General features: G+C 53.9%; 42 protein-coding genes and 1 riboswitch (1 of these 43 cut by a window edge). Of the genes, 13 read left to right on the forward strand and 29 right to left on the reverse strand.

Annotated features, from left to right (window positions below; genetic code table 11):
• The 3 genes in view from pspC to pspA are tightly spaced (at most 20 nt apart) and all read right to left on the reverse strand, a layout consistent with a single transcriptional unit that may run on beyond the window.
• Positions 1-336, reverse strand: partial view of an envelope stress response membrane protein PspC gene (pspC, locus tag ON072_RS05915; RefSeq protein WP_025887147.1) — the 5' portion only. The gene continues 54 nt to the left of window position 1, outside the view; the window shows 336 of its 390 coding nt (coding positions 1-336); its start codon is at positions 334-336; its stop codon lies beyond the left edge, outside the window.
• A complete protein-coding gene (gene pspB, locus ON072_RS05920; protein ID WP_025011223.1) occupies positions 329-562 on the reverse strand; it encodes an envelope stress response membrane protein PspB in 234 nt (77 codons plus the stop codon). The genes pspC and pspB overlap by 8 nt, the downstream gene beginning before the upstream one ends.
• Before the next feature lie 20 nt (positions 563-582).
• A complete protein-coding gene (gene pspA, locus ON072_RS05925) occupies positions 583-1,266 on the reverse strand; it encodes a phage shock protein PspA (protein ID WP_025887146.1) in 684 nt (227 codons plus the stop codon).
• A gap of 179 nt (positions 1,267-1,445) precedes the next feature.
• Between pspA and pspF the strand changes: the two genes are divergently transcribed.
• From pspF to fabV, 7 genes are all read left to right on the forward strand, one after another.
• Positions 1,446-2,525 (forward strand): phage shock protein operon transcriptional activator, encoded by a 1,080-nt coding sequence (gene pspF / locus ON072_RS05930; protein WP_044734746.1) that lies wholly within the window; start codon positions 1,446-1,448, stop codon positions 2,523-2,525.
• Positions 2,526-2,751: 226 nt separating this feature from the next.
• On the forward strand, positions 2,752-4,356 hold the full coding sequence (locus ON072_RS05935; RefSeq protein ID WP_257623233.1) for an ABC transporter substrate-binding protein: 1,605 nt from the start codon (positions 2,752-2,754) through the stop codon (positions 4,354-4,356).
• On the forward strand, positions 4,356-5,387 hold the full coding sequence (locus tag ON072_RS05940) for an ABC transporter permease (protein WP_025011221.1): 1,032 nt from the start codon (positions 4,356-4,358) through the stop codon (positions 5,385-5,387). The genes ON072_RS05935 and ON072_RS05940 overlap by 1 nt, the downstream gene beginning before the upstream one ends.
• The gene (locus ON072_RS05945) at positions 5,374-6,264 is read left to right on the forward strand and encodes an ABC transporter permease subunit (protein ID WP_028780445.1); all 891 of its coding nucleotides are present in this window, start codon (positions 5,374-5,376) and stop codon (positions 6,262-6,264) included. The genes ON072_RS05940 and ON072_RS05945 overlap by 14 nt, the downstream gene beginning before the upstream one ends.
• Before the next feature lie 2 nt (positions 6,265-6,266).
• Positions 6,267-7,274, forward strand: a complete 1,008-nt coding sequence (locus tag ON072_RS05950) for a peptide ABC transporter ATP-binding protein (protein WP_025011220.1) — start codon at positions 6,267-6,269, stop codon at positions 7,272-7,274.
• Positions 7,255-8,040, forward strand: coding sequence for a peptide ABC transporter ATP-binding protein (locus tag ON072_RS05955; RefSeq protein ID WP_025011219.1), 786 nt, complete (start codon positions 7,255-7,257; stop codon positions 8,038-8,040). Before ON072_RS05950 ends, ON072_RS05955 begins: the two co-directional genes overlap by 20 nt.
• Before the next feature lie 116 nt (positions 8,041-8,156).
• On the forward strand, positions 8,157-9,359 hold the full coding sequence (fabV, locus tag ON072_RS05960) for an enoyl-ACP reductase FabV (protein ID WP_025887141.1): 1,203 nt from the start codon (positions 8,157-8,159) through the stop codon (positions 9,357-9,359).
• 115 nt (positions 9,360-9,474) lie between these two features.
• Here fabV and ON072_RS05965 read toward each other — a convergent pair whose 3' ends face one another.
• The 3 genes from ON072_RS05965 to ON072_RS05975 form a co-directional block, all read right to left on the reverse strand.
• Positions 9,475-12,312 (reverse strand): ExeM/NucH family extracellular endonuclease, encoded by a 2,838-nt coding sequence (locus ON072_RS05965; RefSeq protein WP_261752950.1) that lies wholly within the window; start codon positions 12,310-12,312, stop codon positions 9,475-9,477.
• 253 nt (positions 12,313-12,565) lie between these two features.
• Positions 12,566-13,084: a GDYXXLXY domain-containing protein gene (locus tag ON072_RS05970; RefSeq protein WP_208140591.1), complete on the reverse strand. Its 519-nt coding sequence runs from the start codon at positions 13,082-13,084 to the stop codon at positions 12,566-12,568.
• Entirely contained in the window at positions 13,084-15,297 is a 2,214-nt protein-coding gene (locus tag ON072_RS05975) for a DUF2157 domain-containing protein (RefSeq protein ID WP_261752949.1), read from the reverse strand. Before ON072_RS05975 ends, ON072_RS05970 begins: the two co-directional genes overlap by 1 nt.
• Before the next feature lie 177 nt (positions 15,298-15,474).
• On the opposite strand from ON072_RS05975, the gene ON072_RS05980 reads away from it, so the two are divergent.
• Entirely contained in the window at positions 15,475-16,293 is an 819-nt protein-coding gene (locus ON072_RS05980; protein ID WP_208163990.1) for a substrate-binding periplasmic protein, read from the forward strand.
• On the opposite strand, the gene ON072_RS05985 is transcribed toward ON072_RS05980, so the two are convergent.
• From ON072_RS05985 to ON072_RS06025, 9 genes are all read right to left on the reverse strand, one after another.
• A complete protein-coding gene (locus ON072_RS05985; protein WP_025011214.1) occupies positions 16,271-17,518 on the reverse strand; it encodes an ABC transporter permease in 1,248 nt (415 codons plus the stop codon). The genes ON072_RS05980 and ON072_RS05985 overlap by 23 nt on opposite strands.
• The gene (locus ON072_RS05990; RefSeq protein ID WP_025011213.1) at positions 17,515-18,735 is read right to left on the reverse strand and encodes an efflux RND transporter periplasmic adaptor subunit; all 1,221 of its coding nucleotides are present in this window, start codon (positions 18,733-18,735) and stop codon (positions 17,515-17,517) included. Before ON072_RS05990 ends, ON072_RS05985 begins: the two co-directional genes overlap by 4 nt.
• On the reverse strand, positions 18,732-19,895 hold the full coding sequence (locus ON072_RS05995) for an efflux RND transporter periplasmic adaptor subunit (RefSeq protein ID WP_261752948.1): 1,164 nt from the start codon (positions 19,893-19,895) through the stop codon (positions 18,732-18,734). The genes ON072_RS05990 and ON072_RS05995 overlap by 4 nt, the downstream gene beginning before the upstream one ends.
• Complete coding sequence (locus ON072_RS06000; RefSeq protein ID WP_234520649.1) at positions 19,882-20,814, reverse strand: HlyD family secretion protein; 933 nt, start codon at positions 20,812-20,814, stop codon at positions 19,882-19,884. Before ON072_RS06000 ends, ON072_RS05995 begins: the two co-directional genes overlap by 14 nt.
• 130 nt (positions 20,815-20,944) lie before the next feature.
• Positions 20,945-21,625 carry an ABC transporter ATP-binding protein gene (locus ON072_RS06005; protein ID WP_025887136.1) on the reverse strand — a complete coding sequence of 227 codons (681 nt, stop codon included), beginning with the start codon at positions 21,623-21,625 and terminating at the stop codon, positions 20,945-20,947.
• Between the two features lie 271 nt (positions 21,626-21,896).
• Positions 21,897-22,304, reverse strand: a complete 408-nt coding sequence (locus ON072_RS06010; protein ID WP_109247371.1) for a hypothetical protein — start codon at positions 22,302-22,304, stop codon at positions 21,897-21,899.
• 52 nt (positions 22,305-22,356) lie between these two features.
• Positions 22,357-22,761, reverse strand: a complete 405-nt coding sequence (locus ON072_RS06015; protein ID WP_025011208.1) for a hypothetical protein — start codon at positions 22,759-22,761, stop codon at positions 22,357-22,359.
• A 55-nt stretch (positions 22,762-22,816) separates the two neighbouring features.
• The gene (locus ON072_RS06020; RefSeq protein ID WP_044734754.1) at positions 22,817-23,272 is read right to left on the reverse strand and encodes a GNAT family N-acetyltransferase; all 456 of its coding nucleotides are present in this window, start codon (positions 23,270-23,272) and stop codon (positions 22,817-22,819) included.
• A gap of 42 nt (positions 23,273-23,314) precedes the next feature.
• Positions 23,315-23,929: a GNAT family N-acetyltransferase gene (locus ON072_RS06025; protein ID WP_025011207.1), complete on the reverse strand. Its 615-nt coding sequence runs from the start codon at positions 23,927-23,929 to the stop codon at positions 23,315-23,317.
• A 478-nt stretch (positions 23,930-24,407) separates the two neighbouring features.
• Here ON072_RS06025 and ON072_RS06030 point away from each other — a divergent pair, with 478 nt between their 5' ends.
• Positions 24,408-24,947 carry a hypothetical protein gene (locus tag ON072_RS06030; RefSeq protein ID WP_144133725.1) on the forward strand — a complete coding sequence of 180 codons (540 nt, stop codon included), beginning with the start codon at positions 24,408-24,410 and terminating at the stop codon, positions 24,945-24,947.
• Positions 24,948-25,002: 55 nt separating this feature from the next.
• On the opposite strand, the gene ON072_RS06035 is transcribed toward ON072_RS06030, so the two are convergent.
• Complete coding sequence (locus ON072_RS06035) at positions 25,003-25,626, reverse strand: 2OG-Fe(II) oxygenase (RefSeq protein WP_025011205.1); 624 nt, start codon at positions 25,624-25,626, stop codon at positions 25,003-25,005.
• Positions 25,627-25,965: 339 nt separating this feature from the next.
• Between ON072_RS06035 and ON072_RS06040 the strand changes: the two genes are divergently transcribed.
• Positions 25,966-26,574 carry a chemotaxis protein gene (locus ON072_RS06040; protein WP_274625989.1) on the forward strand — a complete coding sequence of 203 codons (609 nt, stop codon included), beginning with the start codon at positions 25,966-25,968 and terminating at the stop codon, positions 26,572-26,574.
• 12 nt (positions 26,575-26,586) lie between these two features.
• Complete coding sequence (locus tag ON072_RS06045) at positions 26,587-27,324, forward strand: MBL fold metallo-hydrolase (protein WP_045282669.1); 738 nt, start codon at positions 26,587-26,589, stop codon at positions 27,322-27,324.
• Between the two features lie 67 nt (positions 27,325-27,391).
• Here ON072_RS06045 and ON072_RS06050 read toward each other — a convergent pair whose 3' ends face one another.
• From ON072_RS06050 to hinT, 11 genes are all read right to left on the reverse strand, one after another.
• Positions 27,392-27,940 carry an NAD(P)H nitroreductase gene (locus ON072_RS06050; protein WP_062793391.1) on the reverse strand — a complete coding sequence of 183 codons (549 nt, stop codon included), beginning with the start codon at positions 27,938-27,940 and terminating at the stop codon, positions 27,392-27,394.
• A gap of 100 nt (positions 27,941-28,040) precedes the next feature.
• Positions 28,041-28,652 carry an HvfX family Cu-binding RiPP maturation protein gene (locus ON072_RS06055; protein WP_025011202.1) on the reverse strand — a complete coding sequence of 204 codons (612 nt, stop codon included), beginning with the start codon at positions 28,650-28,652 and terminating at the stop codon, positions 28,041-28,043.
• A 257-nt stretch (positions 28,653-28,909) separates the two neighbouring features.
• The gene (locus ON072_RS06060; protein WP_025011201.1) at positions 28,910-29,749 is read right to left on the reverse strand and encodes a DUF6279 family lipoprotein; all 840 of its coding nucleotides are present in this window, start codon (positions 29,747-29,749) and stop codon (positions 28,910-28,912) included.
• A 55-nt stretch (positions 29,750-29,804) separates the two neighbouring features.
• On the reverse strand, positions 29,805-30,887 hold the full coding sequence (locus tag ON072_RS06065) for a phosphotransferase (protein ID WP_107005375.1): 1,083 nt from the start codon (positions 30,885-30,887) through the stop codon (positions 29,805-29,807).
• Entirely contained in the window at positions 30,884-31,534 is a 651-nt protein-coding gene (pnuC, locus tag ON072_RS06070; protein WP_025011200.1) for a nicotinamide riboside transporter PnuC, read from the reverse strand. Before pnuC ends, ON072_RS06065 begins: the two co-directional genes overlap by 4 nt.
• Positions 31,535-31,537: 3 nt before the next feature.
• Positions 31,538-31,798 carry a hypothetical protein gene (locus ON072_RS06075; RefSeq protein ID WP_146509257.1) on the reverse strand — a complete coding sequence of 87 codons (261 nt, stop codon included), beginning with the start codon at positions 31,796-31,798 and terminating at the stop codon, positions 31,538-31,540.
• A gap of 63 nt (positions 31,799-31,861) precedes the next feature.
• On the reverse strand, positions 31,862-34,018 hold the full coding sequence (locus ON072_RS06080) for a TonB-dependent receptor (protein WP_261752946.1): 2,157 nt from the start codon (positions 34,016-34,018) through the stop codon (positions 31,862-31,864).
• 55 nt (positions 34,019-34,073) lie between these two features.
• Positions 34,074-34,183: riboswitch (TPP riboswitch) on the reverse strand.
• A 147-nt stretch (positions 34,184-34,330) separates the two neighbouring features.
• A complete protein-coding gene (locus tag ON072_RS06085) occupies positions 34,331-34,720 on the reverse strand; it encodes a YcfL family protein (RefSeq protein WP_062793618.1) in 390 nt (129 codons plus the stop codon).
• A 17-nt stretch (positions 34,721-34,737) separates the two neighbouring features.
• Complete coding sequence (locus tag ON072_RS06090; RefSeq protein ID WP_025010997.1) at positions 34,738-35,190, reverse strand: PaaI family thioesterase; 453 nt, start codon at positions 35,188-35,190, stop codon at positions 34,738-34,740.
• Positions 35,187-35,687, reverse strand: coding sequence for a PaaI family thioesterase (locus ON072_RS06095; RefSeq protein WP_028780462.1), 501 nt, complete (start codon positions 35,685-35,687; stop codon positions 35,187-35,189). Before ON072_RS06095 ends, ON072_RS06090 begins: the two co-directional genes overlap by 4 nt.
• Positions 35,684-36,040, reverse strand: a complete 357-nt coding sequence (gene hinT / locus ON072_RS06100; RefSeq protein WP_025010998.1) for a purine nucleoside phosphoramidase — start codon at positions 36,038-36,040, stop codon at positions 35,684-35,686. The genes ON072_RS06095 and hinT overlap by 4 nt, the downstream gene beginning before the upstream one ends.
• A 241-nt stretch (positions 36,041-36,281) precedes the next feature.
• On the opposite strand from hinT, the gene ON072_RS06105 reads away from it, so the two are divergent.
• A complete protein-coding gene (locus ON072_RS06105; RefSeq protein ID WP_107005372.1) occupies positions 36,282-38,036 on the forward strand; it encodes a M61 family metallopeptidase in 1,755 nt (584 codons plus the stop codon).
• 278 nt (positions 38,037-38,314) lie between these two features.
• Here ON072_RS06105 and ON072_RS06110 read toward each other — a convergent pair whose 3' ends face one another.
• Entirely contained in the window at positions 38,315-38,959 is a 645-nt protein-coding gene (locus ON072_RS06110) for a helix-turn-helix transcriptional regulator (RefSeq protein ID WP_044734762.1), read from the reverse strand.
• A gap of 188 nt (positions 38,960-39,147) precedes the next feature.
• Between ON072_RS06110 and ON072_RS06115 the strand changes: the two genes are divergently transcribed.
• On the forward strand, positions 39,148-39,888 hold the full coding sequence (locus ON072_RS06115) for a cytochrome b/b6 domain-containing protein (protein WP_107005371.1): 741 nt from the start codon (positions 39,148-39,150) through the stop codon (positions 39,886-39,888).
• 100 nt (positions 39,889-39,988) lie between these two features.
• Here the strand turns inward: ON072_RS06115 and cctA are convergent, their stop codons facing one another.
• Entirely contained in the window at positions 39,989-40,336 is a 348-nt protein-coding gene (gene cctA, locus ON072_RS06120; RefSeq protein WP_025011002.1) for a tetraheme c-type cytochrome CctA, read from the reverse strand.
• Positions 40,337-40,656 lie beyond the last annotated feature (320 nt).

The raw sequence follows: 40,656 nt of genomic DNA on the forward strand, positions 1-40,656 counted from the left end.
TTCGAGTGCCCTAAGCCTATGCTCCAGTGATTGAAAGCGATTGCTTACATCTCTGAGCGCCTGTTTGGCGGGCTCCCCGGCTTGCCAGACCTTTTTCTTGACCCCAATGTCCTTATGGGTGTCTTTGGCTGTCCAAGGTTTGACATCCAGTATCATCCACAGCAGCAAATAGATGATAACCACTATGCCTGAGCCACCGAGCAGGAAGATGGAAGCTGCCACCACCCGAACCAACCAAGGTTCCAGATTAAAGTACTCGGCTACCCCGGCACAGACCCCGGCTATCTTCCTTTGCTGGGGAATGCGGTAAAGAGTACGCTTGCCTGATTCAGTCATGACGTTGCCTCCATTCCGGGGACTCGGCATCCAGGATGGCTTCCAGCGTTTCAATCCTTTGGCCCATCTTGTCAGCTGTGTCTATCAAGTCGTTAAGCTGTTTGAACTCTGCTTCGGTAAGCCCCTGGCTCACCTGACGTTTACTGCGGTAATGCAGAATCAACCAGATTGGCGCCACAAAGATCATGAAGATAATCAGGGGTGCCAGCAGTAAGTCCATATCCATAAATCACCTCTGAGTCTGTATTATTTTTTGGTTTTGGCGCTATCGCCTTTCACCTTGGCCTTCAAGGCTTCCAGCTCGGCGCTGACAGAGTCTTCGGCCTTGAGTGCCGCAAATTCCTCTTCCAGACTGGACTTTTTGCCACCCAGATCATAGGACTCAACTTCAGCTTCCAGCCCTTCGATGCGACGCTCATACTGTTCAAACTTGAGCATGGCGTTGTCAATTTTGCTGGAATCCAGCTGCTTTTTCACTTCCAGGCGTGAAGAAGCGGTTTGCTTGCGCATTATGATAGTCTTCTGGCGTGCCTTGGCATCGGCCAGCTTTTCCTGCAGTTGACCCACTTCCTCTTTCAGGCGGGCAATATGCTCTTCAACTACCTCGAGCTCTTGCTCCAGAGTCTGCGCCAGGGTAGCGGCTTTTTGCTTTTCAACCAGCGCGGCCTTGGCCAGGTCTTCCCTGTCTTTGGTCAGTGCCAGTTCGGCCTTTTCCTGCCAATCCTGCACCTGAAGCTGCACTTTGCCAATACGGCGGAGCAACTCTTTCTTCTCTGCCAATACTTTAGCCGAAGTAGAACGCACTTCAACCAGGGTATCTTCCATTTCCTGAATGATCAGGCGCACCATTTTTTCCGGATCTTCCGCCTTGTCCAGCAAGGCACTGATGTTGGCATTAATGATGTCGGCAAAACGTGTGAAAATTCCCATAATCCTGTCCTCTACATTTATTGTGGGTCTCGGCTCTTGTAATACAGATCCCGTGCCAACTTTTAAACACCATTTAAAATCAATAGGTTAATATAAATTTTAACTTTCTCTTTATTTATTTAACCTACCCGCATATTATGATTTTCACCAATTATTAGCGTTAAAGACTAACTGTTATCGTGGCCAATCCCTATCAGCAAGACAATCTTATCGGTCAATCCAATGCCCTGTTGGAGGTGTTGGAGCACGTTTCCCAAATCGCACCACTGTCCAAACCTGTGCTTATCATAGGTGAGCGGGGGACGGGTAAAGAGCTGATCGCCGAACGTCTGCACTATCTTTCCCAACGCTGGGATCAGAGTTTTATCAAACTCAATTGTTCCTCTCTGAGTGAAAATCTACTGGAAAGTGAACTGTTTGGCCATGAGTCCGGCGCATTTACCGGCGCCAAGGGGCGTCATGAAGGCCGCTTCGAGCGCGCCGACGGCGGCACCCTGTTTCTCGATGAGCTGGCCAATACGTCCGGCCTCATTCAGGAGAAGCTGCTGCGGGTCATAGAATATGGTGAATATGAAAGGGTGGGCGGCAGCAAGACCCTCAATGCCGATGTCCGCCTAATCTGCGCCGCCAATGAAGACTTACCCAGTCTGGCGGAAGCCGGCGAGTTTCGAGCCGATCTGCTCGACCGTTTGGCGTTCGATGTGATCACCCTGCCGCCGCTGCGCTGCCGCCGGGAAGATATTTTGCCATTGGCCGAATACTTTGCCGTGGGCATGGCGCGTCAGCTCAAGCTGGAGCTGTTTACCGGTTTTGCCACCGAAGCCGTGGCGACCATGATGGATCACAGCTGGCCGGGTAATATTCGGGAGCTAAAAAACGCCATAGAGCGCAGCGTCTATCGCCATGGTCATAACCCCGAACCGATTGAGAACATAGTGCTCGACCCTTTTGCCTCGCCCTACCGGCCCACCAAGCGGGTCAAGACTCATAGTCGCCAGCTGGCGACCGCTGAAGTTGGCAATGAAGTCCTTGCCAGCAGTGCCGCCGCACCGACGAGCGATAGCCCGGAACCTTCGGCAAACCAGATACAGTTCCCGGTGGACTTCAAACAGTGCTGTGAAGACTTCGAGACCGACCTTATTCAACGTGCGCTCAGTGCCAGCCAGTTCAATCAAAAGAAAACCGCAGAGCTACTGGGACTTAGCTACCATCAGCTCAGAGGCATACTGAAAAAATACAATTTGCTCGATAAGGCATAAGCCGATTGCCCAGGTAACGGCTGCACTGCTAAAATGTTCGGTCAACATCTGAATAACTAACGATTTTGCAATGAATCTGCTGACGTTACGCCCCGGGCAAGACTCTGATGCAATGGCGCAAGTCTCCAGGAGCAAGCTCTACGGAGATCTTGTGGCAGGGCGTTTATTCCGCTCATGCCGGCGCCTGAAGCTGACCGGGAGCATACTGACCGGCCTGGCTCTGACAATGCTGCTTGGCGGCTGTGGTCAACAGAAAGTGCCCTCCGGCCTGGTATACTGCTCCGAGGGCAATCCCGAGTCGTTCAACCCGCAGCTGGTGACCTCGGGAACCACAATCGATGCCACCTCGCACCAAATTTATAGCCGCCTGGTGGATTATGATCCCGAGAGCGGTGATATCATTCCGGCACTGGCAACCGAGTGGCAGATAAGCGAAGACGGCCTCAGTTATGAGTTTGAGCTGCGCCAGGGTACCCAGTTTCACGATCTGTCCTACTTTCACCCCAGTCGGCATTTCAATGCAGATGATGTGCTGTTCAGTTTCAATCGCATCATAGACAAGCAGCACCCTTTCCATGAGGTAGCTCAGGGCGGTTACCCCTTCTTCCAAAGCATAGGTTTTGCCGGGCTGATAAAATCCATCAGCAAACAAGGCGAATATCGAGTCAGATTTGAACTCACCCAGCCCGATGCCTCATTCCTTTCCAACCTGGCCACCGACTTTGCGGTGATCCTCTCCAAAGAGTATGCCGATCAGCTTCTTGCCCAAGGCAGCCCGCAGCAGTTGGATAACCAGCCGATAGGAACAGGCCCCTTTATGCTGGTGCAATACGTTAAAAATGAATATATCCGCTACCGGCGCCACCCAGGTTACTGGGGCAATATGCCGCAGTCTGAAATGCTGGTGTTCGATATCACACCGCGAAGCACTACCCGCCTGGCCAAGCTGATCACCGGTGATTGCAGCGTCTCGGCCTTGCCCAAGGCCGGTGAGTTGCCGGTTATTGAGCAGCACGACAACCTGGTTTTGGAAAGCCGCCCCGGGATGAATGTGGCCTATTGGGCCTTCAATACCCAAAAGCCGCCGTTCAATGATGTCAGGGTCAGACGGGCGCTGGCCTACGCCATCGACAAGCAAAACCTGCTAAGGGCCGTTTATCAGGACACAGCCGTCGAGGCAACCGGTATTCTGCCGCCCTCCTCCTGGGCCTATTCCGATTCGGCCAAGAGTTATGAATATGCCCCTGACAAAGCCAGAGCGCTGTTGGATGAAGCCGGCATAGATAAACTGGAGCTGGATATCTGGGCTATGCCTGTGGCTCGAATATACAACCCCAATGCGCTGAAGACCGCCGAGCTGATCCAGGCCGATTTGGCGACCATAGGTGTCAAGGTCAATATCGTCAACTACGATTGGAGTGTCTTCACCCAAAAACTGGCACGCAGTGATTATGACTCGGTACTCATCGGCTGGAACGCCGACAACAGCGATCCGGATAACTTCTTTACCCCCTTGCTCAGTTGTGGCTCTATCGCCTCCAACAACAACCGTTCCCGCTGGTGTAACCCCAGGTTTGACGCCCTGCTCAACCAGGCCAGAAGCGTGACCGACAGAGAAAGCCGAAGTTTGCTGTACCACCAGGCCGAGGCGATTCTGGCACAGGATATGCCGTTGGTGAGCCTGGCTCATGCCAAACGTATGGCACTGAAAAATGCCAGCGTGACCGAAACCAGCCTCACGCCTTTTGGCGGCATCGCCTTTGCCAACATAGGCCACGGCAACAAACCGGCTGTTGAGAAAAAAACATCGCCCGCCAAGGAGCAAAACTGATGGCTGCTTATCTGCTGCGCAGGCTTAATCTCTTTGTCGCCACCTCACTCATCCTTATCTGTGTACTCTTCTACGCCACCAGTTTGTTTCCGGTGGACCGCATCTATGCCCTGACCGGGATCCAGGCCCCGAGTGATGCCCAGGAGGCACAAATCATCGCCGACTATCATCTCGATGGCGGCTCCTTTTCTCAGTTTATTGGCTACTTGGGGCAGAGACTCAGTGGCGATCTCGGCATTTCTGTGACCTCTCAAAGACCGGTGGCAGAAGAGCTGTTGGCGGTACTGCCGGCGTCTTTCGAACTGGCGACTGTATCCGGTTTGTTTGCCATCATCTTCGGGGTGCCGCTGGGGGTGTTGGCCTCGCTGAGTAAACAGAAACTGACCCAAAACGCCATCATGGCGGTGACACTGACAGGTTACTCGATTCCGGTATTCTGGCTCGGGCTGTCCCTGTCGCTCTGGTTCGGGGTCAGACTGGGTTGGCTGCCAATTTCCGGGCAGATAAACCTGCTCTATGAGATCAAGCCTGTGACCGGTTTTATGCTGATAGATACCCTGCTGTCCGACTCGCAATACCGCTTATCCGCCTTTAAGGATGCCGCCTTGCACATTATCCTGCCGGCGCTGACCTTGTCTGTGTTGCCCTTTACCGTAGTGGTACGTATTACCCGCTCGGCGATGATGAATGTGATGAACCAGACCTATATCCGTGCCGCCGAGGCCAGAGGCCTGCCCACGGGTAAAATCGTGTTGCGCCACGCCCTGCCCAATGCCTTGATCCCCCTGCTCAAGCACCTGGGACTTATGCTGGGGCCATTTGCCAGCTATGCCATAGTGGTGGAAGTGATCTTCAGCTGGCCCGGGGTCGGCTCCTGGCTGGTATCAGGTATCTACCAACGGGATTACACTGTGATCCAGGGCGGCACACTGGCGGTAGCGCTGCTGATTATCTTTCTGAGTATTCTGATTGAAGTGCTGCACACAGCCACCAATCCGCTCAGCAGGAAGGAACTCTATGCCTCAAATTAAGATTTATCAGGAAGACGATATTCCATCCCCCAGCCTCAAGCTCTGGCGTACCTTTGCCGCCAATCCTTTTGCGCTTGCTGGGCTCTGGGGCGTGCTCTGCCTGCTGATCCTGACAATGTTCGGGCCCATGATTGCCCCTTACCCGGCCGATTTTCAAGATCCCAACGCCCTGTTACTGCCACCATCCTGGGACGATCTCGGCACGGTTGAGCACTTTCTCGGTACAGACGATCTCGGCCGGGATATCTTTTCCCGCCTGCTGCACGGCACCAGTTACACCTTCGGCATGGCACTGGCGATTGTCGCCACCGCACTCCTGGTGGGTTTTATCATAGGTTCATTCTCGGGGATGATGCGCGGCCTCAAGTCCAGTATCCTAGGGCATCTGCTCGATGCCTTACTGTCGATTCCATCACTCTTGATGGCTATTCTGGTGGTGGCGGTAATGGGCCCCGGGCTGATGAACGTATTCTGGGCCGTGGGTATCGCGCTCACGCCTCAGTTTGTTCGCGCCATACATCAAGCCGTGCATGAAGAGTTGCAAAAAGAATATGTCACCGCCGCCAAGTTGGATGGCGCCAATGGTCTGCAGATATTCTGGTTTGTGATTATGCCCAATGTCTGGGAGACTGTGATTATTCAAACAACGCTGGCAATATCGGCGGCCATTTTGGATATCGCCGCGCTGGGTTTCCTCAATCTCGGTGCCCAGGCGCCCAAATCCGAATGGGGTGCCATGGTATTCCAGGGCCTGGATAACCTGCTGACCGCTCCCTGGACAGTGACCATTCCGGGAGCCGCTATCCTGCTGAGTGTGTTGGCCGTCAACCTGGTCGGCGATGGACTGAGATCGGCGCTTGCGCCCATCAGAAACTGATTATGCCGTTACTCGATATTCGTAATCTCACCATAGAACTGGACACGCCCCATGGGCGGGTCAAGGCGCTGGAAAAAGTCAGCCTGACAGTCAATGCCGGTGAAATCCATGGTCTGGTCGGTGAATCCGGCTCGGGCCGCTCTCTCATGGCGCGGGCCATTCTCGGGATCCCCGGCCCCAACTGGACTGTCACCGCCGATCGCATGATGTGGGATGGCCGCAACCTGATGGAAATGAATCAGGCGGAGCGGCGCAGCCTTATGGGCTCTGATATGTCGATGATATTTCAGGATCCCTCCGGCAGCTTTGACCCGGCGCTTACTGTGGGCAGCCAATTGATTGAAGCCATGCCGCTGAATAAGCAGACACCTTTCTGGCGCCGCGGTAAAGAGCGGCGTCTTACAGCACAAAAATGGTTGCACAAGGTGGGGGTCAAAGAGCCGCGGCGGGTGCTGGCCAGCTATGCCTGGGAACTCTCCGAAGGTGAATGCCAGAAAGTGATGATCGCCATGGCGCTCGCCAATCGTCCCAAGTTGCTGATAGCCGATGAACCCACGGCTTCGATGGAACCCAGTACCCAGGCGCAGATATTTCGTCTGTTGACTCAGCTCAATCAGTTGCAGAACGTCGCCATCTTGCTGATCAGCCACGAGCTGGACACACTGTCGAACTGGTGTAACCGTTTGACTGTGCTCTACAGCGGCCAGGTGATGGAATCCGGCCCTACCGCAGAGCTACTTGAGCAGCCTTATCATCCCTATACCAAGGCGATGCTGGATAATATGCCGGACTACTCAGGCCCTGCAGCCCACAAGACGCTGATGCCGACCCTGCCTGGCTCAGTGCCGGCGCTGCAACATCTGCCGATAGGCTGTCGCCTGGGGCCTCGCTGCCCGGAGGCCCGCAAACAATGCGTGGTACAACCGCAACTGAGCCATCATAAAGACAGATATTACGCCTGCCATTTCCCTTATCAGAGTGAGCCTATTGATGACGACTCCCTTGCTTAAAGTCACGGACCTGAGCAAACGCTACTTCAGCGGCTACAAGGGCTTTCGCCGCCAATATACTGAGGCTTTGGCGCCCATTTCGTTCGAACTCAACAGTGGCGAAACCCTGGCCATTGCCGGTGAAGCCGGCTCCGGCAAGAGTACTCTGGCCCGTATTTTGGTCGGTGCCGAGTATCGCAGCGGCGGGCAAATTCTGTTCAATGGCGAGCCGCTCGACAGCCATGATCTGAAACAGCGCTGCAGACTTATCCGGATGATATTCCAGGATCCCAACACCTCACTCAACCCCAGGCTGACCATAGGGGAACTGCTCAATGAGCCGCTGAGGTTCAATACCAGGCTCTCGGCCCATGCCCGCAGTGAGCAAGTGGTTGAGACTTTGCGCAAAGTCGGCTTGCTGCCGGAACACGTGGAGTTTTATCCCCACATGATTTCCGAAGGACAGAAGCAGCGGGTAGCGGTGGCCCGGGCCTTGATGCTCAACCCGAGGATCATTATCGCCGATGAAGCTCTGACTGCACTGGATCTCTCGGTACGGGCCCAGATCCTCAACCTGCTGCTCAAGCTGCAAAAAGAGATGGGGCTTTCCTATATTTTTGTGTCCCACAATCTCAATGTTATCCGCCATGTAAGCGACAAGATCATGGTGTTGCACAAGGGGGTGATGGTGGAAAAAGCCGCCACCGAGACCCTGTTCAATGATCCGCAACACGAATACACCCAAAGATTATTGCAGGAGCAGGCACAACTGGCCCGCAAGCGTTGATAAGGGTTCAAACTGCTCCAACCACTGCCCCGTCGGCAGGCTTTTTGAAAAAATCAGTACCAATTAGAGTTGAAATACTTATCCTAATGACAGTTTTCGGAAGAAGAAGCTAAGACATGATTATTAAACCTAAAATTCGTGGTTTCATTTGTACCACTACTCATCCTCTGGGCTGTGAAGCCAACGTGCTGGAGCAGATCAACACCACCAAGGCCAAAGGCAAGATAGCCAATGGCCCCAAGAAAGTACTGGTGGTAGGTTCTTCCAGTGGTTATGGTCTCTCCTCCCGTATTGCCGCCGCCTTTGGTTCCGATGCTGCCACTATCGGGGTCTTTTTTGAAAAACCCGGCACTGAGACCAAACCAGGCACAGCAGGTTGGTACAACTCGGCGGCGTTTGACAAGTTTGCCAAGGCTGAAGGCCTGTATTCCAAGAGCATCAATTGTGATGCCTTCAGCCATGAAGCCAAAGCCAAGGTGATTGAGCTGATCAAGGCCGATCTGGGCCAGATAGACATGGTGGTTTATTCACTGGCCTCGCCTGTACGCAAACTGCCAGACAGCGGCGAAGTGATCCGCTCGGCCCTCAAGCCTATCGGCGAGTCATATCGCTCTACTGCGGTGGACACCAACAAAGACACCATCATTGAAGCCTCGGTTGAGCCGGCGACAGAGCAGGAAATCAAAGATACTGTTACTGTGATGGGTGGTCAGGATTGGGAACTGTGGCTAGATGCCCTCGACAAGGCCGGCGTACTGGCCGATGGTTGCAAGACAGTAGCTTACAGCTATATAGGAACAGAGCTGACCTGGCCTATCTACTGGCATGGCGCTCTGGGTAAGGCCAAGATGGATCTCGACCGCGCCGCCGGCGAACTGAACCAAAGACTGGCCGCCAAGGGTGGCAGTGCCAATGTCGCTGTGCTCAAGAGTGTGATCACTCAGGCCAGTTCGGCTATTCCGGTAATGCCACTGTATATCGCCATGGTCTTCAAGAAGATGCGCGAAGAAGGCCTGCATGAAGGCTGCATGGAACAGATTTACCGTATGTTCAGCGAGCGCCTATACAAGGCCGATGGCAGCAAGCCAGAAGTAGACGATGCCAACCGCCTGCGCCTGGATGATTGGGAACTGAGAGAAGATATCCAGCAGCATTGCCGCGATCTCTGGCCACAAATCACCACAGAAAACCTCAGTGAGCTGACCGACTACCGTGAGTACAAGGCCGAATTCCTCAAGTTGTTTGGCTTTGGTATCGAAGGCATAGACTATGATGCCGACGTTAATCCGGCGGTTGAGTTTGATGTTATAGAGCTCTAAACAAGGTGCAAGCAAGTATCACGCTGTTAAACGCTGCTCTTGATTAAATGCACAAAAGAAACGCCCCCAATTGCCTTAGCTATTGGGGGCGTTTTACCTTTTCGGGTATTTTTGATTAGAAGCTCAGGCTGGTGCTGGCCTTTTGCTTATCATTGTCGGTCACTGTCAGTGTCACTTCATTGGCACGACCGCCAATACGCATGGCAACCGGGCCGTTGAATCTACGCCCATCGTTGAAGCGCCACTGCTGCTTTTTGATATAACCGTCAGGATCATAGCTCTCGGAGATAAACACCTGCAGCAGCCAAAGATCCAGATGACGGATAACCGCCACAGGCTCGGTCGGTTCAGGGGCTATCTCAACGGTCACCTCACGGCTGACACTGTGCTGGGCACCTTTGTCATCAGTCACGGTCAGTGTAATGAGGTAGACACCGCTTTGCTGGTATTCATGGCTCACCTGCTCGCCAAAGGCTTGAGTACCGTCACCCAGATCCCACTCCTGACTCACCAACTCACCGTCGCTATCACTCGAAGTGCTAAAGAGCGCCACCGCGGCACCATTTTGCTGCACTGAGAACTCGGCAACCGGTGCCTGATTGGCCGCGGCAAAGTCCAGGGCGATGATCACAGGGTCGTGATCCGATGAACGGAAGGCATCGTTGCTGTAGAAACTTTGCAGTTGCTCCGGCGTCTTGAACTCAGTGTTATAGTCCAGCACCCTGGGTTCATCGGTATTGATATGCCACTCGGTCACATCACGAACATTGGCCAGCATGGCTTCATTGGCCAGAGCATGATCTAGCTGTCCCGACTCACCGGAGAACACATAAGAGTATGCGGAAGGCTTACCAAGCTCGCCAAACAGTTCGGCGTAACCGGCATTGGCCAGGGTTGTCAGCGGATCTTCCTTGGCGTAAGCGTTGAGATCCCCTATCACCAGCACCTTGTCATCCTGATATTCTGCCTGCAGGAACTGGCCTATCGCCATGGCTGCGCGGGTTCGGGTCAGATTACAGTTACCCTGGCCGTCGTTCATGTCGGGATCGCCCAGCGCATTACAATCACTGCCCTTGGACTTGAGGTGGTTGACCGCCACCACAAAGCTATCCTCACTGTCGTTGACGCTAAACTTCTGGGTCAGCATGGGACGGTGCTTGCCATCGTTGAACAGCACCTGACCATTGTCATCCAGCGCCGAATTGCTGCTGTCCAGAATCGCAGCTACCCCTTCCGGGGTGACTCTGTCCTGACGATACAGAATACCGACGCTGATCTCATCGTTGCCAATACGATTAACCTGTGGCGCCAGATAGCGATAGCTGTCAGTGCCAATGGCGTCGTTGAGACCGCGGGCCAGATCGGCAATTGCCGAGTTACTGCCGAAACCATCGTTCTCGATTTCCATCAAACCGAAGACATCGGCGTTAATAGTTTTCATCGCCGCGATTATCTTGGCTCGTTGGCGCTCAAACTCCTCTTGAGTATCGGCGCCACGGGACGTGGGGAAACCACCGCCCTGGCCATCGCCGTTGAAATAGTTGAGCACGTTGAAACTGGCAACTGTCAAGGCATCGAGACGATTCAACTCAGGCTCGGACGCTCTGGGATTGGCGGCAACAAAGTTGACGGTATCGACCGGCATCAAACGGTAAATGCCAAAGCCGTAATGCATCACCGCGGTGAGGTTTGTGACAGTATCACCGACTCTGAGCGGGTTAGCGGCGCTCAGACCCGGGGCCGGATAGATAACAGGATCCGGGTTTTGTGCTGTCAGGCCATCGTCAAGCACTATGGAATCCAGGGCATTGGCTGCCGTGACCGCCAAGGCATCGGCGCCGGGATTGGCCACCTGAGTACCGATAAAGTGACGGCTTGAACCCAACAACACCTCACCATAACGGCCAAGGTTGTAGACTTCGTTTACCGTAAGATGCTGCTCAAAGCTGACCAACATGCCTTCGAAGGCTTCAAGTGCACTGCTGTCATTGACCGGCAGACTCACTCTGGCTGCACTCGGCAGAGGCTGTGATGTGGCACACAAGGCCTTGGCACTGACATTGGTCAGTTCGGTCAGGCCTTGATATTCAGTGACCTGAGCCCGCACTCGAATTCGGTCGCCGGCTTGATAACCACTGGCGCTATTGCCTGTGTACAGGAACACCCCTTCCGAGGTCAAAGGATCGGCATCCGCCTCGGCATCGGCCATCTGCAGGAACAATCCCTTGAGACCCGCTTCCTGGTTGCTGGTGACTATTGCTTCCACTTCCAGGGTTTCACCGGCCAATGGACTGGCCTCACCGCTACCCTGCAACGCATGAATGGGTGTAGCCGCATCGCCGCAAACCAAGGCGCCATTACCGGGATCTGTCGGTTCACCCGGCTCGCCGGCATTACCGCCAAAGGCCCCCAGGTCGTCGATATTATCGATGGCGAAACCATCCCAACCGCTGAGGTCAACCGCATCGAAGGGGTCGAGATCCGCACTCAAGTTGTCCAGCTTACGCCTTATAGTATTGTTTTGAGTGGAAACATCACCACTGCCCCACTCGGAGCCGGGATCCACCCCAACCTGGCCCAGGCTGTCGACCACCTCACCATTACGGCTCAGCACCAGGGCATCATCACCGTTGAAGAAACTGGCGCTGCTGGTTTGCTGCGCCAATGCCAGGATTGCAGCGTCGGCATCATTGTCGGCCAATACATGAGTGCCACCGGCGGCCAGCATGCCGCTCAGGGCAATGCTGCTGCCTGCGCTGCTACTGCCATTGAAGAAGATATCCAGCTGATACTGGCTGAGATCGGCAGCTTGGCTGCCGGCGTTAAAGAGTTCGATGGCCTTGTTATTGCCTGAGCCTTCAACATATTCGGAAATGATCACTTGCTCGCTCGCCTGAGCCTGGGCAGCAATACTGCCCACGGCCAGGGCAAGCAGACTTGCCTTGGTTAACATATTGACCCCTGAAATATATCCTGATTATAGTGATTTTCTTATTTATCAATAAGTAATGTTATTTCCACATCCCCACATCCGGAGATGCAGCCACTATAAAGGCCACAGGTTACAATCAAGTTGCAATATGTAAAATATTTATCAAACTTTAGTGTTAGTTAATTAGTCCTATCAAGGGGTTAGCTTGGAGACAAAATTGAAAGTGCCTGAGTAACTCTAGTGCTCTAAGAACATGGCCTTACCACTCTTAGGTTCAAAGCGGCTTAAGTTGGCCGTCACGCAGGCCCACTAACATCAGCTCCCCGTCAGCGCCCAATCTCAGCTCGCCATAACGCCCCTGGCTGAAATGCTCGGCCTGGCCCTCTTCAAAGAAAAAAGCCTGGCTCGCCAATTGCACTTCTCCCTGACGGACTTTAAACGGCAAGCGTCTTTGCTGCTGCAACAAAGGAGCATCCGGGTCACTCTCCTGCGCCACAAAAGCGGCACGCTGCTGCTCGTCGAGACTCACTCTGAGCCAGCCCTGCATATTGTCCTGAAACTGCCCTTTTGCACGCAGCTCATTGGCCAGTTGCCGGGCCAACTCATAATCGAGTTGCATATAATCCCCCTGCATCAGCGAGCGGGGATCCACAGGTGCCAGCTCAAGCAAGATGGGCTCCCCGTGCTGCCAGAGCTGCTCTTTCTGCCACACGGAAATGTTGATGACCAGCAAACAAAGCAGCCCCCAGATGAGGCACAACCCCATGATTTTTGGCGTCAATTTGGGTTTCATTACTGCTCTCCTCCATTCTGCGCCGCCAGCCACTCAGGCCTGTCGCTCAAAGGCTTGAGCGCAAACCAGAGCAGTAGCAGACTCACGCCAAGCAGCATCAGCAGCAAGGATTTTTCCAACAAGGTTTGCTGCAACGAGTAATAGTAATAACCGCAGTAAACCGGCATAGCCAGGACCCCGAGCCAGAGCAGCAAACGCTCGGCCAGCACAAAGCCGAAAACCGCGACCAACGCGCCGGCGATAAGCCCGGGGATCCACCAAAACCAAACCAAGGCCGACAGCAGTCCCAGTAGCAACAGCACCTGCGAACGCCCATCCAATTGATGCCGGATTGCGTTCATTCGACTGCCGAAAAGACACCAAAGTTGCCACAGCAGCAAAGCTTCAAGTAACCATTGCGCGCCCTGCAACATAGCAAGGCTCATGCCGGAACTCTTTAACTCCCAGACACCTTCCAGCCAAACCAATTGCGGCGTCTGACAAAAGAGCAGCGCCAAGGTCATGGCCATGGCAAGGGAGCGCCAGCGAAGCGGCGTCTTGCCCCAGTCGGCCTCATGACGCCATAGCAGCACAAAGCCCAGTAGCAGTGCCGGCGTCACCAAGGGTAATAATGAAAGAGTCTGCAACAGCGCAATCAAGGCCAATAATGCCAGCAGCGCGCAACTGGACCGGGTCAAATAAGGTGGCAGCAGATACCAGTGAAGCAAGGCCGCCAGAGCCAGCATCAACCACCAGCGCCAGGAGGCCACTTCAAACAGCAGCTCATCAAAGGCGATGCCATAGAGCACCAAGGCGGCAACGGCAAAGCTCAAGGCAAACTGAGAGATAAACAGTCCACTTTGACCTCGGCTCAAACCAAAGGCCACTGCAGATGCTGCCAGCGCCAGGCTCAGCAACAACCCAGGCTGAATATCGTCCAACAATAACGCCAGGCTGGTGCCGATGAAACCCAGCAAACAGATCCCGGCTAACCAGCCAAACAGGATAAGCATTGCCTTGAGATACCAGGGACTTTGCAACTCTGGTGTCTCTTGTGCTACATCCCCCGAGACAATGCCCGCCTGCTGCAGCCTTTGCCAGAAAAGGCTGCCCGCATTAGGGACGATTTGCTCATCCTCCCAGGGCTCTGTGTCGGCTGTCGCATCTTTATGTTTTTGGGTCTGTTGCTCTGGTGCAGCGGCCAGATAGTCAGCCTGCAAGCGCTTTAGCAGCAAGGCGACAACTGAGGCACTGAGCAGCACACAAAGCGTCATCAGGGCAAACAGCAGTACCACGGCCTCACCGTCAAACACTTCAGACAGCAAGCGCAGCAACCAGAGATCAAACAGCGCTGCCGTGCCGAAAAGCCCGAGCGCCATGCCGTAGAGTTTACGCCTTGTGTGATAGCCTCGTATAAGCGCTGCGGCAACAACCCCGTAGAGAACCACAGCAATAAACTGCTCTTTGCTCAAGGAGTCGAACAGTGTCCAACAACTCGCCAGCAACAAAAAGCCCCAACTCAGCAGCCCGCTTGTTACCTCGCTGAGGGGGATGCCGTGCTTGTCTGTCAGCGCAAAACGAAGCAGGCATTGATGCAGCAGCCAATTGAGCGCAAACAGTGACCAAGGGATGGCGAGCCTGTCATCCCCCAGGAAGCTAAACAGGTCTGCAAACGGCAATGAGGTTATCTGCAGTAACAAGCACTGGGCCAGGTTCAACAGCAAGATAAGCAGCAGATAACCGGCTTCCAGTTTCAAACACACCACCCAGGGCAGAATAAGCAGTGCCCACACGGCAAACAACTGCCAGTTGTCAGCCCCTTGCTGATAGCTCTGGCCGATAAAGGCCAGCAAGACGCCGATGAACACACAGGCCACAAACAGGAGCCAGGGCAAAGCGCCTAGTGCCTTGTCGGCAAGGGGTGGCTTTAGCCATCGGCTCAACGCAAAGGCCAGCAACAAACAGCCCAGCAAGCCGGTTTCCAATAACGCCAACTTGCCCATGCGCGGTAAAGCGGCCCAGTTGTAGGCAAAAAAGCAGATAAGCGCCGAAGCAAAACAGAGCGCAGCACTCCCCAGCAGCAGAGGGTTGAAAAAGCTCAGGCTCTGCTTGGCCCCAGGTGATGGCAGTAATCCCAAGGCTTTGCGCCACGCAGCCCCCGAGACAAGATGCTGCGAATGCCATAGATAAAGTTGCTGCTTGGCCTGGGCTCTGTGTTGTTGCAAAGCATCCATGAAATGACCTGCCCGCTTTCCTTGAATGAATTAAGTTCCTATATTTAATCACAAGATCAAACAGATCAGCAGAGTTGGAGGTAGGGTTTGTGTGTCGGACGTTTCCATGCCGGGAAGATATCAAGAAAAGCCCCTGTTTGGCAGTGGCTGTTGGCTTGCCTCTTTCAGGCTTGTCTGTTGCTGCCCACGCAAGTGCAGGCCGCCACTGAGACGCCCAAGTCTCGGGACTCAAGGCCCCTTATCCTGGTGGGCGGTTATGATTTTCCGCCCTATATCCGGCTGCACAATCAGCATCCGCCCTCGGGCTTGAGTATCATGCTGCTCGATGCGATTGCCGCCAGACACCCCGAATATCGATTTCTGTTTGTTCCCACCAGCATACACAACAGATACGCCGCCTTCAGTCGTGGCCGTTTCCAGATGATGTTGTTTGAAAACCCACAGTGGGGCTGGAGCAAACTCAACCCACAGCCACACTTCATCCCACTGCCATTTGAAGACAGTGAGATCTATATCGCCAAGGCAGAGAAAAATCGCGACGAGCAGTTTTTTAACCAATTGAACAATAAGCAGATGTTACTGGTGGAAGGTTATCATTACCCCGGACTCTGGCAGGAGCTCGGAGGCCCACCTAAAAGAGTGCGTTATGTCAGCAGTAATCATGAGGTATTGCAGGGGATCCTCAAAGGACGGGCAGATATCGCCCCCCTGACCCGTTCCATGCTGGAGCGCTACCTGGCCAAGTATCCCAATACGCGCCGGCAATTGATGATATCCGGCCTCCGGGTGCAGCATTATGACCACCATATTCTGCTCGCGGGCGATGCCGCCATCAAAGAGACCGAACTGATAGCCACTCTGGAAGCGTTACGAGCCGAAGGCGTGCTGCAAAAGCTGTCGCGTCAGTTCAGCCTGCCCTTGCGAGCACCGTCCATGGCGCCAAAGCCGCTGACAGAGGCGAAAGAACCCTCTGTCAGTCCCGTTGCAAGGCAATAATGGGATCCAGTTTGGCCGCCTTCTGCGCCGGATAGAGGCCGAAGCCGACACCGATACTCATACAAACCCCGAGCGCCAGCAGTATCGCAAAGGGAGACCAAGCCACAGGCCAACCGGCCGCAGTTGATATAAGCAGCGCCAGTCCCAGTCCCACAACTATGCCAAACAGACCGCCGGTAGCCGAAATGGCGATACTTTCAATCAAAAACTGCCGGGCAATATCCTTGCGCCTGGCCCCCAGCGCCCGCAGCAAACCTATCTCGGCGGTGCGCTCCAAAATGGTGGCCAGCATAATGTTCATAATGCCAATTCCGCCCACCAGAAGCGAGATCCCGGCGACACAGGCCATGACGATATTGAAGATCTGTTGGGTCTTCTGATGTTGGGCCAGAAGGTCGGCCGGCACCACTATGTCATAGTCCTTCTCACCGCCATGACGGCGCTGCAACAGATGATTCAGGCTCTTGGCCGCCAGCGAAGGCTCAACCTCTTCCCTGAGCGACAGCTTAATCATGTCCAGCTCATCTTCAAGCGCCTTGAACTGCATCTTTTTCAGGGCGCTCGACAGTGGAATAAACACCTGATTGCGCTCGCCCCCAAGCTTGACGCCCTGGATTTTGGACTTACCGCGATTGGCATCGGCCAAGATACCCACCACGGTAAACCATTGATGGTTAATCTTGATGTTCTTGCCAAGGGCGTCGCCCTTGGGAAACAGGCTGCGGGCCGCCTCTGGCCCCAACACGGCGACCTGGCGAAAGTAAACTTGATCCTGCTCGGTAAAAATCTGCCCTTCACTGAGCTTGAGCGACGTCAGCCCAAAATAGCTGGGAGTCACTCCCATCACACTGGCATCGCTGCGCCCCTCGGCAGAAAACAGGCTGAAGGCCTTTACTTCCTTGGCGGCGCCCCAATCCTGGATAAAAGGCAAGGTGTCTCTGGCACTGTCGATATCACGCAGGCTCAGACCGACACTGTGTTCACGAATCGATTTCAGCGCCTCGCCGTCATTGCTGCGACTGTTGACCACCAGATTGCGAACCCCCATGGATTCAATCATCTTCAAGGCTTCACGCTCGGCACCCTCACCGACGCTGAGCATGGCTATAACGGCGCCGACACCGAATATCATCCCCAGCAGCGTCAAGGCGGTACGCAGCTTATGGTGGCGCATCTCATCGAACGCCTGGGCAAATCCTTGCCATAGCCCTATCACCGGACTCATAGCTGACTCCTCTTGGGTGGGGTTGTCAGGGCTATTACATCACCGGGATTTAGCCCGGCGGTAATTTCGGTGCGGTTAAGGGACCTGTGCCCCGGAGTCACATCCCGGCGCACAAACCCGCCGCCCTGCTTGAGAAACACCCAGTAGCGCCCATCTTTTTGAAACAGGGCTTGATTGGGTACAGTCAATACATCATTGAGATCCAGCACCTGTACCTTGGCGTTCACTTGTCTTCCCGGCTGCATAATGGCCGGCAAAGTTTGATCCAGGCTGATGGTGAACTGGAAATAGTTTACCGGGCTATCTCTGTCTTTGGGCTTGGCCAGCGCATCGACCTGGGTCACTGTGCCGCTAAAAGGCCTCTCAGGATAGGCATCCAGAGTCACGGTGGCCTGCTTGCCGATGGCGAGCCCCACAGCTTCCGATTCAAGCACATAGACCCTTGCCTGCATCACGGAAGTATCCGGCAATATACCTATGGGGAATCCGGACCAGATCATGTCACCCACCACAGGAAAGGCGCCATCCCAGCCAGCCTGATAGACAAACAGCCCATCGTGCGGCGCGATGATCTCCATCTGTGATAGATTGCCCTGATACCTGTCCATCTTGGCCTGATGGCCTTTCTGTTTCAGCTTGATAAGCGCCTGCTCGGCATCGGCCTGCGCCTGGTGCTGAGTGCCGCCCCACTGAAAATAATCCAGCTTGGCATCCAGATATTCCTTGTTGCGCATCTGATCTATGATGTCGATTTTGGTGTAGACCCGCTCATCTTCACTGAAAAAGCGCTCGGCCAACTCCCGCTCATTACCTGTAACCTTGCTTCCCAGAGTCAAACTCTGGCTCAAGGTGAGATCTTTCTCTGTCTGGATCTGTGCATCCTGAGCCAGGCGCTCAAAGTCGAAGGCTTCCATCTGCAAGCGAAACGACTCACGGGTATCATCGAGCCTGGCCACCACATCCCCGGCCTTAACCTGGGTAAAGTTGTTCTGGATCCAGGCCAGGGACTGAGGCCCACGTAACCCCGTGGGCACCACAACGGGAGTGGACTGCGCCGCTTCCAGCTCACCGCTGGCGGGGATATTGACCTGAAACTCGCCGCGGCTGACTGTCATGGTGAGCACACCATCGTTGCCGCTTGGTTGGCAGCCACTCAAGGCCAAAGCTATTAAGGCCTGCGTTATCAAGGCACAAGCGATTAGCGAATGATTCTTCATGGCAGCAATACCTCATCGCCCACCTGCAAACCGGAGAGTATTTCAACCTGATCGCCACCCATGGCACCAACCCGCACCGACTGTTTGCGAGCCCCCAAGAGCCCGTCCAGCAGCACATAAGGATGACCGGCCTCGTAATGCACCGCATCCTGAGCCACCAGAGTACGCTGGCTGTCATCGGCAATTTCTATGCTGATCTTGGCGGTCATTCCCGGACGCATCAGCTCGGTATCCGGCTCGTCTATGCTGGCAACCGCATCGAACACCACCAGAGGAACCTCCTGGCTTTTGTTACGAAAAACCGCGCCCAACTCTTTGATTTTTCCTGTAAATACTTTATCAGGATTGGCATCCAGACGGATCTTGAGTTGCTGGCCCAGTTTAACTCTGCGGGCTTCTACTTCAGGGATCGCCATATTGACCTGCATGCTGTCGAGATCCGGGATAGACAACACCACATCACCGGCAAACACAGATTGGCCCTCCTTGAGCTTGTTGCCCTGAGGATCGTTGCCATAAACCACCATACCGGCACGGGGCGCCACCAATGTCATCGAGGCGATCCCCTTTTTCAGCGCCGCCACTTCGGCAGCGAACTTCTGCCTGTCTCCGTCGAGCATGGCTTCCCGTTGCCGGGCGCTCTCGGCCTCAAGTACCAGTTGCTGCTGCACCAGAGCCACCTTGTCACGGGCAATCACCGCGTCACGTTGGTACTTTTCTTTATCCAGCGCCGCAACTGTGTCATCAGAGAGGGCAAACTTACGCTCGGCCTTGTCCAACTCCATTTTGGCCTCCGCCAGTTGCAACTTGAGCTCTTCCATCTTCTTGGCATTACGCAGCTTGGAGGTCTGCAAGTCCTGCACCGTTGCCTCAAGCTCGGCCGATTTGACCGACAACCTTTGGGTCAGTTCCGAGGTATCCAACTGAGCCACTATCTCGCCGCTTTCCACCTCGCTGCCTTCGGGCGCCAGTTGCTTGACCTGGTATTGCCAGATGCGCCGCATCACAGGCGGCATTAAAGACACGGTATCGGCCGCCACCAGCTCGCCGGTGACTTCTATTTTTTGACTCAAGGGCCCCTGCAGCACCTGAGTGCTCACCCCATCACTGCAGGCGCTCAGCGCAAGCAGTGCCAACCAGGCCAAACTAAAACGCTTCATGTTTGCCTCCGGTTTCCACCAGCACACTCATGCCGGGGATCATGGCGATATCCTCAGGCGCCTTGAAACGGATCCCGACTTCGAACCAGTTACTGCGGCCCCAGGCAGGTAAATTGATGGCCTGGCGACCGATACTGGCTATTTGTCCGGGAAAGGCGCGCTCAATTTCCGCATCCAAACTCATGGTGACGGCTTGCCCGGGTTTCAGGCGATCCACGTCCACCTCATTGACCCAGGCGATCACCTCCAGATCTTCCATGGCTGGCACAGTGGCAATTTGTCGCCCCACTTGCACCGTATCCCCCACCTCGAATTTTTTGTTGCTCCAAGGGTCCCGTCCAAGCAGCAAGGGGCCGGCGATTTCGGCTTTCAGCTCCAGGCTGTCCAAGTCCTTGAAGGCCTGGGCCAGCTCGAGCGCCGCCTTTTCCTTGTCAATCTTCAGCTGTGCCAGAGTCGCCTTCTCGGTATCCAGAGCTTCGGCCAGTGCTTGCTTGGCCTTGGTCACCTCGGCGTTTATCTGCAACAGCTTGAACTGATTGTCGGCGTACTCCTTGGCAGCAATAAAATCCGCCGGCACGGCCGCTACCAGTTGCGCCTTTTCCTGCTCCAGTAACTGCTTTTTCAGCTCAAATCTGGCTTGCAATACCTTGGACTTGAGCTCTATGGACTGGCTCTGCTCCTGCGCCGATACCCTGAGCATGCTGGCTTCCAACTGTTCTATCTGATTGGCTACCTGACTCTTGTCAAACACCACCACCACTTGCCCGGGGGACACCAAAGAGCCCTCGGGTAACATCCACTGAATTTGATAGCGCCAGGCATCTCCGGCCTTGGGGACGCTGAAAGTCTGCGACTTGGCGGAACTGACTTTACCTGTCAGTAGCAGCTGCGCTGCGGGCTGCGACTTGGCGTCCGTCACCTTGCCCCTTGTCGCCCCGAATGAAGAAGAGGGCGAGCTGGCAGCAGCCGTTGCCGGTATAGCAATTTCTGAAACAGCCAAGCTTGAAAAAGTCAGGCCCGAGACCGCCAGGCTCAAAAGTAAAAGAGAATCAGGCCGCATTAGCCCTCCTGTCACTCTGCAGGCAACCATCTCGCATGCGGATAACCCGCTGGGCGTAAGCGGCCACTTCCTCTTCGTGGGTCACCAGAATAATGGTTTGCCCTGCGGCATGCAGCTCGGTAAACAGCGCCATGATCTCAAGTGAAGTCTTGCTGTCCAGCGCCCCTGTGGGCTCATCGGCCAGCAAAATGGCCGGGCGATTGACCAGGGAGCGGGCTATCGCCACCCGCTGACGCTGACCGCCCGAGAGTTGGTTGGGCCTGTGATCCAGTCGCTCTCCCAGCCCGACACGCCTCAGTAACTCTATAGCGTGGGTTTCATCGCCCTGCCCTTCTGGACTGTATCTCAGCGGCAGCATTACATTTTGCAGCGCCGTGAGTCTCGGCAAGAGGTGAAAACTCTGGAACACGAAACCTATCTGGCGGTTACGCACCGCAGACAAGGCATCATCATCCAGTTGTCCCACCTCTTCGCCATTGAGCAGGTAACTGCCGCTGCTGGGTTTATCCAGGCAGCCTATGATATTCATCAGCGTCGACTTGCCTGAACCCGATGGCCCCATGATGGCCACAAATTCATTGGCTTGAATGTCGAAACTGACTTCATCAAGCGCACGCACACAAGCGTCGCCCATCTGATAGGTTTTGCAAAGTTGTTGAAGCTTTATCATTGCTCTTGGTGGGTATTGCGACCGGCGCTCAACCACTCCTTGTTATTGTCTGCAGCTTTGAACCTTGGATAAAGGCGCAAGTTCCCTATTTAATGCCAAATTCCAACGCCGGGCCGCAAGCTAATTGTAAGCTGACATTTCAGCGCCCGAGAACCAATGCTGTGATGCCTCAAACAGCTTGAGGCCGATGCAACGCCTCTTGGTGTAATTCGGGCCGGGCTCATGAATTCTTGCCTTGGAATCGGGCTTAGGGCCTGACTTATGGGCTGACTTATGGCATAGCCCCTATCCAGGCAAACAGGGCCGCGAGGCCGTAAAGCAGCGGCGGCAACAGGCTCTGGCCACTTTTTTGCCCGCCAAGCAGTCTGGCATAGAGATGCCAGACCATCAAGAGAAGTAGGTTGAGAACAATAAAGAGTATTAAACCAAACACATAAGTTGCCGGCATCAGCTCAAACGCGCAGGCTATCAAGGCCAGAGCAGCAGTAAGCAAGAAGGGCGCAAAACTGAGATCCGCAAAGCAGTCTTGCTGTTCACGCCTGTTGGCGCGGCCATGGTTTTCCTGCGTCCAAGCTGCCCCTTGCCGGCGTTCGCGGGCTTTGGAACGGATCCTGGGCCAGAACTCAATCACCAGCGCGAACAAGATGATACAAGCAGCCAATAACAGACTCAAAAGCATAGTGCCTCCCTCCCATGGACAAAGAGACAGGCTGCGGCTGCATTTTATTGCATCACATGTTGGCCATTATCCAGTAGTCAAGGCGCTTTTGCGGCTCGGCCAAGATGGTTTTGCAGCTGTCTTTGTATTGGCTCATCAAACCACCCAAACTCTTGCTGTTACCCATGGTTTCCAGCATTTCGGCACGGGCCGCAGCCACGCCCTTCTCGGCATCCTGTGCCGAACTGTACTGGGCGGCCAAAGCCTCGGCATCCTTGGCAGATTGTTTCAGTCTATCTCCAACGGCGGCCATCTGCGGTGCATTCATTGCTGCTATGGCTTCAGAACTTATCTGATAATAGGCGGCGCATTGCTGCAACTCGGCGCTAAAGGCCTCCTCGGCAGAACCGGCGAGTGCTGTGGCACTGGAAAACAAGCCGATGGCGGCAAAGACAGACAAAGCAGTTTTATGGGGCATCTTGGTGATCCTCTTGATATCAATGAAGGCAAGCTACTTTAGTGCCTGATGAATTTCAAGGTTTTAGGGTCAGACTGTAGTGGAAAAATTCATTGTCCCGGACAAAACCAATGGACTCATAGAGCGCTTGAGCCCTGACATTATTACGCTGGGTTTCGAGGATCAATTCATCAATGCCCTGTGCTTTGGCGTAATTCAGCGTGGCATCGAGCAGCGCACGACCTATGCCGACACACCTGGCATGCTGAGTGACATAAATATCATTGAGGATAAGCAGCGGCGCCGCCTGCAGCGAAGAAAAGCCGGGATAGAGCTGCACAAACCCCAAGGCTTGGTTTTGCTCATCCGGCAGATAAAAGATCACGGATTCATCCCGCTTAAGCCTTTGGCTGATAAAGCTTAACGCCAGTTCGGGCTCGCTGGGATATCCATAAAACCGGCGATACTCATCAAACAGCGGTGAGATAATCTCGGCATCCTGTGACTGTGCCCGAATAACTTGCTTTAGCATGAATGATTTCCCTTCAATTCTATTGTCCTAAGTGGCGCTCACTCACTGTGCGAGTTCGGCATTGTACTGATCACTGTAAAATGCCAGCCTGTCCTTGAGGCCTTGTTTCACCTCGGGCCATTCGCTGTCAATGATGGAGTAAACCACTGTATCCCTGACACTGCCGTCCTTGAGCAGTCTGTGATTGCGTAAGATGCCATCTTGCTTGGCTCCCAGACGGGTGATGGCTTCCCGCGAAGCCTGGTTGTGAAAATGGGTTCTGAACTCCACCGCCATCACATCCAGGGTCTCGAAGGCGTACTCCAGCAACAACAGCTTGGTTTCGGTATTGATGGCGCTGCGCTGCACGCTCTTGGCATACCAGGTATACCCTATCTCCAGCCGGCGGTTGGCCTGATCCCAGTTGCAAATGCGGGTACAACCGACAATTGCACCGCTGCTTCGGCTACGTACCGCAAAGGCCAAGGCTTCACCGCGCTGCTCACTATCCAAAGCCTGCTGGATATACTCCTTCATCTCATCCGGATGCGGCACGCTGGTGTACCACAAGCGCCACAACTCACCATCGGCGACCGCCAGCGACAACGCCGGCAGATGATCCTGACTCAAAGGTTCGAGGATCACATGTTCTCCGGTCAAGCATGCTTCCAGTCCCATGATTTGCCTCCCTAATAATGCAAGATGATGATTTAACACTTGTTTGATTACCAGACTAACATGAATAAATCATTAAACCAGAGAAAATGTTAACAAACGGTTTCTGCAGCAAGCCAGCTGAACTCTGTCAATCTGACGGGAAAACCCGGCCTTTTGGCCCGCTGAATATCAGCCAGGGCTGCAGTCAATAAGTGCAACGCGCATGGTTGAACGGACTGAGGCATCAACCGTTGAGCAGCACGCATCTGCTACCTATATAGATTGAATTGAGGCAACCTGAGGTGGTGCTCCTGAAGAACCTTCTGATCACATAGACGGAGTCGCACTTCCAAGTTGAATTCGTGCTTCCCTTGAATCACTATGAGAGAGACGGTAATAGAGTCATGACAGTTGAATAATTGCAGTCGAAGGCAGAATGATGAGTAAGAAATGTTTTAATTTAGGGACCCTATCCGAGGACTTCGACGAGTCTGATTGTATGTTTAAAGAGGTTGATGAGAGAAATTACTTTTATGCCACCAATGAATATATACCTTGCTCTTCTCGTTCACCCATAACTTGGGAGGATCCAGAGATATCAGATAGTACTGAGATTCCTGATATCGTTGAAAAAGGTGATAAGCTCGTATCCAAAGAAGTTGCTAAACTAATAATGTCATTTGACCCTTATGGTGTGGAGATATATCCAGCAAGTTTGCTCATTGAAAATGAACTTCTTACAGAAAGGTACATAGTATCAATAAAGAATGTCATTGACGTTATAGATACTGAGCGTAGTAGAATTATTCAAAATCCAAAGCCCCACCGACCACCTATTGTTTCTCGTCTAGCTATATGCCCGGAAAAACTCGAGCTTATTCCATTACATAAACGTTTAGTTTTTAGGGTGAAAGAGTCAAATACGGTATTTTTTGATGTTAGTATTGTGGAAAAGTTTATCGCTGGCCTTATGAACGGCCATCATAATTTATGTCAAGCAATTCCGTTTGATACATCAGAATTAACCCCAACAATATAACCGCTCAGAATAGTAAAACGTTGGCCGGGTTAACCCCGGCCGAATATCGTGGCAGTTACAACAATTCATAACTACCGGCAACCCGGAACCAACCGGCTATGCTGGCGCGATCTTTATGGGTTGGCAGTACTTCATGGGGGAAACGCTCGCTCAGGAAGATCACCAGAGTGCCCATTCTCGGCGGGATCTGCTCAAGCAGAGCGTCGTCCTCTTCATAGAGCATCAGCTCGCCACCATCACCCTGTTGCCAGTCGGGGTTAAGGAAAAATACCGTGGTCAAGATCCGGTTGCGACTGCCCCGCAGCGCATCCAGGTGTTTACGGTAAAAAGTACCAGGGCGATAAAAGGCGTAATGGCTTTCATAATCGAATAGCCCCATAAACAGGCGCCGGTTAAGCCCATGACGCAAGCACGCCATGTATTCCAAATAGTCGGCATCCGGTTGTTGTGCTTCATTCAACCAGCGGATCCTGTCTGAACGTATCTCCTGTTCGCGAACACGCTCATTGCCACGGCCGATTTCAGCCCAGCGAAAACTCTCTACCGGCGAGTGGTTAACCTTATCCAGCAATGCGCTACTCAACGTCTCCGGCAGCACATCCTCAAGCACTATGTATCCCTTGTCCGTAAGTGCATCGGCAATCCTGTCCAATAGTTCATCGTTTAACAGCGAAACCAAATGGGTATCCTCTCTGAAATGCTGCGGCTGTTATTGCCTGCTTATTGACAAAGCCACAACCTAAAAAGCCCCCACTTGAATAAAGCGGGGGCCGATTCTGATAGCAGCGGATACTAGAGCATTCGATTTGGGCTGACAATCAAAATAAAACTTTCAATTCATATAGTTACAACACTAACCATCTATTCTCAAAGAGGCTCTTCAAGCTAAACAGGGTGCAAATTCAAGCGCTTGAGTTGTAGCTTGAATCCATTGATGGGAAAAATCGGCTCGCGCCTGTGGGGAAGTTAATTATCTTCTATACTCTCAAACAGGATTATGACTGTAAAACAGTGAATTATGGGATCAGAACGTCAACCAACGCGTCAGTTCTATGTTCGTGCCGCCATCATAGCCGCCGAACTGGAAAAGACTCAGGGCCATTGCAAAGAGATTAATATCATCGCCAGCAATGCCCAGGCGGCATCGATTCGTGCCGGCAGCATGGCGCTGGGCTTTAAGGCGCTGACCCACTCCATCGACGAACTGGCGCATTTCACCACCCACTCAGCCGCAAGAATCAATCATCTGGCACAGACCATCAGCCGCCTAACCAGCGAGCAGGCCCGAGTCCGCAAGGCGATGCTGCAATTTGCCCGCGCCAGGGAGAAAGCCCGTAAAGCCCGTTATGGCGACAGCATCATGCCGGCGCTGGAGAAGAACAGCCAACACTTTACGGCCCTTGAGCAGCAGTGCAAACGCCTGAGCCTGGATATTGAATTGCAACTGGAAGAGCTCTGCCAGCAGCTGAAAACCGCTAAAGTGCTGGCCTCGCTGTGCCGCATCGAAGCCTGCCGGATAAAGCCCGCCGACCAGGCCACTTTCAACCATGTTGCCAACCGGGTCGATGCTGCTGCCGGGGCGATCCGCACTCAGGTAGATAAGGCGATTCAATTACTTGAACAATAAGGGAGTACAGGGATGAAGAGCCAACTCTTGTTGGAAACCCATAGCCACAAATGGATCTATTTTGGCCGGGATCCGGACAAACCCGACGGCATCATAGACACCAATCAATATATGTTGGTCACTGCCGAGCAGGCTCTGCTGATGGACCCAGGTGGCATAGAGCTATTTGCCCCCATGCTGGCCAATGTGGTTTGCCACATTCCCATAGAGCAGCTCACCCATCTATTCGCATCCCATCAGGATCCCGATATCATCTCCTCCCTGGGGCTGTGGGATCAGACTCTGGAGCGGGCCCAGCTGCACGCGCCCTGGATTTGGGAAGGTTTCATCCGCCATTTCGGGATGGAGCATATCCAATACCAGGCCATTAAAGATCAAGGCGGCAAGCTGACGCTCGATGGCGTAGAGGTGCAGTTTATCCCGGCCCATTATCTGCACGCTTCCGGCAATTTTCATGTCTACGACCCTGTCGGCAAAGTGCTAATGTCGGGCGATATAGGTGCGGCACTGGAAGACACGAATGCCGGGCTATTTGTCGATGACTTTGGCCGTCACACCGAGAAGATGCGCTTTTTCCATCAAAGATGGATGCCCTCCAACCGCGCCAAGCAGGACTGGATAGCCAGAGTGAGAGAGCTGGAGCTGGACTATTTATGTCCGCAGCACGGGCGGATATTCAGGGGCGAGCAGATACCTGAGTTTCTCGACTGGTTCGAGCGCCTGGAAGTGGGGGTTGCGGTAGGCAACTGAGTAAAATAGCTTGATGCCATGAGCTTAGCCCATGGCAAGTTTTCCGCCATTGAGTGTTCGGCAGCTATCAGAGATAGCGGGCAAAGGCGCTGCCCTCTTTGGTGGCTTTGAGCGGCGCTTCAACCACAGGAGTGCCCAGATAGAGAAAGCCCACTATCTGATCGCTGCCATCGAGCCCCAACGCCGTATTGACCGTAGAGTCAAAGGCAAAGGTACCAGTGCGCCATATTCCGCCCAGCCCCTGGGCAAATGCGGCCTGCTGCATCGCCATCACGGCGCAGCCGGCTGCCAATTGCTGCTCCAACTCAGGGACCTTGGGATGATCTTTGGTCTTGGCAACCACAGTGATCACCATAGGCGCCCTGAGCGGCATACCGGCAGCCTTGTTGATAAAGCCCTCGTCGGCACCATCTGCTGTTGCGGCCGCCACAAAAATATCCGCCAGGCGATTGAGCCCTTCGCCGGTAGCAATAATAAACTCCCAGGGCGCCAGGCCACCGTGATCCGGTACTCTGGCCGCAGCATCCAGGATAATTTTCAGTTGCGCCTCATTCGGCGCCGGAGCCTGCAGTCGTGGACATGATTGACGGGTAAGAAGAAGAGTAAGTGCGTCCAATGCGCGATCCTCAGCTGAGATATCAATGACTTCACAGGATACCAAATCCGCCCCGGATCGCCAGAGGCAAAAAAGCCGGACGACTTGTTTTAAGCAACAATCAGCCGAGGTTAGCGGTTTTGGGCAGCCATTTACGGCCAATAAAATAGTCCACACTGGTGTAACGGCCGCCGCCCATAAACAGCAATACCAACAGCATAATGAAATAGGTGGCCGCAAACTCAATGCCGTTGTTGAGGATCACCAGGTTACCCGAACTGGTAAGCCAGTCGTAATTGCCGTGCTCCTGCAGTATCCCCTTGGCCCGCTCAAGCTTCTCCACCGAAGCCATCACCCTGTCGTTTGCGAGCCAGGATGAGGGGTCGGCAATCGCCAGCCAGCCGTTGGACCAGTGCACACTGAAGGCCGCCACCAACATGGTAATACTCATGGGGATAGCTACCAGCCGAGTGGCCAACCCGAGCAGAAGCAACAAGCCACCAAAAAATTCGGTCCCGGCCGCCAGCGCCACCATCACTTCAGGCATGGGCAAGCCCAGCCCCCAGTCCGGATTACCGAACCAGGCCGCTGTGTCGCTGAAGTGGCTGAGTTTATTGTAACCGGCCTGCACCAGCACCGGCGCCAGATAGAGCCGCAATGCCAAAGGTGCCAGGGCATCGAAGTGGCGCAGTGATTTCAAAAATGCCGCATAGGTTTGAATGATGGCTTGCATGAAAACCTCCTTATTCGGGGAGTATTCCTGTCATGCTGCAGTTGACCCGGCAATAAGCGATTTTATTTCAGTCTTTAGTTTAGAAAGGTGCGAACAAGCCCCATGTCTGCTCTGCGTCCACTTAAGGGCCTGGATGCAAGGCGTGGTTCGCGGGCAAATGGTCCAATGCCCGTTCTACAGACCAAAGACCCGCTTTACGACCACATAAGCTCAGGGTTATGTCTGCCTCATAAGCTCAGGGCTGTGCCAACTCAAGGCTATGCCTGACTCAGCTCATCCAGATCGTCAATCAAGTTGCCCAGCTTACGCTTGAAGTGCTTTTGCTGGCGCGCACTCAGGCTCTGGTGCAGTTGCAACAACAGCATGCCGAAGTTTTCCGTGTTTTGCGCCAATTTCTGCTTGTGCACATCAGACTTGAGCTCATCGGGCGATGTCATCAGCAGCCGCAAGCGCTGCGCCAACAAGTCAGAATCACTGCGTTGCAGCAATGCTTGTTTGAACTGCCGGAGCCACTCGTGACGATACTCGAGCCACATATCCAGGGTCGCCAGTCGGCGGCTGTTGTGCTCATGGATCAGGGCCTTTTGCTGCTCACTCAAACGCCCCAGCCAATCGGCAAACAGCTCCTCCAGCCGTTCATCCGCATCTTTAATCAGTTGTTCCTGGTTCTTGTCCTTGTATTCATCCACCAGCTCCTGCTCATCGGCCTCCAGTTTGGCAATCACCTGCGCGACCTGCTTGTCACTCAAAGAAGCGATAAGGGGCAAAAGATCGTCAAACACCTGGGCAAACAGCCGAAACCAGTGATCTCTTGCCATATCCACATGATGGCGCCAACTCTGTGGCGTTAAAGTACCATCGGCAAGCTCGGTTTGCAGCGTTTTTAGCTGGGCACTGTATCTGGGTAACTCCTGGCTGCGATGCCAGACGAGAAAAGGGTCGAGAATGGCGTCAAACGCCTGCTCCTGTTGCCGGTCGAGAGTGACATAATCTTCCAGCTGCCACTCTATGGCCCAATCGAGGAAATAATAGCTGACCTTGGTGGAGCAGGCACTGAGCGCAATAAGCAGCGCCAGGGCAATAACAATGCGTTTCATCCATTAAATACTTTAAGTTGGCTAAGGCCAGGCGACAGCTTCTTCCCTGCCTGACTCATTGATGCTTTACAAGATGCCAGAAGTCATCAAACCAGTCGAGATAAGACTGCTGCTGATTGTCCCAGGCCATCTGCAAGGCCCAGCAGCAGGCAAACAGCCAGTAGACATCGATGGCGGCAGCCACGGCCAGGTGGGCATCGCCGGTTAAATGCGGATGCTGCTCAAGATAGTGATAGATGAGCCACTGCTGCCCCTCGGCGCTCAGCAGATGGGATGACAGCACCCCGGCCAACTCAAACAGCGGGTGGGAAGCGCAGGCATATTCAAAATCGACGCACTTGAGTCCATCCTCGGCCAGCAGCAGATTATGAGGATTGAGATCCCTGTGACAATACTGAGGCCTCAGCAGACAGGCTTCCAGCCGAGCGTTGCACTGCTCGAATAACACTTGGGCCGAGTGAAGTTGCATAAGCCGCTGTTGCCAGCTTGAAGGCTGCCCCCGGCTCAGTGCCATATCATCGAGCCGCTCCAGATAGATGCGCCACTGCTCGGCAACACTGATTTCGAGCTTGGGAGCCGGCAATGCTCTCAGCCCCAGCAGCAACTCCAGCAGTAAGGCCTGAGGGGATTTGCCTTGCTTGGCTCCCAATACAGCGCCTGAGCCCAATTCATGTTTAGGCTCATGTTTAGAATCATGTTTACGCTCAGGCAGGCTAGAGAGGCTCTTTGAGTTTGCATAGGCTTTCTGAGCCGCGCGTGCGATCTCGGTCGCGCCTTTGGATGCGAGTAACTGCTGCCAGTTGGCTTGCGGCGCTTGTTCGATAAAGCGGCTCAGATATAACCCCTTGTCAGCGCTGACCCAAATCAGCCCTGGTGCCAGGTTCGCCTTCTCGGCAACCCGCCAACATGCCAGTTCGTTGTTTCTGTCGCAGATACGGTCTGAGCCCGGGGAATTGACTCTCAGCACCAATGACTCGCTACCGGCCTGCAAGAACCAGTTTTGGTTGCTTAGCCCAAGGGTGAGCGGCTTGGCCCCCTCAAGCGGCCACAACTGTAGCCGCTTGAGGGCGGCGTTGAGCTCGCAGCTCAAACCTTCACCCAGACTGGTTTCAAGTGCTGTCAGCGGTTTGCCTTTCATGCCGCACCGCTTTCAAGCTGTGAGGAGTCGCGACCGCGGGACTCCTGGGCTCTGGCGCGCCAGATAAAGTATCCGGCTACCGCCATCCCCACGTAGAGCACAAACAAGAGTGAGGTCAACATCAAGCCCTTGCTTAAATAGAGATAGATGGACACCAGATCAATAACCACCCAATAGAGCCAGTTTTCCAGCACCTTGCGCGCCACCAGAAAAGTCGTCATCACAGCAAAACAGCTGGTTGCTGCATCCAGGTAGGGAAAGGCTGCCTGAGTGAAAGTCGCCATCATATGACCGACAAACAGAGACACCAACCCAGTCAACAAAATCAGTACCAGGTGCCGCTGCCAGGGCCAGGAGGTCACGGCCACTCCTTGATGGTTTTCCCCACCCCGGCGCCAGAGCCAGTATCCGTACAGCGCCATCGCCATGTAATAGACGTTGAGCACTGACTCCATCAGCAGCGCGACTTTCCAGAACAGCACAGTGTAGATGGCGGTGCTGGCAAAGGCTGCCGCCCAACACCAGATATTGGCTTTCATGGCCAGCAGCAGATAGGCCAAGGCCAATACCACGGCTACCGCTTCCCAGGCGCCCATGCCCTGGGCCTGAGAGCCGGCCTCGGCGAGCCAGTGCCAGAATTCACTCATGGGTTATTCCCTGTGGCCCAAGTTCAGCTCACCGCCGATAAATTTACAGACAAACACCGCCTTGCCAAATTTCTCGTGCGCTGCCTGCATCTCAGTGGTCAGCATGGCCATCACCTCGGCATAATCACCGCACACCTGAGTCGCCATGGCATTGGTGGTTCTCTCTATGTTGGCATAACTGTCCAGGCGCTTGATAAACCATTGAATAGGCTCCAGATACTCATCGTGGAGCGGATACATGCTGATTTCGGCAGTTAACTTCATTTTACATCTCCTGTAATGAACCGGGGCGCTGCAACACGCCCCGGCCGACAACGGCTTATGCCATCAGATAAATTTGACCTTGAAGGTCACACCAATCTGGCGTGGATCCCCGTAGCGGATATATTGTTTCTCGGCCCAGTTTTGATCCGGCTCATTGCCGAAGTAGAAACCGCGCACGCCGTATTTTTCATCGAACAGGTTGCGGCCCCAGAGGTAAACCGACCACTTGTCGGCCTCATAGCCCAGCTTGGCGTTGACCACTTGATAGTCTTCAGAGCGGGAGTCATTGCTGTCTGAGTAGTAGAACGCACTCTTGCCACTGCTGCTGAGGTTGGCAAACCAGCCCATGTCATTGCGCCAGGTCATGCCGAGACTATAGGTCCATCTCGGCGAGTGGGCCAGTTCCCGGCCGCTGAGATCCACAGGATTCTTATCTTCATCCAAGTATTGGTAATCACCGTATTCTGTCTGCAGATACCCAAGGCTGGTATAGAACTGCAGTGAATCTGTGGGATACCAGTTGGCTTCCAGCTCGGCGCCATAGTTATTGGAGCTGCCGGCGTTTTCGGTGAACAGAATAAAGCGCTGGGGATCGACAGGATCCTGCAGCGAGGCCGCTACCTGCTGATCTTCCCTGTCCATAAAGAACAGTGCCAGACGTGTATCCAGCAAGCCATCGGCCCAACTGGATTTCAGCCCCAGTTCATAGTTGTAGAGGATTTCGGTATCGAACTCTTTCTTGTCGGCCAGCTCCTGGGGCAACGTCATATTGAAACCACCGGCCTTGTAGCCCCTGGCTATCCGAACATAGGCTTCATGGTGTTCAGCCAGTGCCTTGGACAGGGCGATATGGCCGCCCCACATGTTTTCCGATGGGCTAAAGGCATCACCATTGCTGTCGCTGTAGTCACTCTCACGTCGCTCGAGACGAGCACCGATAGACAGACTGTAACCCGCTCCCAGATCTGAGTCCAACTGGGCAAACACCGCATAGTTACTGGCGCTGTAGCGGGAAGTCAGCACTTCATCCGGCCCGCCGTTGTATTCAGAGTAGAGATCATTGTCCTCATCGAGATCGATAAAATAGAGCCCGGCCAGCCAGTCTGTGCTGCCGCCGAAAATCCGCCCGGCCTCGTTGGAGCTGAATCTGAACTCCTGTGACAGAGTGCGCCGCTCGCCGCGTTTATCCCAGGTGTAATCGTACTCACAGGGTGCGCCGCCGCACTCTTTCCCGGCCCAGTAATCCGGGTTGGCCCAGTCACCGTCGTAACCGTGGTGATGATCTGTTGCGGCATAGCTTGACAGGGACACCAGCTCAAAAGCCTCAAAGCCGGTATAGCTCAGCTTGAGACTGGATCCCGTGGTGCGCTGCTTGTCGACGCCCGGCGCATCGGTAATGGTATCGAAGCCGTTATTGTCCAGGGTCCAGGCATCATAACCATTGTCAAAATCGGCGTGCAGTAGAGTGAAGTCCGCCTGCAACTTGTCGGTGGCGTACCAGCGCAGCTTGATACGGCCGCTGAATTCATCACGCTCATTGGTATCGTCACGGCCCAAATACAGGTTGTCGCGATAACCGTTCTGCTTGTGTTGCTGCAGCGCCACACGATAGAGCAGCTTGCCGGAATCAGTCACTGGGCCGGAACTGAAGCCGCTGAAGGTTTGCAGATTATCATTACCGAGCGAGACTTCGGCGCCGTGCTCGAATACGTCTGTGGGATCATTGCTCTTGAGATAGATAAGACCGGCCAGGGCATTGGCGCCATAGCGGGTGCCCTGAGGGCCGCGCAGCACTTCAAACTGCTGCAGGTCGTACAGGCTGGAAACGCTGCCCAGCCCGGAGAGATCGATATCATCGATAATAAAGCCCACAGAGGAGTTGGGCGCTCCCTGGTATTGCTCCTGCTCACCTACCCCGCGGATCTGGAAGTATCTTGGCCGGGAGCTGGCACCTGACCAGTTGAAATTGGCCACGTTACCCAGCATGTCTTCGAAATGCTCGGCGCCTTGATCTTCAATGCGCTGCTCATCGATAACAGTCACACTGGAGGGCATCTTCTCCAGCGTCAGGCCACGAAAGTCGCCGCTGACGACTATTACTTCCATGGCTTGTTGCTCATCTTGCTTTTCAACGCCGGGATTATCGGCGGCATGAACGGGTGCCCACAGCAGCATCTGAATGGTGCTGGCAAGCAGAGTAGGTACGGTAAACTTGGACATAGGACCTCAAATATTCACAGTTTGAGATCCGGCAATAAGAAAGCGAGTTGAAAGTGCACGAATTGTGGCCCATTCCTACGCCGGTACTAGCCGGATCAGGTTCTAAGGGTTCGTCATACGACATCTCAGTCAACCGCAATGCGGTAAACACCCCTTGGCGCGGGCCAGTATACACGAGTTACCAACAAAAGTGAGCCAGGTTGCCAAATTGTACCCGAGGGCATAAAAAAACCGCCCACCCCAATACTCCCGAGTGTTGAGCATTCAACGGGAATAATGGCTCGGGCGGCAGTGGTGCCGAGGTTTCAACTTTTAGTTTGAAAAGGCCTCGCGCACATAGATCTCAAAACGGCTGGCGGTCGGATTCGGCGCCACGGCGCTCACCTGCAACTGCTGTTTACCATGCAGCTTAACCGACTTCCAGGACACACCTTCATCATCCAGGGTATAGCCGCTGGCATCATACCAGGTGAACTTGTACTGAATGCGCATATCGGTAGCGACCTTGCTGCTGATGGTGGCTGTGCCTCTGAGCAAGCCGCCCTCGCCTCTGGCCATAAGATCACCCACACTCACAGAGCGGGCAAAGCTGCTGTTGTCTGCGCGGCTTTCACCGGTCGAGCTGGCATACACCCCGGCCGTATGGTTGGCGCAGCCTGCCAGAGCCAGCACGGTTGCTGCTATTACCAAGACTTTTTTCATCTGCCAATCCCTTATTCTCAATCAATCAAAAAGTGCGCCCTGGCCGTTGCAATCAACTGTTTGCGGTTGGTTTGCCAGCAGTCGATATTGACATTGGCCACTCGCCGCCCCTGACGGGTTATTCGGCACTCGGCGAAGCTGTCCTTATGATAACCGGCGCGTAAGTAGTCGATGGAAAAATCAACCACCTTGGGCACCTTACTGGTTTGCATAAACACCATAAGCTGGATGATGGCCGACATCTCCATAAACCCGGCTATCACGCCACCGTGAATGGCCGGCAGTACCGGGTTACCTATGTTGTCATCTTTGGCCGGCAGACGAAACACCAGTTCATCGCCAAACCTGTCCACCTGCATGCCGATAAAGCGAGCATAGGGAACATGCTCAAGCAAGTGACTGAAATCATTGGTTTCTGTCACTTTAGCAACTATGCTTTTTACATCCATGGATGCCTTGGGATCTGTCATTTCGTCTCCTCACCCATCAGTGCCTTGCGGAAAGTATCCCCTATCATTTCAGGGCTTATCCGCATAAAGGAGCCAACCGCATGGGCGATGGGGTCGTCTATGCTGTCCTGATAGGCGATGGCCCGGGTGAACGCGACGCTGGATGACAACTTATAACACTCGGCAAAACCATACACCGGCTTGTGGGGCTCGGCGGGCTTCATATAGTCGACCCGCAGATCCAGAGTTGGCGAGATCTCCAGCGAACCATATTTGTCCTTGATAGCACAAACCACGGCGCAACCACTGGCAGTATCCATCAAAGTGGTGATAACCCCACCATGAATAACCCCGGTTTCAGGGTAACCCACCAGCTCGGTGCTGTAAGGCAATTCTATCAGTACATGGTGCTCACTGGCCTCATGCACCTTGAGCCCGAGACGGCGGCACTGGGCCAACTGGTTGACGAAACGGGTAGCCAGGGTCGTCAGCGGGAAAAACTCCGGATTCACTTTCATGACGCTGAACTCACCATAGGCCCCAAGGCTTTACCGCCAAGCAGATGCATGTGGATGTGGAACACTTCCTGGCCGCCATGTTCATTACAGTTAATGATTAAACGATAACCGTCCTCGGCGATCCCGGCCTCGGCGGCCAGCTTGGCAGCCACAGTCACCATACGGCCTATGGCCTGCTCATCCGAGGCCTTGGCGTCATTGACTGTGGGGATCAGATGATTGGGCACTATCAGTACATGGGTGGGCGCCTTGGGATTGATATCCCGAAAGGCGGTTACCAGTTCGTCCTGATACAGAATGTCCGTGGGAATTTCACGGCGGATAATTTTGCTGAATATGGTTTCTTCGGCCATTTTGCCACTCTCCGGTGTGTCGGTTCAGGCTCGGCCCAAGGGCCAAACCTCTGTGTTCTTGGCAGTATAATACCATTCGGCCCGGAGATGTAATCGGCCGCGGTGATTTGCCCCCCAAGCCTTTTAAAACTCGGCAAGTAATTGCCGCGGCCTGGCTTTTTTGGCAGCATTGTCGCCATGCTCAGCCGGATAGCACTCAATTTGGCTCCCGGCACTCGCCAACGATTCATACGGATATCAGATGATCAGTTATCAGATTTGCCCCATAGATCCCCACGCTCACCTGTTCGAGGTCAAAATCACCATTCAGGCACCGGCTCCGAAACAGGAACTTTGGTTGCCATCCTGGATCCCGGGCAGCTACATGGTTCGCGATTTTTGTCGCAATATCATAGATATTAAAGCCTTTGATGAGCTGGAGCGTCCGCTCAGCATTACTCAGCTTGACAAGCAGCGCTGGCTGATAGATTCCAATGCCGAATCGCTGCAATTGCGCTACTCGGTTTATGCCTGGGATATGTCGGTGCGCAGCGCCCACCTGGATCAGACCCACGGCTTTTTCAACGGCAGCAGCGTCTTTTTGGCGGTGGCCGGCAAAGAGCTTGAGCCGCTGGAGCTGGAAATTCTGCCCCCGGAGGAGGAAGCCAACTGGCAGCTGGCAACAACCCTGAGTCGAATCGAGGGTGAAGAGTGGCAGTTCGGCCGTTTCAGCGCCGCCAACTATGATGAGCTTATCGACCATCCGGTGGAGATGGGCACCTTTACCCACGGCAGCTTTGAGGCCTGTGGCGTGCGCCATGATGTGATACTGACCGGGCGTCACCGCTGCCACATGCCCAGACTGCTTGACGATCTCAAGGCTATTTGCGAGAGCCAGATCCGCCTCTTCGGTGAAGCGCCGTTTGAGCGCTACCTGTTTATGACCCAGGTATTAGGCAATGGCTTTGGAGGACTGGAACACAGAGCCTCCACCGCCCTGCACTGCTCCCGTAAGGATCTGCCGCTGAGTATGGAGATGCCGGTCAACAAGGATTACCGCACTTATCTGTCGCTCTGCAGTCACGAATACTTCCACAGCTGGAACGTCAAACGCATTAAGCCTGCCAGCTTCATGCCCTATGCGCTGGAGGCTGAGAGCTACACCCGTCAGCTGTGGGCTTATGAAGGTATCACTTCCTACTATGATGACCTGATGACACTCAGAGCCAACAGGGTTTCCAATGAGCAATATCTGGAGATGCTATCCCAGACCATGACCCGGGTGTATCGCATGCCGGGCAGGCAGTTGCAGAGCCTGACAGATTCGAGCTTCAATGCCTGGACCAAGTTCTACAAACAGGATGAAAACGCCGCCAACGCCATCGTCAGCTATTACACCAAGGGAGCTTTGTTTGCCCTGTATCTGGACTTGACTCTGAGACTGGAAACCCAGGGGAAATACACATTGGATAACCTGATGCAAAAGCTGTGGCAGGCCTTTGGCAGCCAGGGGATAGGCACTGAAGATGACTCCCATCGACGCCTCTATGAGGAGCTGCTTGGCCGGGATGCCAGCGCAGAATTTGCCTTTCTGGATAATACCCAAGAGTTGCCACTGGCGCCCCTGCTGGCGCAATTCGGAATCGAGATGCAGCTTCGCAGTGCCCAAGGCGCTCAGGATCAGGGCGGCGGGGATGTTGAGGGGCAAAAAATCGGCTTCGGAGCCCGCTACAAGGCTGAAGTCCTGGGGTTAAGAATTGTGAGTGTGACCAATGGCAGCGCGGCTCACAGCGCCGGGCTCGCGGCTCAGGATCTGCTGATTGCCGCCAATGGTCTGCAGGTCGGCGCTCAATTTGAAAATGAACTGCAACAATATGAGCCCGGCGATAGTCTGGAGCTGCACTTCTTCCGCCGTGATGAACTGATGACAGGCCAACTGCCTATCAACCCGGCGGCAATAGATACTGTGTCACTCAAGCTCACCGATCCAGCCAAAGCCAAGGCCTGGCTGGGTTAAGGAAGGTGCGAACAAGTCCCATGCGTGCTCTGCGTAGGCTTACAGGCCTGGATGCAAGGCGTGGTTCGCAGCAAATGGCCCTAGTCCTTTGCAAGAAGCATAACACAGCAGGCAAGCCTGTAAGCCACGCCCTTTGGGGCTTTCACAGCAACCGGCTCTCTACGTTATCCGACTTCGACAGGCCCCGGCATGCCTTCAGTCAGATGCCTTGAACACCAATTGCTGTGTAAGCCACTCTCTACAAAAGAGAAGGCCGCGAGGACTTATTCGCACCTTCCCTAACTGCCTGAGCCTTGACTCTCGGCCACATCGGCCATCAAGTGACGCTGGGCCCAGGCCATCACCTGGGCTCGGTTGCTTAAATTCAGTTTGCGAAACACCCGATAGAGATGGGTCTTGACCGTACTTTCACTGACATAAAGGGAAGTGGCAATCTGTTGATTACTGAGCCCGGCCAGTAGCGCCTGCAGCACCTCCCGCTCCCTGAAAGTCAGCACATCGCCACTGAGCTCTCCCTTGGCCAGCCGAGATTGCAACTCAAAAGGAATATCGCAGCCGCCCTTCTGCACAATATCCAGGCCACGGCTCAACTGTGCCAAGGTCGCCTCGGGATAGAAAACCGCCTTGACCACAGACGGCAACAACAGGCATTCATACTCCACCCTCCTGGGATAATGCAGTAACACCACTTTGCAACCGCGATTCCTGGTGGCCTGTTTAAGAATCTTATAGCCCAAGGCCGGTTCCACAGTGGCCAAATCCAGCAACAACATGTCGACATCAGCTCTCAAGGCATCTGTGTGCCATCTATCGGGAGATAAGCAGGACAAGCGTACCAGAAACTCCTGCGGCCAACGGCTATCCATCAGCTCGGTCAACAGCGCGGATCTGGAAACCACCAGCCAGTGCATCACATTGAACATAGGCTGCCCTCAGCTAAAAAACCCAAAAAAAAAATTTACATTAACGCAACATGAGTATCAAAGCAGACAACTGCTTGAAATGGAAGTACAGATTCCTTACCAAAAACTCAAAATGAATAAGAGTTAACTGAACAAGCGCCGCTACAGGCGTTAACATAAAGGGGTAAAACAGATCTGGGGGATCAAACATGGAAACAAATACTGCGGGCGAAGTGCGCCTGTCTCGCTATAAGGCATGGGATCTTCCCACTCGCCTTTTTCATTGGATAAACCTGCTTTTGGTGCTGCTGTTGGTGATCATCGGCGGGGTAATGATGTTCAAATCTGACTTCGGGATCAGTGGTCTCGACGCTAAAATCGGCCTGAAGACACTGCACGTATGGATAGGTTATGCCTTTACCATCAACCTGGCATTCAGATTACTGTGGGGATTATTCGGCCCTATCAAGGCGCGTCTTGGTAAACTACTCCCCAAAAAAGGGGAATTGGCAGGCTATCGTGCAGCACTCAAGAAAGGCGAAAACCCACAATATCTCGGCCATAATCCGGCGGGCAAACTGGCGGTCATCGCCTTATTGGGTTTGCTGACGCTGATCATGGTGACAGGCTTGGTGCGAGCCGGTACTGACATCTTCTATCCACCGCTGGGCGGCATGGTTCAGGAATATATCGCCGCCGATGGTGTTGAGCCTGCCAGCCTCAAACCCTATGATGACACAGGCGTTAACCCAGACAAGGCTGCAGCGATTAAGGGCGCCAAGGGCTTGGCGGGAAAAGTACATGTCTACAGCGTATATCTGTTGCTTCTCTTGGTATTGCTGCACATAGCTGCGGTGATCCACGCCGAGCGTAAGCGTCAGCCCGGTATTATTTCTGCTATGTTTTCCGGCAATAAATATCTGCCAACAACGCCGGTGGATAAAGACTGACTGAGATACTGGCTCACCACACAGAGCCAGAGATAGGCACCAGCCAGAAACAATAACGCCGGCATCAAGCCGGCGTTGTCATTCGTGCGATATGCGCTTCTTACTTCAGTACGCTATCTGAAGTACGGCCATCATCGTGGCAGCTATCGCAGGTAGGCTTTTGACCTACGTTCATGTCGTGGGGAGCATGGCAATCAGCACACATCAAGGCACCATCGTGTGGCTTGTGTACCGCATCCATTTCTGCCAGCGAACCGTGACAGCTCTGACACTGTTCAAATTCATAGGCGCCGTCAGCTGAAGGTGAACCATCGGCATGACAGCTTTCACAGCCACCCATATCCGCGTGGAAATCTGACAGCTTCTGATCTTCTGCAAAAGCAGATGGTGACATGGCCAGTGCGGCCAAACCGGCACCGAACAACACACTCAAGAGTTTCTTGCTCACAATAATATCCTCCGATGATGACAGTCGAGCAAAGGTTCTTATGTCAGGTATGACCTTTGTCTCACTATCAGTAAATAGCACGACTTGGATTAACTTAGCCAAGCTTTTGCCAATTGGCAAACTAATTCTGAGTCGCCGCCACTTTAACAACTTGCGCAAAAGCAAAATGTGCGCTGAATCATGTAACCATCGGTTAATTACGGAATTTTACATTTAATTTACACATAAGCATCTGTATCAATAAGCGTTTCAACAGCATAAAAAAAGGTTCATCGCAGATTAGCGTGGACTGGAAATGAAAACGGTTGGAGAGTTATTGT

This window comes from Shewanella sp. K8, assembly GCF_028823715.1.
GTDB lineage: Bacteria > Pseudomonadota > Gammaproteobacteria > Enterobacterales > Shewanellaceae > Shewanella > Shewanella algae.

What these genes read in the sequence shown, in the direction of transcription:
- pspB (WP_025011223.1), bottom strand. Translation starts at nt 562, where the DNA reads ATGGATATGGACTTACTGCTGGCACCCCTGATTATCTTCATGATCTTT.
- pspA (WP_025887146.1), bottom strand. Translation starts at nt 1,266, where the DNA reads ATGGGAATTTTCACACGTTTTGCCGACATCATTAATGCCAACATCAGT.
- ON072_RS05935 (WP_257623233.1), top strand. Translation starts at nt 2,752, where the DNA reads ATGCTGCTTGGCGGCTGTGGTCAACAGAAAGTGCCCTCCGGCCTGGTA.
- ON072_RS05940 (WP_025011221.1), top strand. Translation starts at nt 4,356, where the DNA reads ATGGCTGCTTATCTGCTGCGCAGGCTTAATCTCTTTGTCGCCACCTCA.
- ON072_RS05945 (WP_028780445.1), top strand. Translation starts at nt 5,374, where the DNA reads ATGCCTCAAATTAAGATTTATCAGGAAGACGATATTCCATCCCCCAGC.
- ON072_RS05950 (WP_025011220.1), top strand. Translation starts at nt 6,267, where the DNA reads ATGCCGTTACTCGATATTCGTAATCTCACCATAGAACTGGACACGCCC.
- ON072_RS05955 (WP_025011219.1), top strand. Translation starts at nt 7,255, where the DNA reads ATGACGACTCCCTTGCTTAAAGTCACGGACCTGAGCAAACGCTACTTC.
- fabV (WP_025887141.1), top strand. Translation starts at nt 8,157, where the DNA reads ATGATTATTAAACCTAAAATTCGTGGTTTCATTTGTACCACTACTCAT.
- ON072_RS05965 (WP_261752950.1), bottom strand. Translation starts at nt 12,312, where the DNA reads ATGTTAACCAAGGCAAGTCTGCTTGCCCTGGCCGTGGGCAGTATTGCT.
- ON072_RS05970 (WP_208140591.1), bottom strand. Translation starts at nt 13,084, where the DNA reads ATGAAACCCAAATTGACGCCAAAAATCATGGGGTTGTGCCTCATCTGG.
- ON072_RS05975 (WP_261752949.1), bottom strand. Translation starts at nt 15,297, where the DNA reads ATGGATGCTTTGCAACAACACAGAGCCCAGGCCAAGCAGCAACTTTAT.
- ON072_RS05985 (WP_025011214.1), bottom strand. Translation starts at nt 17,518, where the DNA reads ATGAGTCCGGTGATAGGGCTATGGCAAGGATTTGCCCAGGCGTTCGAT.
- ON072_RS05990 (WP_025011213.1), bottom strand. Translation starts at nt 18,735, where the DNA reads ATGAAGAATCATTCGCTAATCGCTTGTGCCTTGATAACGCAGGCCTTA.
- ON072_RS05995 (WP_261752948.1), bottom strand. Translation starts at nt 19,895, where the DNA reads ATGAAGCGTTTTAGTTTGGCCTGGTTGGCACTGCTTGCGCTGAGCGCC.
- ON072_RS06005 (WP_025887136.1), bottom strand. Translation starts at nt 21,625, where the DNA reads ATGATAAAGCTTCAACAACTTTGCAAAACCTATCAGATGGGCGACGCT.
- ON072_RS06010 (WP_109247371.1), bottom strand. Translation starts at nt 22,304, where the DNA reads ATGCTTTTGAGTCTGTTATTGGCTGCTTGTATCATCTTGTTCGCGCTG.
- ON072_RS06015 (WP_025011208.1), bottom strand. Translation starts at nt 22,761, where the DNA reads ATGCCCCATAAAACTGCTTTGTCTGTCTTTGCCGCCATCGGCTTGTTT.
- ON072_RS06020 (WP_044734754.1), bottom strand. Translation starts at nt 23,272, where the DNA reads ATGCTAAAGCAAGTTATTCGGGCACAGTCACAGGATGCCGAGATTATC.
- ON072_RS06025 (WP_025011207.1), bottom strand. Translation starts at nt 23,929, where the DNA reads ATGGGACTGGAAGCATGCTTGACCGGAGAACATGTGATCCTCGAACCT.
- ON072_RS06030 (WP_144133725.1), top strand. Translation starts at nt 24,408, where the DNA reads ATGTTTAAAGAGGTTGATGAGAGAAATTACTTTTATGCCACCAATGAA.
- ON072_RS06040 (WP_274625989.1), top strand. Translation starts at nt 25,966, where the DNA reads ATGGGATCAGAACGTCAACCAACGCGTCAGTTCTATGTTCGTGCCGCC.
- ON072_RS06045 (WP_045282669.1), top strand. Translation starts at nt 26,587, where the DNA reads ATGAAGAGCCAACTCTTGTTGGAAACCCATAGCCACAAATGGATCTAT.
- ON072_RS06055 (WP_025011202.1), bottom strand. Translation starts at nt 28,652, where the DNA reads ATGCAAGCCATCATTCAAACCTATGCGGCATTTTTGAAATCACTGCGC.
- ON072_RS06060 (WP_025011201.1), bottom strand. Translation starts at nt 29,749, where the DNA reads ATGAAACGCATTGTTATTGCCCTGGCGCTGCTTATTGCGCTCAGTGCC.
- ON072_RS06065 (WP_107005375.1), bottom strand. Translation starts at nt 30,887, where the DNA reads ATGAAAGGCAAACCGCTGACAGCACTTGAAACCAGTCTGGGTGAAGGT.
- pnuC (WP_025011200.1), bottom strand. Translation starts at nt 31,534, where the DNA reads ATGAGTGAATTCTGGCACTGGCTCGCCGAGGCCGGCTCTCAGGCCCAG.
- ON072_RS06075 (WP_146509257.1), bottom strand. Translation starts at nt 31,798, where the DNA reads ATGAAGTTAACTGCCGAAATCAGCATGTATCCGCTCCACGATGAGTAT.
- ON072_RS06080 (WP_261752946.1), bottom strand. Translation starts at nt 34,018, where the DNA reads ATGTCCAAGTTTACCGTACCTACTCTGCTTGCCAGCACCATTCAGATG.
- ON072_RS06085 (WP_062793618.1), bottom strand. Translation starts at nt 34,720, where the DNA reads ATGAAAAAAGTCTTGGTAATAGCAGCAACCGTGCTGGCTCTGGCAGGC.
- ON072_RS06090 (WP_025010997.1), bottom strand. Translation starts at nt 35,190, where the DNA reads ATGACAGATCCCAAGGCATCCATGGATGTAAAAAGCATAGTTGCTAAA.
- ON072_RS06095 (WP_028780462.1), bottom strand. Translation starts at nt 35,687, where the DNA reads ATGAAAGTGAATCCGGAGTTTTTCCCGCTGACGACCCTGGCTACCCGT.
- hinT (WP_025010998.1), bottom strand. Translation starts at nt 36,040, where the DNA reads ATGGCCGAAGAAACCATATTCAGCAAAATTATCCGCCGTGAAATTCCC.
- ON072_RS06105 (WP_107005372.1), top strand. Translation starts at nt 36,282, where the DNA reads ATGATCAGTTATCAGATTTGCCCCATAGATCCCCACGCTCACCTGTTC.
- ON072_RS06110 (WP_044734762.1), bottom strand. Translation starts at nt 38,959, where the DNA reads ATGTTCAATGTGATGCACTGGCTGGTGGTTTCCAGATCCGCGCTGTTG.
- ON072_RS06115 (WP_107005371.1), top strand. Translation starts at nt 39,148, where the DNA reads ATGGAAACAAATACTGCGGGCGAAGTGCGCCTGTCTCGCTATAAGGCA.